This is a genomic window from Hoeflea sp. AS60 (genome assembly GCF_038900115.1).
In the GTDB taxonomy this organism is placed as follows: domain Bacteria; phylum Pseudomonadota; class Alphaproteobacteria; order Rhizobiales; family Rhizobiaceae; genus Hoeflea.
Genome location: NZ_JBBMQP010000001.1, coordinates 2157286 through 2214956 on the forward strand (window position 1 = coordinate 2157286; position 57671 = coordinate 2214956).

Annotated in this window: 46 protein-coding genes (2 of these 46 only partly in view); 29 read left to right on the forward strand and 17 right to left on the reverse strand. The window is 60.6% G+C overall.

All coding sequences use genetic code 11. The features are described 5' to 3' along the window. The 5 genes from WNZ14_RS09930 to WNZ14_RS09950 all read left to right on the forward strand — a co-directional run. Positions 1-630 carry the end of a DEAD/DEAH box helicase gene (locus tag WNZ14_RS09930; RefSeq protein WP_342868401.1) on the forward strand. It extends 1542 nt beyond the left edge of the window, so 630 of the gene's 2172 nt are visible here — the last part of the coding sequence; the start codon falls outside the window, past its left edge; the stop codon is at positions 628-630. A gap of 466 nt (positions 631-1096) precedes the next feature. Then, complete coding sequence (locus tag WNZ14_RS09935; protein WP_152009820.1) at positions 1097-1564, forward strand: chemotaxis protein CheW; 468 nt, start codon at positions 1097-1099, stop codon at positions 1562-1564. A 236-nt stretch (positions 1565-1800) separates the two neighbouring features. Beyond that, positions 1801-5160 carry a transglutaminase family protein gene (locus WNZ14_RS09940; protein ID WP_342868402.1) on the forward strand — a complete coding sequence of 1120 codons (3360 nt, stop codon included), beginning with the start codon at positions 1801-1803 and terminating at the stop codon, positions 5158-5160. Between the two features lie 3 nt (positions 5161-5163). Then, positions 5164-7563 carry a circularly permuted type 2 ATP-grasp protein gene (locus WNZ14_RS09945; protein ID WP_342868403.1) on the forward strand — a complete coding sequence of 800 codons (2400 nt, stop codon included), beginning with the start codon at positions 5164-5166 and terminating at the stop codon, positions 7561-7563. Between the two features lie 5 nt (positions 7564-7568). Continuing rightward, entirely contained in the window at positions 7569-8450 is an 882-nt protein-coding gene (locus WNZ14_RS09950; RefSeq protein WP_342868404.1) for a transglutaminase family protein, read from the forward strand. Positions 8451-8465: 15 nt separating this feature from the next. Here WNZ14_RS09950 and WNZ14_RS09955 read toward each other — a convergent pair whose 3' ends face one another. From WNZ14_RS09955 to WNZ14_RS09975, 5 genes are all read right to left on the reverse strand, one after another. Continuing rightward, positions 8466-9386, reverse strand: a complete 921-nt coding sequence (locus WNZ14_RS09955; protein ID WP_342868405.1) for an ABC transporter permease — start codon at positions 9384-9386, stop codon at positions 8466-8468. Next, on the reverse strand, positions 9379-10386 hold the full coding sequence (locus WNZ14_RS09960; RefSeq protein WP_342868406.1) for an ABC transporter permease: 1008 nt from the start codon (positions 10384-10386) through the stop codon (positions 9379-9381). The genes WNZ14_RS09955 and WNZ14_RS09960 overlap by 8 nt, the downstream gene beginning before the upstream one ends. Positions 10387-10473: 87 nt before the next feature. Continuing rightward, on the reverse strand, positions 10474-12174 hold the full coding sequence (locus WNZ14_RS09965) for a peptide ABC transporter substrate-binding protein (protein ID WP_342868407.1): 1701 nt from the start codon (positions 12172-12174) through the stop codon (positions 10474-10476). A gap of 21 nt (positions 12175-12195) precedes the next feature. Continuing rightward, the gene (locus WNZ14_RS09970; protein ID WP_342868408.1) at positions 12196-13233 is read right to left on the reverse strand and encodes a dipeptide ABC transporter ATP-binding protein; all 1038 of its coding nucleotides are present in this window, start codon (positions 13231-13233) and stop codon (positions 12196-12198) included. Beyond that, the gene (locus WNZ14_RS09975) at positions 13226-14245 is read right to left on the reverse strand and encodes an ABC transporter ATP-binding protein (protein ID WP_342868409.1); all 1020 of its coding nucleotides are present in this window, start codon (positions 14243-14245) and stop codon (positions 13226-13228) included. Before WNZ14_RS09975 ends, WNZ14_RS09970 begins: the two co-directional genes overlap by 8 nt. Positions 14246-14501: 256 nt before the next feature. On the opposite strand from WNZ14_RS09975, the gene argE reads away from it, so the two are divergent. Then, positions 14502-15665, forward strand: a complete 1164-nt coding sequence (gene argE / locus WNZ14_RS09980) for an acetylornithine deacetylase (RefSeq protein ID WP_342868410.1) — start codon at positions 14502-14504, stop codon at positions 15663-15665. Positions 15666-15669: 4 nt separating this feature from the next. On the opposite strand, the gene WNZ14_RS09985 is transcribed toward argE, so the two are convergent. From WNZ14_RS09985 to WNZ14_RS10000, 4 genes are read right to left on the reverse strand one after another with little or no spacing between them, the layout of a single operon-like run. Further along, on the reverse strand, positions 15670-17268 hold the full coding sequence (locus tag WNZ14_RS09985) for a 5-guanidino-2-oxopentanoate decarboxylase (protein WP_342868411.1): 1599 nt from the start codon (positions 17266-17268) through the stop codon (positions 15670-15672). Further along, positions 17268-18431, reverse strand: a complete 1164-nt coding sequence (locus WNZ14_RS09990; RefSeq protein WP_342868412.1) for a pyridoxal phosphate-dependent aminotransferase — start codon at positions 18429-18431, stop codon at positions 17268-17270. Before WNZ14_RS09990 ends, WNZ14_RS09985 begins: the two co-directional genes overlap by 1 nt. 5 nt (positions 18432-18436) lie before the next feature. Then, positions 18437-19066 (reverse strand): TetR family transcriptional regulator C-terminal domain-containing protein, encoded by a 630-nt coding sequence (locus WNZ14_RS09995; RefSeq protein WP_342868413.1) that lies wholly within the window; start codon positions 19064-19066, stop codon positions 18437-18439. Beyond that, positions 19063-19911, reverse strand: a complete 849-nt coding sequence (locus WNZ14_RS10000; RefSeq protein ID WP_342868414.1) for an arginine deiminase family protein — start codon at positions 19909-19911, stop codon at positions 19063-19065. The genes WNZ14_RS09995 and WNZ14_RS10000 overlap by 4 nt, the downstream gene beginning before the upstream one ends. A gap of 165 nt (positions 19912-20076) precedes the next feature. On the opposite strand from WNZ14_RS10000, the gene WNZ14_RS10005 reads away from it, so the two are divergent. The 4 genes from WNZ14_RS10005 (at position 20077) to WNZ14_RS10020 (ending at position 23257) form a co-directional block, all read left to right on the forward strand. Beyond that, on the forward strand, positions 20077-20850 hold the full coding sequence (locus tag WNZ14_RS10005) for an ATP-binding cassette domain-containing protein (RefSeq protein WP_342868558.1): 774 nt from the start codon (positions 20077-20079) through the stop codon (positions 20848-20850). A 48-nt stretch (positions 20851-20898) separates the two neighbouring features. Then, complete coding sequence (locus WNZ14_RS10010; RefSeq protein ID WP_342868415.1) at positions 20899-21669, forward strand: transporter substrate-binding domain-containing protein; 771 nt, start codon at positions 20899-20901, stop codon at positions 21667-21669. A gap of 74 nt (positions 21670-21743) precedes the next feature. Continuing rightward, positions 21744-22475 (forward strand): ABC transporter permease, encoded by a 732-nt coding sequence (locus WNZ14_RS10015; protein ID WP_342868416.1) that lies wholly within the window; start codon positions 21744-21746, stop codon positions 22473-22475. Next, positions 22475-23257 carry an ABC transporter permease subunit gene (locus WNZ14_RS10020; RefSeq protein ID WP_342868417.1) on the forward strand — a complete coding sequence of 261 codons (783 nt, stop codon included), beginning with the start codon at positions 22475-22477 and terminating at the stop codon, positions 23255-23257. The genes WNZ14_RS10015 and WNZ14_RS10020 overlap by 1 nt, the downstream gene beginning before the upstream one ends. A gap of 4 nt (positions 23258-23261) precedes the next feature. Here the strand turns inward: WNZ14_RS10020 and WNZ14_RS10025 are convergent, their stop codons facing one another. Further along, complete coding sequence (locus tag WNZ14_RS10025) at positions 23262-24254, reverse strand: GlxA family transcriptional regulator (protein WP_342868418.1); 993 nt, start codon at positions 24252-24254, stop codon at positions 23262-23264. Between the two features lie 78 nt (positions 24255-24332). Between WNZ14_RS10025 and WNZ14_RS10030 the strand changes: the two genes are divergently transcribed. Genes WNZ14_RS10030 through WNZ14_RS10065 form a run of 8 tightly spaced genes read left to right on the forward strand, consistent with a single transcriptional unit; the run spans position 24333 to position 32430 of the window. Continuing rightward, positions 24333-25250 carry a 3-keto-5-aminohexanoate cleavage protein gene (locus tag WNZ14_RS10030; protein WP_342868419.1) on the forward strand — a complete coding sequence of 306 codons (918 nt, stop codon included), beginning with the start codon at positions 24333-24335 and terminating at the stop codon, positions 25248-25250. 19 nt (positions 25251-25269) lie between these two features. After that, positions 25270-25890, forward strand: a complete 621-nt coding sequence (locus tag WNZ14_RS10035) for an HD domain-containing protein (RefSeq protein ID WP_342868420.1) — start codon at positions 25270-25272, stop codon at positions 25888-25890. Next, positions 25887-27320, forward strand: a complete 1434-nt coding sequence (locus WNZ14_RS10040) for a carnitine 3-dehydrogenase (protein WP_342868421.1) — start codon at positions 25887-25889, stop codon at positions 27318-27320. Before WNZ14_RS10035 ends, WNZ14_RS10040 begins: the two co-directional genes overlap by 4 nt. A 12-nt stretch (positions 27321-27332) precedes the next feature. Further along, positions 27333-28094, forward strand: a complete 762-nt coding sequence (locus tag WNZ14_RS10045; protein ID WP_342868422.1) for an SDR family oxidoreductase — start codon at positions 27333-27335, stop codon at positions 28092-28094. Between the two features lie 4 nt (positions 28095-28098). Then, a complete protein-coding gene (locus WNZ14_RS10050) occupies positions 28099-29262 on the forward strand; it encodes an acyl-CoA dehydrogenase family protein (protein WP_342868559.1) in 1164 nt (387 codons plus the stop codon). 32 nt (positions 29263-29294) lie between these two features. Further along, a complete protein-coding gene (locus WNZ14_RS10055; RefSeq protein ID WP_342868423.1) occupies positions 29295-29582 on the forward strand; it encodes a SelT/SelW/SelH family protein in 288 nt (95 codons plus the stop codon). Beyond that, complete coding sequence (locus tag WNZ14_RS10060; protein WP_342868424.1) at positions 29579-31627, forward strand: acetate--CoA ligase family protein; 2049 nt, start codon at positions 29579-29581, stop codon at positions 31625-31627. Before WNZ14_RS10055 ends, WNZ14_RS10060 begins: the two co-directional genes overlap by 4 nt. Positions 31628-31647: 20 nt before the next feature. Further along, a complete protein-coding gene (locus WNZ14_RS10065; RefSeq protein ID WP_342868425.1) occupies positions 31648-32430 on the forward strand; it encodes a carnitinyl-CoA dehydratase in 783 nt (260 codons plus the stop codon). A gap of 21 nt (positions 32431-32451) precedes the next feature. Here WNZ14_RS10065 and WNZ14_RS10070 read toward each other — a convergent pair whose 3' ends face one another. Together WNZ14_RS10070 and WNZ14_RS10075 are read right to left on the reverse strand one after the other, a co-directional pair. Next, positions 32452-33153 (reverse strand): GntR family transcriptional regulator, encoded by a 702-nt coding sequence (locus WNZ14_RS10070; RefSeq protein WP_342868426.1) that lies wholly within the window; start codon positions 33151-33153, stop codon positions 32452-32454. Beyond that, entirely contained in the window at positions 33150-34514 is a 1365-nt protein-coding gene (locus WNZ14_RS10075) for a formimidoylglutamate deiminase (protein WP_342868427.1), read from the reverse strand. Before WNZ14_RS10075 ends, WNZ14_RS10070 begins: the two co-directional genes overlap by 4 nt. A 74-nt stretch (positions 34515-34588) precedes the next feature. Between WNZ14_RS10075 and hutI the strand changes: the two genes are divergently transcribed. The 5 genes from hutI (at position 34589) to WNZ14_RS10100 (ending at position 42020) form a co-directional block, all read left to right on the forward strand. Beyond that, positions 34589-35782, forward strand: coding sequence for an imidazolonepropionase (gene hutI, locus WNZ14_RS10080; protein WP_342868428.1), 1194 nt, complete (start codon positions 34589-34591; stop codon positions 35780-35782). Next, complete coding sequence (gene hutH, locus WNZ14_RS10085; RefSeq protein WP_342868429.1) at positions 35779-37320, forward strand: histidine ammonia-lyase; 1542 nt, start codon at positions 35779-35781, stop codon at positions 37318-37320. Before hutI ends, hutH begins: the two co-directional genes overlap by 4 nt. Beyond that, a complete protein-coding gene (gene hutG / locus WNZ14_RS10090) occupies positions 37317-38117 on the forward strand; it encodes an N-formylglutamate deformylase (protein WP_342868430.1) in 801 nt (266 codons plus the stop codon). The genes hutH and hutG overlap by 4 nt, the downstream gene beginning before the upstream one ends. Continuing rightward, positions 38114-39796, forward strand: a complete 1683-nt coding sequence (hutU, locus tag WNZ14_RS10095) for a urocanate hydratase (protein ID WP_342868431.1) — start codon at positions 38114-38116, stop codon at positions 39794-39796. Before hutG ends, hutU begins: the two co-directional genes overlap by 4 nt. 1141 nt (positions 39797-40937) lie before the next feature. Beyond that, positions 40938-42020 (forward strand): endonuclease/exonuclease/phosphatase family protein, encoded by a 1083-nt coding sequence (locus WNZ14_RS10100; RefSeq protein ID WP_342868432.1) that lies wholly within the window; start codon positions 40938-40940, stop codon positions 42018-42020. 119 nt (positions 42021-42139) lie between these two features. Here the strand turns inward: WNZ14_RS10100 and WNZ14_RS10105 are convergent, their stop codons facing one another. The 5 genes from WNZ14_RS10105 to WNZ14_RS10125 form a co-directional block, all read right to left on the reverse strand. After that, the gene (locus tag WNZ14_RS10105; RefSeq protein WP_342868433.1) at positions 42140-43618 is read right to left on the reverse strand and encodes an NAD-dependent succinate-semialdehyde dehydrogenase; all 1479 of its coding nucleotides are present in this window, start codon (positions 43616-43618) and stop codon (positions 42140-42142) included. Next, the gene (locus WNZ14_RS10110) at positions 43618-44913 is read right to left on the reverse strand and encodes a 4-aminobutyrate--2-oxoglutarate transaminase (RefSeq protein WP_342868434.1); all 1296 of its coding nucleotides are present in this window, start codon (positions 44911-44913) and stop codon (positions 43618-43620) included. The genes WNZ14_RS10105 and WNZ14_RS10110 overlap by 1 nt, the downstream gene beginning before the upstream one ends. Positions 44914-45117: 204 nt before the next feature. Next, positions 45118-47556 carry a glycoside hydrolase family 2 protein gene (locus WNZ14_RS10115; RefSeq protein WP_342868435.1) on the reverse strand — a complete coding sequence of 813 codons (2439 nt, stop codon included), beginning with the start codon at positions 47554-47556 and terminating at the stop codon, positions 45118-45120. 192 nt (positions 47557-47748) lie between these two features. After that, positions 47749-50871, reverse strand: coding sequence for an efflux RND transporter permease subunit (locus WNZ14_RS10120; RefSeq protein ID WP_342868436.1), 3123 nt, complete (start codon positions 50869-50871; stop codon positions 47749-47751). Between the two features lie 16 nt (positions 50872-50887). Beyond that, positions 50888-52018, reverse strand: coding sequence for an efflux RND transporter periplasmic adaptor subunit (locus WNZ14_RS10125; RefSeq protein ID WP_342868437.1), 1131 nt, complete (start codon positions 52016-52018; stop codon positions 50888-50890). A gap of 137 nt (positions 52019-52155) precedes the next feature. On the opposite strand from WNZ14_RS10125, the gene WNZ14_RS10130 reads away from it, so the two are divergent. The 6 genes from WNZ14_RS10130 to WNZ14_RS10155 all read left to right on the forward strand — a co-directional run. After that, positions 52156-52806: a TetR/AcrR family transcriptional regulator gene (locus WNZ14_RS10130; RefSeq protein WP_342868438.1), complete on the forward strand. Its 651-nt coding sequence runs from the start codon at positions 52156-52158 to the stop codon at positions 52804-52806. A 950-nt stretch (positions 52807-53756) separates the two neighbouring features. Then, the gene (locus WNZ14_RS10135) at positions 53757-54740 is read left to right on the forward strand and encodes a TRAP transporter substrate-binding protein (protein WP_342868439.1); all 984 of its coding nucleotides are present in this window, start codon (positions 53757-53759) and stop codon (positions 54738-54740) included. A gap of 5 nt (positions 54741-54745) precedes the next feature. Further along, positions 54746-55114 (forward strand): cupin domain-containing protein, encoded by a 369-nt coding sequence (locus WNZ14_RS10140; RefSeq protein WP_342868440.1) that lies wholly within the window; start codon positions 54746-54748, stop codon positions 55112-55114. 132 nt (positions 55115-55246) lie between these two features. Then, on the forward strand, positions 55247-55807 hold the full coding sequence (locus WNZ14_RS10145) for a TRAP transporter small permease subunit (RefSeq protein ID WP_342868441.1): 561 nt from the start codon (positions 55247-55249) through the stop codon (positions 55805-55807). Continuing rightward, entirely contained in the window at positions 55804-57081 is a 1278-nt protein-coding gene (locus WNZ14_RS10150) for a TRAP transporter large permease (RefSeq protein ID WP_342868442.1), read from the forward strand. Before WNZ14_RS10145 ends, WNZ14_RS10150 begins: the two co-directional genes overlap by 4 nt. Positions 57082-57085: 4 nt before the next feature. Then, a protein-coding gene (locus WNZ14_RS10155) for an IclR family transcriptional regulator (protein WP_342868443.1) crosses the window boundary here: on the forward strand, positions 57086-57671 show its 5' portion. It continues 194 nt past the right edge of the window; only the first 586 of its 780 coding nucleotides appear in the window; its start codon is at positions 57086-57088; its stop codon lies off the right edge, out of view.

Consider the following 57671-nt stretch of genomic DNA (forward strand, 5'->3'; position numbering starts at 1 on the left):
AACAGGTTCGAGGCAGCCATCGGCCCGACCGGAAAGATCGAGAAGAATGTCACGGTAACCCGTCTTGATGGTGTTCCCGAGATGCCCGCCCGTTCGCCGCGTCCGCCAAGAGCCCGCGATGGCGATTTTGCGCCAGCAGCAGCCCGCGAGCAGAAGACCGAATGGCCGTCTGATGATGCCCGTCCGCGTGAGAAGGCGAAACCCGATTATGCCAAGAAGCGCCCGTTCACAGGCGGCAAGAAGCGCGATGATCGTCCGCCACGCGACAATGCCTATGCTGACCGCAAGCCGGCTCCGCGCGATGACCTGCCGGCAAGCGCAAAACCCGGTGTCTGGCCTTATGATGACGTAGCGCCGGCTCCGAAGGCCGACTTCGACAAGCCGAAACCTGCGGCTGCGAAATATGGCAAGTCGGACAAGGCTGCGGCCAGGTCAGATGCAGGCGACGCCAAGCCGGCATTCTCCAAGGATAAGAAGCCCAAGCGCGACAAGTCGGATTTCAAGCCCGATTTCAAGCCAGCCGCAAAACCCGCCAAGCCTCACCGCAAGGGCGCACCGGCGGATGCTGCCAGATCAGGCCCTGGTCCGGATGGTGGCAAGGGTGGCCTGAAGCGCAAGCCGAAGATCTGAGATCTGCACATATCGACGAATGGGATCGCTTGAGGCCTCATGGCCGCCCGGAACACCAACGCTCCGGTGCAAGCGGTCCCATCTCGGTTAAGACACTTGAAACATCTTCTTGCGCCGCAGGACGGTTCGGGGCTTTTGCTGTTTTATTTGGCAGTTTCAATTGATTGTCACCACAGATCGTGCTGAGCAACGGGCTGACTTTGACAGCATTTTTCTCACGGGATGGCTGAATTCTGCTGCACTTTGTTTTCGCATTCTTAACGAAAGCATGTTTAAGTCGGTTTTAGGGAAGGGGCTTTGCCTCAAGCATGATGCGTTCCCGACCGCGGCTTGGTTCCGCAAACGGCACATGCATTCGCTTCCGAAGGTGCCGCTTTTCAAACTATTTAACCGGTTCGGCCGGGCCCGAAGACTGAAGGCGTTAGTACGTCCGGTCGCGGGTAGGCCAACTTGACGCGAGGACGAGATGAACGAGACGCAAACCGGCAATAAGACTTCAGGTCTTGAAATTATTTCGTTTTTCCTCGGCGAACAGGTGTTCAGCGTGAACATCATGTCGGTCCGGGAAATTCGCGGCTGGGCCCCCGCCACGCCGCTGGCGCACGCACCGAGCCATGTTCTGGGCGTGATCAATCTTCGCGGAACAGTCATTCCGGTGATCGACATGGCGCTGCGGCTTGGCCTTGAAGCCATCGACCCGACAGAACGGTCTGCGATCATCGTCGCCAGCATCCGCGGTCAGCTGGTCGGACTTCTGGTCGACAATGTTTCCGACATGGTCACTGTCACCGAAGACGAGATCCAGTCGGTTCCAGAGGTTGGCGCCACTGAAGTGCAGCGGATGACGACCTCCATCATTGCCAAGGACAAGCAGATGATTTCCCATCTTGATCTTGACTCCTTGCTTGATGAAGAAGGCGAACTTGCCGCCTGACATCTGTCGGCTTAACTGTATCAGGAATTCAAACGGACGCGCCGGTTCAAACCGGTGCGTCCGTTTGTGATGTTTCGCGTGTCATTTTATTTTCAGCGCTGCCCGCCAGATGTAGGCATTCCTGAGCGTTTAATGTCCCGATTGTGTGTGCACCGCATCATGGGCTGTGGACATGGCCGGTCAGGCCATGCATGCTGCCATGTGCCGAAAGGCCGCCCGATCAACGGATACATCACATGTCGATTCTGGCAAGCGTTCACCATCTGACCCACTACAAATACGACCGCCCGGTTACACTTGGCCCCCAGGTCATTCGTCTCCGACCGGCACCGCACAGCCGGACAAGGGTGGTGTCACACTCGCTGAAAGTCAGTCCGAAAGAGCATTTCGTCAATTACCAGCAGGATCCCTACGGCAACTGGCTGGCGCGGTATGTGTTTCCTGATCCGGTGATGGAGTTCAAGATCGAGGTGGATCTGGTCGCCGACATGACCGTCTACAACCCGTTTGATTTTTTCGTTGAGGAATCAGCCGAGAAGTGGCCGTTCAGTTATCCGGAGGAAATCGCCCCCGACCTGGTGATTTATCAGACCCCCGAACCTGCCGGTCCGCGTCTCAAGGCGTTTCTTGAGACGGTGCCGCGCGACGAAACCGGAACTGTGGATTTCGTTGTTGGTCTCAATGCCAGGCTTTCCAACGATATTGGCTATGTCATCCGCATGGAGCCGGGTGTGCAGACTCCGGAAGAAACGTTTCAGACTGGAATGGGCTCGTGCCGTGATACCAGCTGGCTTCTCGTTCAGGCGCTCAGGCATTTGGGTTTTGCGGCACGCTTTGTCTCCGGCTATCTGATCCAGCTCAAGCCTGATCTGGTATCGCTCGATGGTCCTGCAGGCACGGATCACGACTTTACCGATCTGCATGCCTGGGCCGAGGTTTACCTGCCCGGCGCCGGCTGGATCGGTCTCGACCCGACATCCGGGCTGCTGACCGGCGAGAGTCATATCCCGCTGGCCGCGACCCCGCATTACCGCAACGCTGCGCCGATTTCCGGTCTTGCCAGCTATGCAGAGGTCGACTTTGCCTTTGACATGCGGGTTGACCGCATGGCCGAGCATCCGCGCATTACCAAGCCATTCAGCGAGGAATCCTGGGATGCGCTTGATGCGCTCGGTCACGATATCGACGCCAAACTCAAGGCAGGCGATGTCCGGCTGACCATGGGCGGCGAGCCGACTTTCGTGTCGATCGATGATTTCGAGGGCGAGGAATGGAACACAGCTGCTGTAGGGCCGCAAAAACGCGAAGCGGCTGACAAGCTGATCCGCCGTTTGCGCAACCGTTTTGCTCCCGGCGGTTTCCTGCATTATGGCCAGGGCAAATGGTATCCGGGCGAAACCCTGCCGCGCTGGACGTTTTCGCTCTACTGGCGCCGCGACGGAAAGCCGATCTGGAACAATCCGGAACTCATTGCCGATGAAGGCAAGGACACCGGCCAGGCCTCACCCGAGACTGCCAAGGACCTGCTCGCCGCCATCGCCGACAATCTGGGGATCGCCGACGACAATGTCGTCCCGGCCTATGAGGATCCGGCTGAATGGATCGTCAAGGAAGGCAACCTTCCCGACAATGTGACGCCTGAAAACTCGAAGCTTGAAGACCCCGAGGAGCGCCATCGCATTGCCACCGTGTTTTCCCGCGGTCTGGCAACACCGTCAGGCTTCGTGCTGCCGGTTCAGCGCTGGCAGTCCAAGGCTGCAGGCCATGGCTGGCGGTCTGAAAAATGGAAGACACGTCGCGGTCATGTGTTCCTGGTTCCAGGCGATAGTCCGGTCGGCTACCGCTTGCCGCTTGGCTCATTGCCGCATGTCCCGGCCTCATCCTATCCCTTCGTCAATCCTGCCGATCCTACGGAGCCGAAGGGCGATTTGCCTGATCCGGCGGCTGCCAAGGCGCTCGATGATGCGTTGGCTGATTCCCGTGCTGCCGCTGCCGCCTCTCAGCCCGTGGCCCAGTTCACTGCCGCCGAAGCCACCCAGAACCGTGTCGAGCAGAAAATCGGCGATATTGACGGTGCAGTGCGCACGGCAATTTCCGTTGAACCTCGTGATGGCCGTCTGTGCGTGTTCATGCCGCCGGTGGAAAAGGTCGAGGACTATCTCGAACTTGTGTCAGCTGCCGAAGTTGCCGCTGATCGGCTTGGACTGAAAGTTCATATCGAAGGCTACGGGCCGCCACATGATCCGCGGCTCAACGTGATCAGGGTTGCGCCAGATCCAGGCGTGATCGAAGTCAACGTGCACCCCGCCACCGACTGGAACGAGTGCAAGGCAATCACCGAAGGCGTTTATGAAGAGGCGCGCCAGACCCGCCTTGGCGCCGACAAGTTCATGATCGACGGGCGCCACACCGGCACCGGTGGCGGCAACCATGTGGTCGTCGGTGGCGCCACGCCGCTCGACAGTCCGTTCCTGAGGCGTCCGGATGTTCTGGCCAGCCTGATCCTGCACTGGCAGCGTCATCCAAGCCTTTCCTATCTGTTCTCGGGGCTTTTCATCGGCCCGACCAGCCAGGCACCGCGCATTGATGAAGCCCGCCATGACGGACTTTACGAGCTTGAGATGGCGCTTGAGCAGATCCCGGCCCCCGATGCCGGCAATCCGCCCTTGCCCTGGCTGGTTGACCGTCTGCTGCGCAATCTGCTGACCGATGTCACCGGCAACACGCATCGCGCGGAAATCTGCATCGACAAGCTCTATTCGCCAGATGGTACGACGGGCCGCCTCGGCCTGGTCGAGTTCCGCGGTTTTGAAATGCCGCCGGAACCGCGCATGAGCCTGGCTCAGCAGGTTCTGATCCGGGCGCTGATCGCCCGGTTCTGGCAGAGCCCGGCCAAGGGGCGGTTCACCCGCTGGGGTACCACCCTCAATGACCGCTTCATGCTGCCGCATTTCATCTGGCAGGATTTCCTCGATGTGCTGCGTGACCTGCGTGATCATGGCTTCGACCTGCGGTCGGAATGGTACGAGGCACAGGCCGAGTTCCGCTTTCCGTTCTGCGGCGAGGTCACCTATGAAGGGGTCCGTCTCGAGTTGCGTCAGGCGCTTGAGCCATGGCATGTGCTGGGTGAAACCGGCGCCATCGGCGGAACCGTGCGTTACACCGACAGCTCGGTCGAACGTTTGCAGGTGAAGCTCGAAAGCGCCGATCCGTCGCGCTACCTCGTCGCCTGCAACGGACGTCCCGTACCGCTGGCAGATTCAGGCATGGCCGGAACGACCGTTGGCGGTGTGCGTTACAAGGCCTGGCAACCGGCACTGGCGCTGCATCCGGTGCTGCCGGTCGATGCGCCGCTCACCTTCGATATTTTCGATACCTGGTCGGGAAAACCGCTCGGTGGCTGTGTCTACCATGTCGCTCATCCCGGCGGCCGCAGCTACGACACGTTTCCGGTCAATGGCAACGAGGCAGAGGCGCGGCGACTTGCCCGCTTCGAGCATCGAGGCCATACCCCCGGCGCCACCACGCCGGCGCCGGAAACGCCGCATCCGGAATTTCCCTTCACGCTCGATTTGCGCCGCAAACCCGGAATCTGACCTGTGCCAAATTCAGCCATAGTCCGGAATCCGGATTGGCCATCGATACTGAAAGGCTACTCCGCTCTGCCGGGGGTGCCCGATGAGCTGCTGCGCGAGGATGGCAGTGTTAGGCCTGAATGGGTTAGTCTGATTGCGCATCTTGAAGGGCTGAGCCCGGATGAGCGCGAGCGGGCTTTTGCCCGGGGCGCCCAGTATCTGCGCGATGCGGGCGTCTTTGTGCGTCATTACGGAGAAGAGAAAAGCCCGCGCGACTGGCCCATGAGCCCGGTGCCGGTGATCCAGCCAGCCAGCGAATGGAAGGCCCTGGGAGAAGGCCTGGCCGAGCGGGCCGAGCTTCTCGAAGAGGTGGTAGCCGACCTCTATGGCGAAAACCGGCTGGTCGAGCAGGGCCATCTTCCCGCAGGTCTGATCGCGTCCAATCCCGAATGGTTGCGCCCGCTTATCGGTGTGAAGCCGGCGTCCGGGCATTTCCTGCACTTTCTGGCGTTCGAGATCGGTCGCGGATCCGATGGCAGCTGGTGGGTTCTTGGCGACCGGACCCAGGCACCCTCGGGCGCTGGCTATGCGCTGGAAAACCGAGTCGCCTCGGTGCGCGCCTTTCCGGGTTATTACAGCGGTTCGAATGTTGAACGTCTGGCGAGTTTCTTTCGAGGCTTCCGTGACGGGCTCAATGCAATGCGTCGCGAGGAAGGCAGCAGGGCAGGGATCCTGACGCCGGGTCCGATGAACGAGACCTATTTCGAACACGCCTACATCGCCCGTTACCTCGGCATGATGCTGCTTGAGGGTGACGATCTGGTTGTCGATGACGGCAGGCTGATGGTGCGAACTGTATCCGGCCCCAAGCCGATCAGCGTGCTGTGGCGCAGAATGGATGCGGCATGGGCCGACCCGTTGGAACTCGAGGCAAGCTCACGTCTGGGAACGCCGGGCTTGCTGGGCGCCGTCCGGTCCCAGGGCGTCACGATGATCAATGCGCTCGGCGCCGGTGTTCTGGAAAGCCGCGCATTCCTGGCTTTCATGCCGCGTCTGTCGGAAGTGCTGCACGGCAAGCCGCTTGCGGTCCCCAACATCGCAACATGGTGGTGCGGTGGTGAGGCAGAGCGTGACCATGTTCGCGCCAATGCCGCCGATATGCTGATCGGGCCAGCCAATTCGACAAGCCTGCCGCTGGAATTCGAGCCCGGCGCCGTTCTCAGGGGAGACATGAGCGAATTGGGGCTCGATCTCGACACATGGCTCGCAAGCCAGGGACGAAATCTGGTCGGCCAGGAGCTTGTATCGCTTTCGACGACCCCGACCTGGGAAGATGGCGGTTTGAAACCGAGGCCGATGCGCATCCGGGTGTTCATGGCGCGCACCCGCGAGGGGTGGCAGCTGATGCCTGGCGGCTTTGCCCGGCTCGCCGCCACCAGTCGGGATCCATCGGCGGTTTCACTGCGCAGCGGCGGCACGGTTGCAGATGTCTGGGTGGTCTCGGACAAGCCGGTGCCTGAAGATTCCATGCTGACCCACACCGAAGACGTGTTTGTCCGCACCTCGCCGGGGCTGCTGCCAAGCCGTGCTGCTGACAATCTGTTCTGGCTTGGTCGTTATGTCGAGCGGGCTGAAGGACAGATGCGCCTGACCAGGGCATATATGAGCCGGCTGCCGGAGACGCCCGCCGGAGGCACCCCGCTGATGAGCAGGGTGGAGGCCTATCTTGATGATCATGGCCTCGACAAGGACGAAGGTGTTCCCGACGCCATCGAGCGAACCATTGCAGCTGCCGTCAACGCCGCCAATCAGGTCCGGGACCGCTTTTCGGTCGATGCCTGGGCATCGCTTGCTGACCTGGAGCGAACGGTTGGCAATATGCGCAAGACAGTTCTGACGGGGGATGATGCCGCCTCGGCCATGGGCGTGTTGTTGCGCAAGATCACCGGATTCTCCGGTCTGGTGCACGAAAACATGTACCGCTTCAGCGGTTGGCGGTTCCTGACCATCGGCCGGTCGCTTGAACGCGCAATCGGGATGGCCGACTTGCTCTCATCTTTCGCAGAGTGGTCGGGCCCGCATGGCGGTTTCGAGCTGTGTGTGGAAGTTGGCGACAGCGTCATGACCCATCGCAGGCGCTATCCGGTCGCCGCCAGCCGGGACACGGTCGTCGACCTGTTGGCCCTCGACCCGCTCAACCCCCGCTCAATCGCTTTTCAAATCGACGAAATCCGCGATCAGGTCAGTCTGTTGCCCGGGGCTGATGTGAATGGTCAATTGTCGGTTTTGTCCAGGGCGGTGCTGAGGGTGCAGGCCGAACTTTCGGTCAACACGCCACAGAGCCTCGATCAGACCAAACTGGTGGATTTGCGGCAGGCGATCGGGCTGTTGACCAACGATCTGCACAGCCAGTTTCTCGATTGATGGCAATGCTTTACGATATCAAACTGACCATCGATTATTCGTTTCAAACCCCGGCTGCCGGTGCCCGTCAGATCCTTCACGCCATGCCCTTGACCCTTGCCGGTCGTCAGCGCCTGATTGCCGGCAGCGTGGATATCGACCCGGAACCGGCAGTGCGTCGCGACCGTGATGATTTCTTCGGCAACCGCTTGACCGAAATGGCCTTTGCGGAACCGCACAACAACATTGTCATAACCTTGAAGGCGAGAGTGGAGGTGACCGGCGGGGCTGAACCGGGATCAGCCTCCGTTGATCTGCCGACGCTCGTCAAAGCACTTGAGGTTGAGACGGATCTGGCATCCCGCTCGCCGCTGCATTTCCTGGCCTCTTCACCCTATGCGAGGCCTGTCGAGGCGATTGCAGATTGGGCTCGAAGCTTTGCGAGACCGGGCAGGCAATGCGGCGATATCGTCGCTGATCTTGGTCTGGCGCTGAACCGGGAGATGCGTTTTGATGCCGAAGCCACCACGGTCAGCACACCCGCGGCAGAGGCTTTCGCCAATCGGCACGGCGTCTGTCAGGATTTCACCCATATCATGATCATCGCGCTCAGGAGCCTGGGTGTTCCTTCAGGCTACGTGAGTGGATATTTGCGGACCTTGCCGCCACCCGGAAAGGAACGCCTCGAAGGCGCGGATGCCATGCATGCCTGGGTATCGGCATGGTGCGGTCCGGGCGTCGGCTGGGTCGAATATGATCCGACCAACGCGGTGTTTGCCGGCACTGATCATATCGTGGTTGCCTATGGCCGCGACTACGCCGATGTCGCACCGGTCCGGGGCGCCATGCGCACGGCTGGCGGCCAGACCAGCAATCAATCGGTAGATGTCATCCCGGTCGGTGAATAGGTCCGCCGACCCACTTCAACGTCCGCGGATGCGTGGGTCCAGCGCGTCACGAAGGCCATCGCCGATATAGTTGACGCTCAGCACGGTCAATGAAATTGCCAGGCCAGGCCAGAACACCCGCTCGGGGTATTGCTGCAGATAATCGATCGCATCAAACAGCAAACGACCCCAGGTCGGGAAGTCCGGCGGAAAACCGAGACCCAGAAACGACAGCGCCGATTCGGTGATGATCGCCGTGGCAATACCAAGCGTTGCCGACACCATGATCGGAGACAGAACGTTGGGCAGGACATGACGCATGATCATGCGTCGCGACGGGGTCCCGATCGACCGGGCCGCCAGCACGAATTCACGTTCCTTGAGCGCCAGAACCTCGCCGCGCACAATGCGCGCAGTCTGCATCCAGCTTGTCACGCCAATAGCCGACACGATCAGGATGAAGGTCCCCATTTCCGGTCCGAAGCTGCGCGCCAGCGTTTCCCGGAACAGCATCACCATGACCAGAAGCAGCGGCAGAAGCGGCAGCGCTAGGAAAAGGTCCGTCAGCCCCATCAGGACTCCGTCAAGCTTGCGGAAGAACCCGGCCACCACGCCGATCAGGGTGCCGAGCAGAACGCTGATCAGCATCGCCGTCAGACCCACGGCGATCGACACCTGTCCACCGGCCATCATTCGCGCCAGGATATCCCGGCCGAGTTGATCGGTTCCGAACGGATGCGCCAGCCCCGGCCCGGAGTTGCGCGCGCGGATGTCGATGAAGGTCGGTTCCAGTGTCCACAGGAACGGCCCGATAGTCACGGCCAGAACGATGAACAGGAACACCGCTGCGCCAAACAGCGCGCCCTTGTGTGTCTTGAACTGATCCCAGACATCCCACCATTGCGAGCGTCCGGATGTGTCGGTCTTTACCGGTTCCAGCATGGGTGCATCAGTCATAACGGATCCTCGGATCAAGCAGGCCGTACAGAACGTCCGCGATAAGGTTGCACAGCACGATCAGCACCGCGAAGATGAAGGCCAGTGTCTGCACCATCGGCAAATCATTGGCGTAGATGGCGGTGATCAGCAGTTGGCCCAGGCCATTCACCTTGAAAATCTGCTCTGTGATGATGGCGCCGCCGAAGATAGAGGGGATGCCGAGCGCAATCACGGTCACAACCGGGATCATCGAATTGCGCAACACATGCACCAGCAGCACCACCTTCTCGGTCATGCCCTTGGCCCGGGCTGTCCGGACGTAGTCGTGGTTGAGGTTGTCGAGCATCGAGGCGCGCATGAAGCGTGACAGTTGCGCGGTCGTCTGCAGCGCCAGAACCATCACAGGCAGTGTCATTTGCCGCACCTGCTGTCCGAAGCTCTCGAAATCGTTGACCACCAGCGTGGTGTCATAGATCGACGGAAACCAGGGCAGCATGATCGCGAAGAACACGATCATCAGCACGCCGGAAAAGAACGGTGGCACTGAAAAGCCGACCATCGAAACGAAGGTGCCGATCTGATCGAACCAGGAGTATTGTTTGTAAGCCGAGATGATGCCAATCGGCAGCGCGATCATCACGCCGACCAGGTAGGCAAGCCCGACAACCCAGAGCGTTTGCGGGATGCGCTGGATGATGATGTCGAACACCGGTGCGCGGAACTGCCAGGAGACGATGCGCTGTAGTCCTTCAGAGAAGTTGGTTCCGATCGCCCAGTCGACAAAGTTGAGCGGCTCGACCCAGAAGAACTGCTTGGCCCAAAGCAGATAGCGCACATAGGCGGGGGCATCGAGTCCCAGCGCGTCACGCATTTTCTGGCGCACTTCGGGCGGTATGCTGAGCGGCTGATCGGCAAGCGGATCACCTGGAGCCAGATCCAGCAAAAGGAAAATGATCAGACTGATGAGCACAAGCGTCGGTATCGCCAACAACAATCGTCGGAATGTAAAGGTCAGCATGGGCGACGCCTCGGTTCAGCAGTATGGCGCAGGAAAACGGCAGAGAGAGTGAATGGCCCCGCCGGAGCGGGACCATTCCTGTCTGCATTACTTGATGCGGAACCAGTCCGCAGCATTCCAGATTTCGGAATCCCAGGTGTTGAGCACAACACCGCCGAGGCTGTTGGAATGAGCCGAAACGCGGCCACGATCAACAAGCGGCACAATGGTCATGGTGTCCTTGGTGATCATTTCGTTGAGCTTCTTGGCAATTTCGGCGCGCTTGGAGATTTCGCCGGTCTTGCCGAGTTCGGCCACCAGTTCGTCATAGGCCGGATCGCAGAAACGGTTGATGTTCTCGCCCTGCCACTGCGTTTCAGGCCGTGGAGCCTTCTCGCAGGTGTACTGGCCAAGATACTGTTCCGGATCGGTTCCGTCGAAGTTGTTGGCGTACATTTCCACGTCCGCATAAAACTTCTGGAATGTGTCCGGGGACGCCGGGTCACCGCCAAAGAACACCGAACCGTCAATGTTCTTGAGTTCCGTCTCGACGCCGACATCAGCCCACCACTGCTTGATCAGGGCCTGGAAGTCCTGGCGCACGGCGTTGGTTGAAGTCTGGAACAGAAGCTTGAGCTTCTTGCCGTCCTTCTCGCGAACGCCATCTGCGCCAACTGTCCAGCCAGCTTCTTCGAGAAGCGCCTTGGCGCCTTCGACGTCCTGCGTATGACATTCGGTGTTTGGCGATGCAAAAAGCTCCGGTGCCGGGACCAGGTTGCAGGTCGGGCGACCGGCCTGGCCGTATCCGATTTCAACCAGAAGCGGGCGGTCGATGGCCATTGAAAGGGCCTTGCGCACCTTGAAATCGGACAGGATCGGGTGCGGTTGCTTGGCGGTTGCTCGCTCGCCTTCCGGCAGATCCGGCGACGGATCGGTCATGTTCATCTCGATACGCTCGACCAGCGTACCAAAGCCCGAAACCGGCGTTCCCTTGCCGCCTTCGGCCATCTTGGCGATGACTTCAGGAGCCAGCTGAAGGTTCCATGCGTAGTCATACTCGCCGGTTTCCAGAACCGCGCGACCAGCCGAAGCTGCATCGCCGCCGCCCTTGAAGGTCAGGGTCGCAAATGCCGGCTTGGCCGGGTCGCGATAATTGTCATTGGCCTTCATGGTGATGACGTCATTCGGCTTGAAGTCGGTGACGACGAAAGGTCCGGTGCCGATCGGGCCGAAGTTGGCCGAGGTGCATTCCTGAGCCTTTGCGCCAACGCAGTCTTTGAACTGGGCAGCCTGCAGCAGCGGCGACTGTGCGCCGACAAATGCAGCATAAGGCACAGGCTTCGGTCCGGTGAAGGTCACCACGATCGTGCGCTCATCCGGGGTGTCGACGCTCTTCACGCCGTCGAACTTTGCGCTCTGGGCGCAGCCGCCGTCCGGAGCCATGCAATATTCAGCTGTGAATTTCGCGTCAGCCGAAGTCACCGGAGTGCCATCAGACCACTTGAGGCCTTCCTTCAGCTTCCAGGTGATCGATGTGAGGTCAGCTGCAACGCCGCCGTTCTCGACTGTCGGGATTTCGTCGACCAGATACGGAACCAGCGCGCCGGTCTCGTCGAAACGGGCGAGCGGTTCGACGATCAGCGACGAAGCCTCGATATCCTTGGTGCCGCCTGAAAGGTACGGGTTAAGGATCGAGGGCGCCTGCCAGTAGATGATCTTGACTTCGCCGTCCGAGCCTCGCTCGGCGTGCGCGACGGGTGCGATCGCCATAGCGGCGACGGCGCCCATCAGAATAGTTCTCAGTTTCATGGCTGTCTCCTTGTTGATTTTTCAGTTTTTTATTGTGCCAGCGGTTGGTTCCGCGGTCGTTTTCATGCTCTCCGAATACAGATGGCAGGCCACCTGTCTTCCTTCTCCGAAATCGTAGACCGCGGGCTCTGTCTGCCGGCAGATGTCCATGACCTTGGGGCATCGGGTTGAAAAGTTGCAGCCCTTGGGAGGATTGGCGGGTGAGGGCACATCGCCCTGCAGCACGATAGGCTTGCGATGCCGCTCGGATTCCGGATCGGGTTCCGGCACAGCCGACAACAGGGCCTGCGTGTAGGGATGCAGCGGCTCGGCAAACAGCAGTTCCCTGGAAGCCACTTCGACAATCCGGCCCAGATACATCACCGCCACACGATCGGCGATATGGCGCACCATCGACAGGTCGTGGCTGATGAACAGATAGGTCAGGTTGAGCCGTTCCTGCAATTCTTCAAGCAGGTTCACCACTTGCGCCTGGATCGATACATCAAGCGCTGCAATGGGCTCGTCACAGACGATGAATTTCGGATTGAGCGCCAAGGCCCGGGCAATGCCGATGCGCTGGCGCTGGCCGCCGGAAAACTCATGCGGATAGCGTTTGGCGAAGGCCCGGTTGAGACCAACCCAGTCCATCAGCTCATAGATCCGGGCAAGCCTCTCATCCGCCGAGAGCTTCATGTGCTCGTCCAGCGGCTCGCCTATGATGCTGGCGACTGTCATCCGCGGGTTGAGACTTGCCTGGGGATCCTGAAAGATCATCTGCATCATCGGCCGCTTCGAGCGCAGGCTGTCGCGATCCACATGGGCGATCTCAAAGCCATTGATTTCAACGGTGCCGCCGGTCACGTCATAGAGCCGCAGGATCGACCGCCCGACCGTGGATTTGCCGCAGCCCGATTCTCCAACCAGTCCGAGCGTTTCGCCCGGAAGGATGTCGAAGCTGATGCCGTCCACCGCCTTGATGTCTCCGACATGTGTCCGAAACAGCCCCGAATGAATCGGGAAATACATCTTCAGGTCCCGCACCTTGACGAGCGGCTTGACGGCTTCGTTTTCAGCCATTCACGGCCTCCGGCTCTTGCGTTGAGGCCTTGTCCACCAGGAAACAGGCAGCCCGGTGACCTGGCGCAGAAACATCTGCGAGCGCCGGGTTTTCCTCAGAGCACCGGTCGAAGGCATACTGGCACCGGTTGCGGAATGAGCAGGCGACAGGCGTTTCATACATGATCGGCGGCTGGCCTTCGATCACCTGAAGCCTGTCCGCACGAGGACCGCGAACAGCGGGTACTGTCTTCAGCAGAGCCTGTGTATAGGGATGCTGCGGATCGCGGAAAATCTCCTTGACCGGACCTTCCTCCACCACCTGGCCTGCATACATGACCATCACCCGGTCAGCGATCCCGGCGATGACGCCGAGGTCATGCGTGATCCAGATGATTGCCATGCCAAGCTTCTGGCGCAGTTCCTTCACCAGTTCGATGATCTGTGCCTGAATGGTAACGTCCAGCGCCGTTGTCGGCTCATCCGCGATCAGGACTTTGGGATCGCAGGCGAGCGCGATGGCAATCATCACGCGCTGCCGCATGCCGCCTGAGAACTGGTGTGGATAATCCTTGAGCCGCCGTTCCGGATCCGGAATGCCGACGAGCTGCAGAAGTTCGATCGACCGAGCCCGGGCCTTGGCTTTGGACATGCCAAGGTGCGCGCGCAAAGGTTCCGCAAGCTGGAAACCGATCGTATAGACCGGATTGAGCGATGTCATAGGGTCCTGGAAGATAAAGCCGATCTTGGAGCCGCGTACCTGACGCAGCTCCTCGGAGCTTATCTTGAGCAGGTCCTGACCATCGAACATCACCGTCCCGTTGCGCATCTCCGCAGGGGGAGATGGAAGCAGTCGAAGCAGTGACATCATGGTCACGGATTTTCCGGATCCGCTTTCTCCGACCACGCCGAGCAATTCGCCCGGGCGCAGATGGAAATCGACGGAGTTGACCGCGTGTACTTCACCGCCGCGGGTGCGGAAAACCGTTTTAAGCCCTTTGACATCCAGAATTGGCAAGGCCGTGTCTGGCATACTGTACCCCTCGGGAGATGTTTTCCCGTTATTTTTGTTGCCGGCCCGATTGCTCGAAGCCGGTGGTGCATACTATTGACCAATTTCTCTCTGGTTGACCAGTGGGGTTTTTGAAATTGAGCGATAAGTGCCCAAACGTGCTACGGCTCGACATTAAATTTCCCGCAAACCCGCCACTGGACAAAGGCGACCGGTGTAAACAAAAGTGTGGAAATCCGCGTGATATTGAAGATTCGAACTCATTCGAGGCCTGTTCATGGAAGATAATTCTAGCGTTCGCGAAATTTTGGCAAAACTGGTTTCGTTCCCGACGGTCAGTCGCGACACCAATTTGCCGCTTGTCGAGTGGGTCGAGGCCTATCTGTCGAGCCATGGGATCACATCCGAACGTGTCATGGGCCCCTGCGGCACGAAGGCGCATCTTTACGCCCAGGTCGGCCCCGAAATCGATGGCGGGGTCATCCTGTCCGGCCACACGGATGTGGTGCCGGTCGATGGTCAGGCCTGGACCACCGATCCCTGGACACTGACCGAGCGGGACGGGAAACTCTATGGTCGCGGCGCCTGCGACATGAAGGGATTTGACGCGCTTGCGCTGATGGCAATGGCGCGTGCCACCAAGCGCCCGCTTAAACGCCCGTTGCAACTGGCGCTGTCGTTCGATGAAGAGGTCGGCTGCGTTGCCGTGGTCGATCTGGTCGAGGCGATGATGGGCGCCTTGCCGCGTGCCCGCGAGGTGCTTGTCGGCGAGCCGACCATGATGCGCGTGGTGACAGGCCACAAGGGCGGTCTGGCCTATCACGTTCATGTTCGCGGCTTCGAGATCCATTCCTCGCTGCTGCCTTACGGCGTCAGTGCCATCATGCAGGCGGCGAAGCTGATCGACTGGGCCAACCAGCGCAATGCGGAAAATGCCGAGAAGACACCGTCTGAACTTGCTGCTCCCTTCGACCCGCCTTTCACCACACTCCATGTCGGCAAGATTGAAGGCGGCACCGCGCACAACATCACCGCGAAGGATTGTCACTACTTCATGGAATTCCGGTTTGTGCCCGGTGAGAGCCCTGAAGACTGGGCGAGGGCATTTGAGGCAAAGGCCGCCGAACTTTCAGCCGAGATGCAGAAAATCCATCCCGACACCGGGATCGATCTCAAGCCCGGGTTCGCTCTGCCGGCATTGGCGCCTGAGACAGATGGGTTTGCCGAAACACTCGCGCGCCGTCTCACCGGAGACAATGGCCAGCATGTCGTCAGCTATGGCACTGAAGGCAGCCAGTTCCAGGTTCGCGGATACTCGACAATCATCTGCGGCCCAGGCGATATCGCCCAGGCGCATCAGCCCGACGAGTTTCTCGCGCTCGAACAATTAGCGGCCGGCGAAGCCTTCATCGACAGGTTGCTCGATTCGCTCTGCGCTTAAACGCTCAGGCCGAACCTGTGTCGAGATACTCGATCAGGCAGGGCCGCGGCAGTTCCTTCAGCGCCGAGATGATCTCGGCGCTGCTTGTCACCCGGCGCGAGGCAAGACCGTAGGCGGAAGCGATCATGGAAAAATCGGGTGCCGAAGGGGTGACACCTATAGGGGTGATGTCCGAAGCCGTCATGGAGGTTTCGATTTCCCTGTAGCCTTCATTGTTCCAGACCAGGAAGGCCACGTCGGCTCCACAGTCGCGCGCGCTGCCAAGTTCCGCCAGGGTGAACTGGAAGCCGCCGTCACCAAGCAGCGCTATCGCAGGTCGTCCGGGATGCCCGAGCGCCGCACCGATTGCAGCGGGCGCCGCATAGCCAAGCGTGCCGAAGCCGGTTGCTGAATTGAACCAAGCCGCTTGCCGCGGCGCTTCGACATACATGTTGCCGGCATAGACCAGCTGCGTCGAATCCCCGACAAGCGTGGCCTCCGGCAAGGCCTGCCATATGTCCTGAAGCAAGTCGACATGGCCGCGATAGGCCTCGCCGATTTCGGCTTTTGCAAGTTCGCGTACAGACTGCGCGCGATCAGCGCCATTTTCCGCCGGGAGATGCTTCGAGATGTCTCCATTGGCGAGCATGTCGTCGATAAAGGCACCAAGCCCGGCCTTTATCGCCAGCGCCGGCTGAGGGCCGCGCGACAGCTGGTCCGGGGCAATATCGACCCGGATAAGGTTTGCCGGAAGCGTAAATCCACCATCTTCGTACATGTCGTAATCGGTCGGGCCGAATTCCGTTCCGAGCGCCAGCACCAGGTCGGACGCTGCAAGCAGTTTTCGCACGCAATCGAGGCTCGGGCTGGCTGGTACATCAAGCGGATGACCGGACATGATCCCACGGGCATTGGTGGTGCTGATCACCGGCGCGCCGAGCGCTTCGGCAAATCTTGAAATCCCGTCTCCGAGGTGATTTGCGCCGCCGCCGATGAGAATTGCCGGGCGTTTGGCCTCCGTGCACATCCGCGCAGCAGTGGCGAGATCTGCTGGCGAAGGCCGCGGTTGTGCGGTCTCGGGCATCTTGAAGGTCATGTCTGCCGCTGGCAGCTTCATCACGTCTGTCGGGATCTCGATGTGAACCGGTCCCGGGCGTCCGCCGGTCATGATGGCAAATGCCTTTTGCAACACCTCGCCGAGCTGCGCAGGGTCGGTGAGAGTGTGCGACCACAGCGCCACAGTGCGCGCGAGTGCTGCCTGATCTGGCAGTTCATGCAGATGACCGCGCCCCTTGCCCAATGTCGTGGTGGCGTTCACGCCCGAGAGCACCAACATCGGAATGCTGTCGGCGCGCGCCTGCGCCATCGCCGTCAGCGTGTTGGTCAGCCCCGGCCCGGTGATGACGAAACATACGCCCGGACGCCCGGTAACACGCGCATAGCCGTCGGCCATGAAACCCGCACCTTGCTCATGGCGGGGCGTGATGTGGCGGATCGAGCTTGCGGCAAGACCACGATAAAGTTCGATTGTGTGGACGCCTGGTATTCCAAAGACTGTGTCCACGCCGGCCTGTTCCAGCATGGTGACCAGCGCTTCGCCGACTGTGGGAGTTGGTGCCGCCATCATATGCTCTCCACAAAACGCGTGATGCGGCTGCAGGCTTCCACCACGGATTCATCCGGCACAGTCAGGCTGAGCCGGACGAGATTGCCCGCGTTGTCGCCGAATGACGAGCCGGGCATCACGGCGACACCGGCTTCGAGCAGACGCCAGGCGAAATCCTCTCCGTCAAGGCCTGTGCCCGAGACATCAAGCACGATGAACATCCCCGCTTGTGGCCGGAACGGGGTGATGCCGTCGAGCTTTTCGAGCGTATCGGCGAACAGCGCGGCGCGGCGCTTGTAGGACTCCCGCATCCGTGCGGAAGTCGGCAGATCCGAATTTAGGGCATAAGCTGTCATGTCGGCGATGAAGGGCTGGTTGCCAAACAGCATCGCTTCGGAAAACGGCAACAGTTTCTCGCAGAACTCGTGCGGGCCGACAGCCCATCCGCTGCGGAACCCGGGCGCCGCATGCGATTTCGAGATCGACGACAATGCAATAACACGGTCGGCAAGGTCCGGGTTATCGAAGGGCGAGGCAAACTCGCCGTCAAACACCAGCTCTTCATAAACCTCGTCGGCAACGATCCAGAGATCATGCTTTTTGCAGACAGCGCCGATTTTTGCGATGTCCTCCGCAGCAAGCACGGCGCCCGTCGGATTGTGCGGCGAGTTGAGCAGCAGCACCCGGGAACTGGGTGTGATCGACGCTTCGAGATCTTCCGCAGTAAGTCGGAACCCGTTCTCCGCTCTGAGCGGTACCGATTGCCGGTGCGCGCCGCTGGCGACAATGATGCCTTCATAGGTCGCGTAGAACGGATCGCCGACCAGCACGCCGTCGCCGGGACCGGTCAGTCCCATCATGGTTGCGAAAAGCGCTGTCTGGGTGCCGGGAAAGCAAAGCACATTGTCAGTGTCGACGCCGTCGCGCCGCTTGGCATACCGCGCAGCAATAGCCTCAAGCAATTCCGCCTCGCCCCGTCCCGAGGAATAGCCCGTGCGACCAGAGAGCATGGATTGATGGCAGACCTCGAACAGTTCCGGCGCCGGCGGCTGATCCGGCTCCCCGATCGTCAGTTCGATGATGTCTGCACCCGCAGCCTTCATCTTCCGGCAGCGCAGATGAATGGCCCATTTGGCCCCGCCGGTGTGAGCCAGGCGCTCGGTGATTGCCGCATAATGCATATTGGTTATTCCCTGAATTCCGCCGGGTCTATGCCCAGCAATGTCGCCACCGAATCGAGTGCGATCCGGACCACGTCGACGCGCGAGAAATCGTCGCCACCCATGGAGATTTCGATCCACAGCCCGTCCAGAAGTGCGTTGAGCACGATCGCCTTGCTGCGTATTTCCTGTTGTGAGGCAGTCACCCCACGCTCGGCCATGACTTCACCGGCCAGCCGTTCAATCAGATCGCGAAATGCCTGATAGCCCTCGCGATGCGCTTCGGCCATCACCGGGTCCGAGTTCACCGTGCCGATAAAGGCGGCCCAGATCGACAGTGCCCTTCCGTCGGCCACCGGAGCGGTGACGCTGGCGCGAATGAGGCCGGCAAGTTTCGAGTTCGCGGACCCTTCCCCGCAACCGGCTTCTGCCGCAGCAGTCAGATCCGAAATGAAGGTTCGGTAGGCGGCTGCAACCAGCCGCTCCTTGTTGTCGAAATACCGCCGGATCAGACCGGGAGTGACGCCGGCGCGATTAGCCACCTCGCGCACGGTTGCCCCGGCCAGACCAAGTTCGGCAATGCTGTCGAGCGTTGCGGCAATCAGATCGTTTTGCCGCACCGCTTCAGGCTCATGATGAAACGCGCGCCGCGTCATTCACGCCACACGGGACGTGTCAGGCAGGTCGGGCCGCCCTCGCAGGGAATGCACAACGCATCCGCGTCAAACACCCGGACTCGGCACTTGGCGTTTTCCATCAACGCCCGGGTCTTGGGAAAGCCGTCGACCATCAGCACATCGCCCGGAACCAATGGCAGGACATTGAGATTGAGGCCGTTCGACGCAGCGAATTCGTCCGCCGGGGCTTCCAGAAGCGTGTAGCCGCGGTCCTTGAGCAATTGCCAGAAAGCGACGGGCAGCATCGGCGCGTAGACAAGCGCCAGTTTTTCAGCAAGCGGGGATACCACCGACATCAGATGCAGGCAGGCGTCTGCGCCATTGCCGAGCGGAAGATCAAAACCCAGCACGGTGACGCCATGCGGCGCAAGCATGGCCGCGAGCTGCTCAATGCCGGACTGGTTGGTGCGGACGCCGCGGCCGACGGCAAGCGTCTCGTGATCGACCCAGACGCAATCGCCGCCCTCGACCGAGCCCGGAGCCACAATCTCGCCCAGGATGGGAATACCGGCGGCCTCATAGGCAGCCTTGTGAAGCGCAGGTTCCGCCATGCGGCCCGGCTTGCCCATGCGCAGGATGATCGCGCCATGGTCGCTCATCAGCGAGGGGTCATGGGTAAACATCGCATCCGCCAGGCCGTCGCCCGAATCTGCGATCCAGAGGATCTCGGTGCCGCAGGAGGCAACCAGATCGGCGAACGCGCCGAACTGTTCGATGGCGCGCGCCCCGTCAAACCCCGGACCATAGTGCCAGTCTGCGGCTTTGGCTGAAAGAAGGCTCGCGCCGGGCTTGCGCATGGCGACCCGCTTGAGGTGCGCGGTCATGGATTGGCATCCGTATGTCATGAAGGGTCCGTTCGGGTGGTTTGAATTTTCTGAAATTATACACTTGATTAATTAGTGCGCAAGGGTCACGATTGCTCAACTTCGCGACAGACGAGGTAGCAAAGGGAACGTATGAGCAGTCCAGAATTGGGCGCCATGACCGGCGTGACACAATCCGAGCCAGCGGTTCAGGTCGCTGACCTGCACAAGACATTTGGCGATCTTGACGTTCTCAAGGGCATTTCGCTGACGGCGAAAACCGGTGATGTGGTCGCTATTATCGGCGGCTCGGGCTCGGGCAAATCCACCATGCTTCGCTGCATCAACATGCTGGAGCTTCCAACCCGGGGCTCAATCAGCATCAAGGGCGAAGCCATCGAGATGAAGCCAGATGGTCGCGGCGGACTGCAGCCAGCCAATTCAGCCCAGCTTCGCCGTATTCGCACCCGGCTTGCCATGGTGTTTCAGAGCTTCAATCTCTGGCAGCACATGACGGTTCTCGGCAATGTCATCGAGGCCCCGGTGCATGTCATGGGCGTGCCGCGTGACGAGGCCATCGCCCGCGCCGAAAAACTTCTCGACCGCGTCGGTCTGTCCGACAAGCGCGATGTCTATCCGGCGTTTCTGTCTGGTGGCCAGCAACAACGCGCGGCGATTGCCCGCGCTCTTGCTGTCGAGCCCGAAGTCATGTTGTTTGACGAACCGACCTCGGCGCTTGATCCGGAACTGGTTGGCGAAGTTCTGGCCGTGATCGCCGACCTGGCACGCGAAGGCCGCACCATGCTGCTCGTCACCCACGAGATGAAATTCGCTCGCGAGGTCGCCAACCATGTGGTGTTTCTCGCAGACGGCGTGATCGAGGAAGAAGGTCCGCCAGACATCATCTACAGCGCTCCGAAGTCGGAGCGGCTGCAAAAATTCCTTGCGACTGTTCAATAGTCCAAGGTTCAATGGGCAAAGCCCGAACTCTCTCAACAGGGGAAAAACATGAAAAACAAAATACTCACCACAATCGCAGCCTTCGGCATGACGCTTGCTGCGCACGCGGCATCCGCCGAAACAGTGCGCGTAGGCGTTGCCGCTGAACCCTATCCGCCCTTCACCGAACCCGATGCTGCCGGCAACTGGACCGGTTGGGAAATCGATTTCATGAAGGCGGTCTGCGCGGAAGCCAAGCTTGATTGCGTGGTCACTCCGGTTGCCTGGGACGGCATCATTCCGGCGCTGACGTCCAGCAAGATCGACGCCATCGTCGGCTCGATGTCGATCACCGAAGAGCGGATGAAGACGATCGACTTCTCCGACAAATACTACAACACACCGTCAGTGATCGCGACCGCCAAGGGCTCCGGCATCACGCCTGATGCCGCTGGCCTCAAGGACAAGATCATCGGTGTTCAGGTGTCCACGATCCATCAGGATTACGTCCGGACGCATTTCGGCGACGTCGCGGCCGAGATCAAGGAATACCAGACCCAGGACGAAGCCAACCAGGATCTGGCGGCCGGTCGTGTTGACGCCGTCATGGCGGATTCGCTGGCGCTCGATGCCTTCGTCAAGGCTGACGCCTGCTGCGAGATCGTCGGCGCTGTCGAAGATGATCCCGCCATTCTCGGCGCTGGCGTCGGCGTTGGCCTGCGCAAGGGTGATGATGCATTGCGTGAAAAGTTCAACACGGCGATTGCAGCCATCCGTGAAAACGGCACCTATGCCGAGTTCTCGAAGGCCTATTTCGACTTCGACATCTACGGCAAGTAACGTGCCTGAACGGGCGCATTGCGCTTTGACCGGTCCGGTGGGGAAATCCCGCCGGGCCGGTGAGGCCGTTCCTCATGCTTGACTGGATTGCAGGCCTTGCCTCCTGGGAGCTTCTGGCGCTTGAACCGCCGGGCTGGGGTGGCGTGCTGCTTGGCGGCCTTGCCATCTCGCTTCAGGTCGCGGTCGGCGGCTATATTCTGGGCTTCCTGATCGGGGTTGGCGGCGCCACTGGCAAGCTCTATGGCGGCCCGATCCTTCGTGATCTTCTGGATATTTACACCACGCTGGTGCGCGCCGTGCCGGAGCTGGTGCTTATTCTGCTGCTTTATTACGCAGGAACCGATGCTCTCAACCAGTTCATGCTGCTGATCGGTGCCGAACGAGTGGATATCAGCGGTCTGGCTGCCGGTATCTTCGTCATCGGTGTGGTGCAGGGCGCCTACCAGACCGAAGTTCTGCGTGGCGCCTTCAAGGCTGTGCCGCATGGGCAGATCGAGGCCGGACGCGCCTATGGCATGTCGTCGTTTCAGGTCCTGAGGCGCATCACCCTGCCGGGCATGCTGCCCCATGCCGTACCCGGCCTCTCCAATCTCTGGCTGATCGCCACCAAGGATACGGCACTTCTGGCCGTCGTCGGGGTTGCTGAACTCACGCTGGTGACCCGCCAGGCCGGCGGCACCACCAAATCCTATTTCCTGTTTTTCTGTGCAGCTGGGCTGCTCTACCTGATGGTCACGCTCATCTCCAATGTCGGCATCCGCCGGATTGAACGCTATGCCCGCCGCGGCATGCCGGATGTGCGCTGATGGGCCCCGAACTCAGAAGTTGGAAGGAACCGCACCGTCTGGTGCTGCTGGCCATCGGCATCGGCATCATCGTCTTCGCTGCGGTGAACATGCGCTGGGACTGGCTGCCGCGTTACGCGGACAAGCTGGTTTACGGCGTCGGCACCACCTTGTGGCTGCTGTTCCTCACCAGTATTCTCGGTTTCCTGATAGCGGTGCCGCTCGGCCTTGCCCAGGCCGCCGGGCCTTTCTGGTTATCAGGGCCCGCTCGCGCATTCTGCACCGTGATCCGCGGCACGCCGCTGCTCCTGCAATTGTGGCTGCTCTATTACGGTCTCGGCTCGCTGTTTGCTTACTGGCCGGAGATCCGCCAGTCCTGGGCCTGGCCCTATCTGCGCTCGGCTTGGCCCTATGGTGTTCTGGCGCTGACGATGTCCTTTGCCGGATACGAGGGCGAGGTGATGCGCGGCGCGTTCGCCGGGGTGCCCAAGGGTGAACTCGAAGCGGCGCGCGCCTACGGCATGTCGCCATGGACGTCGTTCCTTCGGATCTGGTTGCCCCGAGCCATCCACCGCGCGCTGCCAACGCTGGCTGGTGAAACCGTGCTGCAGCTCAAAGCCACACCGCTGGTCGCCACCATCACGGTAGTCGATGTCTACGCCATCATATCGCGGGTCAGGCAGGACACCTACCTGACCTACGAGCCGCTGCTGCTTCTGGCGTTGATCTACATGATCTTGACCGGCGTGCTGGTGCTTGCATTCCGCTGGCTTGAAGCCAAGGTCCCGGTCAAGGGCGGCTGATCAGTCATGCCACGCTGGAACGGCTCTTGCGGCTGAGCGTGGGCGATATGCCGAACTGCCGGCTGAACGCGCGCGACAAGGCCGATTGCGAAGAAAATCCGGTTCTTGACGCAATATCGGTCATCGTCAGCCGCGTGTTGTCGACAAAGCGGCGCGCGGCAGCCAACCTGAGCGACAGAAAATAGGTGCCCGGCGTCTCGCCCAACTGGCGCGCGAACAACTGTTCCAGACCGCGAGCCGACATCGAGACACGTTTGGCGATGGCCGCAATGCTCACCGGCGCGTCGATATGGGTTTCCATGATCCGGATCGCCCGCACCAGGCGTGGATCATGGTTGGCATCGCCCAGGGTGACATTGACCTGCGCATCGCCTGCCGCGCGCAAATCGTCATGCACAAAGCTGCTGGCAACATCCAGCGCCGCCGGATGACCCAGCACCTGCCGCACCAGATCCACCATCAGGTCAAAGGTTGGCGATGCGCCCGAGGTAGTTATGAAACGGCCGTCGACGACATACCGGTCAGGCCGGAGGTCGACATTCGGAAACGCGGCGGCGAATTCTTCGAAATCTTCCCAATGGGTTGCTGCCCGGTGATCATCAAGCAGACCGGTGCGCGCCAGCAGCCAGGCACCCGATTCAATGCCAATGACAAGTGTCGCCTGACGCGCCGTTCTGTAAATATGGGCAATTAGCTTGCGATCCGTCATTTCGGCCGCGCCGTATCCGGCAACAATAACCAGAATGTCGCATCGGGAGGAGGGGACGTGCTGTCCGGAGACCGGCCATTGTACGCCAGCGGACGTCACCGTTGCCTCCCCGTCAAACGAAACAAAACGCCAGTCAAAAACCTGTCTGCCCGCTTGACGATTTGCCGATCTGAGCGGTTCCATCGAGCTGGCGACGGTCATCAGGGAGCATCCCGGAACAATCAGCAAATCCACCGTGATCGGTCGGTTCAGCTTGGAAATCGCCGCGAGGGCTTTGTTTTGTGTCATGTTTTCTTCGTAAATTGAAATACATGTGGCTGCAAGCCAGTCATCATTGCGCCAATTCAAATATGGAGGTTTTGCTGCATGCCCTTGACCATGAACCGCGAGGTTTTCATCACCTGCGCCGTCACCGGATCCGGCGCCACCCAGGATCGCAGCCCGCATGTGCCGCGTTCGCCAGAGCAGATTGCCAATTCGGCGATCGATGCCGCCAGGGCCGGTGCTGCCATTGTTCATTGCCATGTCCGCGATCCCGAGACCGGCGCGCCGCGCCGTGATGTCGCGCTCTACCGCGAAGTCACCGAGCGCATCCGCGAGGCCGAAGTCGATGTCGTCCTGAACCTGACCGCAGGAATGGGCGGTGACATTACGTTCGGACCGACCGAAAGGCCGTTGCCGCTCAATCCGGTCGGAACGGACATGGTCGGCGCATCCGAACGCATGAAGCACATTCTCGAATGCCTGCCCGAAATGTGCACGCTTGATTGCGGCACGATGAATTTTGCCGAGGCTGACTACGTCATGACCAACACGCCGGGCATGTTGCGGGCGATGGGCGGCATGATGACCCAGCTTGGCGTGAAGCCGGAAATCGAGGCCTTTGACACCGGCCATCTCTGGTTTGCCAAGGAACTGGTCAAGGAAGGCGTGCTGGCGCCTGACGCGCTGGTGCAGCTCTGCATGGGCGTTCCCTGGGGCGCGCCCGACGATCTCAATACCTTCATGGCGATGGTCAACAATGTGCCCGCCGAGTGGAACTGGTCAGCCTTCGCGCTTGGCCGCAACCAGATGGCCTATGTCGCAGCCTCCGTGCTGGCCGGCGGCAATGTCCGCGTTGGCCTTGAGGATAATCTCTGGCTCGGCAAGGGCGAACTCGCCACCAACGCGCAACTGGTCGAGCGCGCGGTGACGATCGTCGAAAACATGGGCGCTCGAGTCATCGGTCCGCAGGAAGTCCGCGAACGGCTCAAGCTGACCAAGCGGGCACCTGCAGCATCATAGACCCCACGGGGAGGATGACATGGAGACGGTCAAGTTTACCGCGATGAAGGATGGCGACCGGGAGGACTATGAGTTCCTCACCCGCCACGAGATCGACTATGCCTCAAAAACCGCGGAGCGACTTCTCGGGGCCATGGTGGAGCTCGACGAGAGCCTGTCCGGGTATCAGGTCACGCGCCTTGGCCATTCGCTTCAATGTGCCACCCGTGCCTGGCGCGATGGCGCCGATGTCGACTGGGTGGTTTCGGCTTTGCTGCATGACATCGGCGATATCTACGCGCCCTACAATCACGATGAATATGCCGCAGCCATCCTGAGACCCTTCGTGCGCGAGCAGTGCGCCTGGGTGGTGGAAAAACATGGGGACTTCCAGAAACTCTATTACGCCCACCATGTTGGCGGCAATCCAAATTCCCGCGACGCCTACAAGGATCACCCTTGTTACGATGACTGCGCCACATTCTGCGAGCGTTGGGACCAGAACAGTTTTGACCCCGACTATCCGCATGAAGGCATCGAATTCTTCCGCGACATGGTCGAGCAGGTCTTTGCCCGCACAGCCTACGATCCGGCTGTGATCCGCGCAGGCGAGCGGGTTCCCCTGACAGATTCCACTATTGCTAGAGAGCGAAACGCATGAGCAAGATTATGAAAGCCGCCATCATCGGCGGCGGTGTTATCGGTGGCGGATGGGCTGCGCGCTTCCTTCTCAACGGCTGGGATGTGGTCGTCTCCGATCCTGATCCGGAAGTTGAACGCAAGGTTGGTGAGGTGCTTGCCAACGCAAGAAGATCCTTGCCTGCACTCTCGGATGTGACCGTGCCGAAGGAGGGCAAGCTCAGCTATGCCGCTTCGATTGCCGACGCTGTTGCCGGTGCCGACTGGATCCAGGAAAGCGCGCCAGAGCGCCTTGACATCAAGCACATCATCTTTGCCGAAATCCAGAAGCACTGCAGTGACCAAGCGCTGATCGGCTCGTCCACCTCGGGCTTCAAGCCGTCTGAGCTGCAGCAGGGTGCTGCACGCCCCGAACAGATCTTTGTCGCCCACCCGTTCAACCCGGTCTATCTGCTGCCGGTGATCGAGCTTGTCGGTGTCCAGGAAACGGCCGAACGCGCCAAACAAGTGCTTGAAGACATCGGCATGAAACCGCTGATCGTGCGCAAGGAGATCGACGCGCATATCGCCGACCGGTTCCTCGAAGCCGTCTGGCGCGAGGCGCTGTGGCTGATCAAGGACGGTATCGCCACCACCCAGGAAATCGACGACGTGATCCGTTACGGCTTCGGCATGCGCTGGGCGCAGATGGGTCTGTTCGAGACCTACCGCATAGCCGGCGGTGAAGCGGGCATGCGCCATTTCATCGCCCAGTTCGGCCCATGTCTCAGCTGGCCCTGGACCAAGCTGATGGACGTGCCGGAACTCACCGAAGAACTGACCAACATGATTGCCGATCAGTCGGACGCGCAGTCAGGCATGCATTCGATCCGTGAACTTGAGCGCATCCGCGACGACAATCTGGTTGCGATGATGCGGGCCTTGAAGGGAAGAAACTGGGGTGCTGGCGAACTGCTCAACGCCCAGGACGCGCGTATCAAGCCACCGCTGCCAGAGGACACTGATCAGCCGTTCATGACACTTGAGCGCGTTATCCCGGTCGACTGGATGGACTACAACGGCCACATGAATGAGAGCCGTTACGGCCAGGTCTTTTCCGACGCGGGCGACGTGGTCATGCAGATGGTTGGCGCCGACGAAGGCTACATTGCCGGCGGCCTGTCCTATTTCACGGTCTCCAATGAAATTGGCTATCTCAACGAGACCCATCTCGGCGACGTCATCCACGTCCGCACCCAGGTTCTCGAAGCCCGTGGCAAGAAGCTGCGCATGTATCACGAGATGATCCGGACGTCTGACGGAGATCTGCTTGCCACATGCAACCAGCTTCTCATCCATGTCTCGCTTGAGACCCGCCGCGCTTGCGAGCCCGAAGGCGAGGTTCTGGCAAAGATCACTGCGCTTGGCGAAGCCCAGTCGAAGCTGGCCAAGCCCGCCAGCATGCGCGACTGAGTGGAACACGATATGAGCAAGCGCGTTCTCATCACTGGCGGCGGGTCCGGCATCGGCAAGGCAATGGCTGAAACCTTTGCGGCTGAAGGCGCACGGGTCTTTATCACTGACATGAACGAGCAGGTGCTGGCCGAGTGCCCGGACAGCTGGCTGAAAATGGCAGGCGACGCCAGCGATCCCGAGCATATGCGCACCGTGTTCGAGTGCATCGCAAGCGAATGGGGCAGTATTGACGTGGTTTGCGCCAATGCAGGCATTGCCGGCCCCACCGCGCTGGTCGAGGACGTCGAGCCCGAGGATTTCCGCCGCTGCATCGCCGTCAATCTTGAAGGCGCGTTTCTGGCCGCGAAATATGCTGCACCGATGATGAAGGCGCAGAAATCAGGCGTGATTATCATCACCTCGTCCAATGCCGGCATCAACGGCTTCCCCAACCGCGCGCCCTATGCTGCGGCGAAATGGGCGGAGATCGGCCTGATGAAGACGCTCGCCATGGAGCTTGGCCCCTTCGGCATCCGCGCCAACGCGATTGCGCCCGGCTGCGTCGAGGGACCGCGGATTGATGGCGTCATCGCACGCGAAGCGAAAGCCAAGGGCACAACGCCCGAGATCATCAGGGCAGGCTACGAGGCCGGCGTGTCGATGCGCTCCTTCGTCACCGCCCAGGACGTGGCCAACATGGCCGTGTTCCTTGCGTCCGAGGGCGCACGGCTGGTTTCGGGCCAGGTGATACCCGTTGATGGCCACACTGAAAACCCAGACCCAAAGGTTTAAGACTATGGATTTCGGACTGACCCAGGAACAGGACATGATCGTTGAGACCACAAGGTCTTTCGTCGAGAATGAACTCTATCCGCATGAAGCTCAGGTTGAACGCACCGGCCATCTTGATTTGGATCTGGTGCGCGAGATCCAGCAGAAGGCGATTGCCGCGGGCCTTTACGCTGCCAACATCCCGGAAGAATTCGGCGGCGCCGGCCTCGATACGCCAACATGGCTGCTCTATGAAAAGGAACTCGGCCGCGCCAATTACGCGCTGCACTGGACCTGCGTCGCGCGCCCCTCAAATATCCTCTGCGCCGGGACGCCAGACCAGCGCGCCCGATATCTCGATCCCTGCGTGGCTGGCGAGAAATGGGATTGCCTGGCGATGACCGAACCCGGCGCCGGCTCTGATCTGCGCGGCATGAAGGCCAGCGCGAAACAGGACGGAACCGATTGGGTTTTGAACGGCACCAAGCATTTCATCTCCCACGCTGATATCGCCGATTTCACCATCGCCTTCATGGCGACCGGCGAGGAAGATACCCCGCGCGGGCGCAAGAAGCTGATCACAGCCTTCTTTGTCGACAAGGGCACGCCCGGCTATGCGGTTCGCGACGGCTACCGAAATGTCTCCCATCGCGGCTACACCAATGCCATTCTCGAATTCGACAATTGCCGCGTGCCCGCAGAGAACGTGCTCGGCGAAGTCCACAAGGGTTTTGAGGTCGCCAACACCTGGCTCGGCGCTACGCGTCTGCAGGTCGGGGCCACCTGTCTCGGCCGCGCCGACCGCGCGTTCAAGCACTCGGTCGAATGGGCGGCAACGCGCGAACAGTTCGGCCAGCCGATCGGCAAGTTCCAGGGCGTCTCCTTCAAGCTGGCCGATATGGCGATGGAGATGAAAGCCGCCGAGCTGATGATCCTCGAAGCCGGCTGGAAATTCGACCAGGGCACAGCGACAGATGCCGACATGGCGATGGCCAAGCTCAAGGCCACGGAAATGCTCGCCATGGTCGCCGACGAGGCCATCCAGATCCATGGCGGCATGGGCCTGATGGACGAGTTGCCGCTCGAACGCATCTGGCGCGACGCCCGCATCGAACGCATATGGGAAGGCACATCCGAGATCCAGCGCCACATCATCTCGCGCGCGCTGCTGCGGCCGTTCGGGGCATAAGACATCACCATGCAACAATCGGGCATCACATCATGAAACCGGCCATCACCATCACCTATTGCCGCCAGTGCAACTGGATGCTCCGCGCCGGCTGGATGGCGCAGGAGCTGCTTTCGACCTTTTCGGAGGAACTCGGCTCGGTCACGCTGGTGCCGGGCACCGGCGGTATCTTCACCATCGAGGTCGATGGCGAGTTGATCTGGGAACGCAAGCGCGACGGCGGCTTTCCTGACGTGAAGACATTGAAGGGCAGGGTGCGCGACCGCGTCGATCCGGATCGCGATCTCGGCCATGTCGAGCACGCGAACACCGACGAATGACCCGCGATCTCTCACGCCTCCTGAGGCCCCGATCCATCGTCCTGTTCGGCGGCGGCTGGGCCGTCAATGTCGTGGCGCAGCTGAAGAAATCCGGCTTTGACGGGGACATCTGGCCGGTCAATCCGAAGCGCGCCGATGTGCTTGGCGTGCCTTGTTTGGCCTCTATTGATGACCTGCCGGGCGTACCCGATGCGAGCTTCATCGGCGTCAACCGTGATGCGACGATCGAGGTCGTCGAACGGCTGAGCGCCATGGGCGCGGGCGGGGCAACCTGCTTTGCTTCGGGCTTTCTCGAGAGCGAAGCCGAAACAGCCGGTGGCGCTGATTTGCAAGAGCGGCTGATCAAGGCTGCAGGCAACATGCCGATCCTTGGGCCCAATTGCTACGGTCTGCTCAACTATCTCGACAACGTGACGCTGTGGCCGGATCAGCACGGTGGAACGGCGCAAGAGAGTGGCGTGGCGATTGTCGCACAATCCTCCAACATCGCCATCAACATGACCATGCAGGCCCGTGGCCTGCCGATTGCCTACGTGGTTGCAGCCGGCAATCAGGCGCAGGTTGGCGCCAGCGCCATCGCCGAGGCGTTGCTCGAGGATGATCGGGTCACGGCAATCGGGCTCTATCTCGAAGGCTTTGGCGACATCCGGGCGCTCGAATCCTTCGCCGCCAAGGCGCGCGCCAAAGGCAAGCCGGTGGTCGCCATCAAGATCGGCCGCTCCGACAAGGCCCGCGCCGCCACCATGACCCACACCGCCTCGCTCGCTGGCAGTGCCGCAGCCGGATCGGCGCTGCTCAAGCGATTGGGCATCATCGAGGTTGAAACCATCGCGGTGTTCCTGGAAACGCTCAAGCTCCTGCATGCCATCGGCCCGTTGCCGGGCGCATCGGTCTGCTCGGTCAGTTGTTCGGGCGGCGAAGCAAGCCTGATGGCCGATCTGAGCAACGGCACCGGTCTGGATTTCACTGAATTCGCAGTTAGCCAGCGCGCAGCCTTGAAAGCCGAACTCGGGCCCATCGTCACCATCGCCAATCCGCTCGATTATCACACCTTCATCTGGGGCGACACGCCGCGCATGAGCCGGGTGTTCTCGACCGTGATGGCCGAGAGTTTCGATCTCACGGTTTTCATACTCGATATGCCCCGCGCCGACCGCTGCGATCCGTCGGGCTATCAATGCGCAGTGGACGCAATTATCGCCGCCAAGGCGCAGACGGACGCGCGCGTGGCCGTGCTTGCGAGCCTGCCTGAAAACATGTCAGATCATTTCACTGGGCAGTTCATGGCAGGGGGCGTTGCCGTTCTTCACGGCATGAGCGAGGGCATCTCCGCCATCGAAGCAGCCATCACGGCTGGTCGAATGGAGACGGCTGCTCCGGAGCCTCTGGTGCTTGCGGCTGAAACAACAGGCTCGTCATCCATACTGAGCGAGGCCGCGTCGAAAGAGGCCCTGTCTGGCTTCGGGCTGAAGAGCCCGCGGTCGATGCAGGCGATGTCAGTTGACGAGTTGATTGAGAAATCCTCCACGCTTACTTTCCCTGTTGTCCTCAAGGGTGTTGGCCTGGCGCACAAGAGTGAAGCCGGTCTGGTTGCGCTCAATATTCCTGATACTTCAAGCCTGAGTGCTGCCGCGCGCCAGATGCAGTCTGCCACCTCAGAGTTTCTGGTTGAGGAAATGGCGGTCGGTGGGATCGCAGAAGTTCTCGTGGGCATCACCCGGGACCCTACCGGCACGTTCCTTCTGACACTCGGTGCGGGTGGCGTGCTGACGGAACTGCTGGCCGATACCGTCAGCCTCTTGTTGCCTGCCAGCCGAACCGAAATCGAGGCCGAGCTGAAAGGCCTGCGGATTGGCAAGCTGCTTGAAGGCTATCGCGGCAAACCTGCCGCCGACATGCAAGCCCTGGTTGATGCGGTGCTGGCGATTTGCCGCTATGCAACGGCGCACAGCGACCGCCTGGTCGAACTCGAAGTCAATCCGCTGATCACCCGCGTGAGCGACGCCATCGCCGTCGATGCGCTGATCCGCCTCACTGACGCCTGAATGAGAAAAGGAAACCACCCATGACCGGACCTGTGAGAACCCGCATTGTTGGACATGTGCTCGAAGTCACGCTCGACCGGCCAAAGGCCAACGCAGTCGATCTGGTTACCAGCCGGATCCTGGGCGATGTGTTTCGCGATTTCCGCGATAACCCGGATCTGCGCGTGGCTATCCTGACCGCTGCCGGCGAAAAGTTCTTCTGCCCCGGATGGGATCTGAAGGCCGCAAATGATGGCGATGCGGTCGATGGGGACTATGGTGTTGGCGGCTTTGGCGGGCTGCAGGAACTGCCGCATCTCAACAAGCCGGTGATCTGCGCCGTCAACGGTATCTGCTGCGGCGGCGGGCTCGAGATCGCGCTCTCCTGCGACATCATCCTGGCTGCCGAACACGCGTCATTCGCTCTGCCCGAAATCCGCTCCGGCACGGTGGCCGACGCCGCCTCGATCAAGCTGCCCAAGCGCATTCCCTATCATGTCGCCATGGAAATGCTGTTCACTGGCCGCTGGCTGGATGCTCAGGAAGCCCACCGCTGGGGTTTCGTCAACCACATCCACAAGGCTGATGAGCTGATGGACAAGGCCTGGGACATGGCCAATCTGTTGGCCGGTGGTCCGCCGCTGGTCTTTGCCGCGATCAAGGAAGTGGTGCGCGAAGCCGAGGGCGAGAAATTCCAGGACACCATGAACAAGGTGACCAGACGCCAACTCAGAACCGTCGACACGCTCTATGGGTCTGAAGACAATCTTGAAGGCTTCAAGGCGTTTTCGGAAAAGCGCGATCCGGTCTGGAAGGGCAAATAGCCCGTTCTCGGGGCACAGTTTTCAGATTTCCGTATGCATCCTGTAGCCGGGCGCAAACGTCAGCCGCACCGATGTGATGACGTGGGTCTTGTTCCAGGTGCTGCGGTCGATGACGAACAGTCCTTCGCCTTCCTTGCATGCCAGGATTTCGGCTTCTCTCTGTCCTGCAGTCATGGCTGAAAACGAGAAGTCACCGCCCTCGAACGGGATATTCAACACCAGCCATTCATTGGCGCTCTTGGCCGTCAGATCAGCAGTTTCAATGCCGGGCACCGCTTCCGGATTGATCCAGCGGTCACCGAAAACGTAAGGCTTGCCATCTGCCAGGTGAAGCGTGACGAGGTGTAGCAGTTTCACGCCGGGCTCTGTTTGCAATCGGGCCCGGATACCTGATGGTGGTATCCCCATCTGTCGCGACAGAACGATGTGGCGGTAGGTCTGGCCCTTGCCTTCTATCTCGTAGCGGATCACCGGAATATCGAGTGTGGCCTTGCGGACCGGATGCAGCGCCACGCGGGTGCCCGCCTTGCGGCGCCGGTCGAGCAGGCCGGAGTCGGCGAGATTTCGCAGCGCCCGGTTGACCGTCGCTCTGGCGCAACCGAACTCGATCGACAATTCGGCTTCATTGGGGATGAAGTCGCCCGGCTTCCATTCGCGGGCATTGATCCGGCGCAGAACTTCCGCCTGCACCGTTTGCCAACTGTTGAATTCCCCGCCGCTCAAATGGCTTCTCCAAGCTCCTTCATCGTCCGGGCATAGGCCGAGACAATGGCCTCTCGTTTGATATGCTGACCATGTGTTACCATGTGCCGACCCGCCGACCAGACATCCTTTACCATCCGGTCTTCACCGGCAAACATATAGCAATCGAGAATGGTGTCGCCGGTCCTGCCGATCAGATCCACAGCCTCGCTGTCGAGCGCCATCATGTCGGCGAGTTTACCGACCGCCAGCACGCCATTGTTTCGTGCCGAAGCAGTCGCGCCGCCCGCGTTGATCGCGTCGAGCAGGCGACGCCCGGTGGATTTGTCCGGCGTGGCCAGCGCCGCACGGGAATGATCGCGCAGCCGCTGTGAGTAATCGAGCGTGCGGAGTTCTTCCGACAGCGAGATCCGGATATTGGAATCCGAGCCGACAGCTATGGCGCCGCCGTTTTCAAACCAGCGCACTCCATCGAAAATGCCATCGCCAAGACTTGATTCAGTGATCGGGCAAAGTCCGGCCACCGCACCGCTTTTGGCGAGACCTTCGGTTTCATGCGGCAGCATCTGGGTACAGTGAATGAAGCAGCGCCGGTCATTGAGTTCCATCGTGTCGAGCACAAACTCCACCGGGCGCTTGCCATGGGCGGCTTCAATCTCTTCGACTTCCGCGATCTGTTCCGCCAGATGCATGTGCAGCGGATTGGCTCCCGCAATGTCTGCATGATGGGCGAGGTCCTCGGCAGCGATGGCACGCAGGCTGTGTGGCGCCACGCCGATCCGGCTGTCCGTGGGGAGGTGGGCAATCGCTTCAGTCGATCTGGCATGTAGCTCGGTATAGGCATCGAGCGTGTTGCCGAAGCGGACCTGTCCCGGGCCCAGCGGACGTTTGTCGCAGCCGCCATATTGGTAATGCACCGGCAAGAGCGTCAGTCCCATGCCGGTGGTGGCGCTGGCGGCGGCGATCCGCTCCGCCATTTCAGCGACATTGGCATAGGGCACGCCGCCGGGCTGGTGATGCAGATAGTGAAACTCGACATTGGCGGAATAACCGGCTTCCAGCATTTCCATCTGCACGAAGGCGGCAATCGCCTCGACATGCTCCGGCGTCAGACGATCGAGAAACCGGAACATCAGCTGTCGCCAGGTCCAGAAAGAGTCGGAGGGATTCGGTCCGCGCTTTTCAGTGAGACCGGCCATGGCGCGCTGAAACGCGTGACTGTGGCAATTGGCAGGGGCCGGCAGCAGGATGCCGGTAGTCTGGCCAGTCGCCGCCCGACCGGGTACAATGCTTTCGATCAGACCCTCTGGACTGATCCCGATGAGCACGTTTTCCGCCCATCCATTCTCCAGCAACGCTTTCTCAGCCCAGACAGACACCATCGTTCCACGCCTCTTGACAGGTTTTTATGTATATACTTATAATCCAATAACACGGACATAACAACGGCGAAATCATGCTTCTTCTCAACGCGACAGTGGCGACCATGGACGGTACGCCAGCTTACGGGCTGGTGGAGCAGGGGGCTATAGCGACCCGGGCCGATCGCATCGTATGGGCAGGCCCGGCGCGAGATTTACCTGCCGAATTCACCGATCAGGAAACGATCGATCTCGGCGGCAGGCTGGTCACGCCCGGGCTGATCGATTGCCACACCCATGTGGTTCATGGCGGCAACCGTGCCCGGGAATTCGAGATGCGTCTCGAAGGTGCAACCTATGAGGAAGTCGCCCGCGCAGGTGGCGGCATTGTTTCGACTGTGGCTGCAACGCGTTCCGCCACTCAAGACGACCTGGTCGCAGGAGCGTTGACCCGCGTCGACGCAATGATCGCTGAAGGTGTTTCCACCATCGAAATGAAGTCCGGCTACGGTCTGAATGTCGAGAACGAACTGAAGATGCTGCGCGCCGCGAAAGCTGTCGCCGCGCAGCGCCCGGTTCGCGTCAGGACCAGCTATCTCGGCGCCCATGCGGTACCGCCCGAATACAGGGATCGCGCCGACGCCTATATCGATGAGGTCTGCGTGCCCGGACTTGAAGCCGCGCATGCCGAAGGTCTCGTCGACGCGGTCGACGGCTTCTGTGAGGGCATCGCCTTCTCGCCGGCCCAGATTGCCCGCGTGTTCGACAAGGCCGGATCGCTTGGCATTCCGGTCAAGCTGCACGCCGAACAGCTCTCCAATCTCGGCGGCGCCAGGCTCGCGGCCGACTATGGCGCGCTGTCCGCCGATCATCTTGAATACGCCAATGCAGCCGATGCGCAGGCGATGGCAAAGGCGGGCACCGTGGCGGTCATCCTGCCGGGCGCTTTCTACACCTTGCGCGAAACAGCCGCGCCGCCAATTGATGCGTTTCGTGAAAATGGCGTGCCGATGGCCGTGGCGACAGATTGCAATCCGGGCTCGTCGCCGATGTCGTCGCTGCTGCTCAGCATGAACATGGCCTGCACGCTGTTCCGGATGACGCCGGAAGAAGCGCTGACCGGTGTTACCAGGAACGCAGCCCGCGCACTCGGTCTCGATGATGCCGGTCAGATCAGGCCAGGCCTGCGCGCCGATCTCGCCATCTGGGATGTCGAACACCCGGCTGAACTGGCTTACCGTATTGGATTCAACCCGCTCTGGAAGCGGATTTATGGAGGCGAACTGTGACGCTGACACTATTGCCCGGCCAGGCGACACTTGGCCAACTCGAGCAGATCTGGCGCGACCAGGTGGCGGTGGTTCTCGATGACAGCGCGCTTCCCGGCATCGAGGCCGCAGCCGAGCTTGTCCGCCAGGCGGCTGCCGGCGATGAGGCGGTCTATGGCGTCAACACCGGCTTCGGCAAACTGGCGAGCGTCCGCATCAAGCCCGGCGATACCGCACAGCTTCAGCGAAACCTGATCCTGTCCCATTGCTGCGGCGTCGGCGAACCGCTCGATGTGGCGACCACAAGGCTGATGATGGCGCTCAAGCTGCTCTCGGCCGGACGTGGGGCTTCCGGCATTACCTGGAAAACCCTGTCGGTGATCCAGGACATGCTTGCCAAGGGCGTTGCCCCGGTGATCCCGAGCCAGGGCTCTGTCGGCGCCTCGGGCGATCTCGCGCCACTCGCGCATATGGCGGCGGCGATGATCGGCGAAGGCGAGGCAATCCTGAACGGCGAGCGCATGCCTGCATCCCAGGCGCTGAAGAAGGCCGGTGTTGAACCTGCAGTGCTCGCGCCGAAGGAGGGTCTTGGCCTGATCAACGGCACGCAATTCTCCACCGCCTGCGCGCTCACCGGCTTTTTCTCTGCCATCCGCAATCTTGAGGCCAGTGTCGTCTCGTCTTGTCTTTCGACCGACGCCATCATGGGATCGACTGCGCCGTTGGAAGCGGGCATTCATGCCTTCCGCGGTCATCGCGGCCAGATCGATGTTGCCCGCGCCATGCGCGCGGTGATGGACGGGTCCGAAATCCGCGAAAGCCACCGCGACGGCGATACCCGCGTTCAGGATCCCTACTGCATCCGCTGCCAGCCGCAGGTGGCTGGCGCGGCGCTGGATCTGTTGCGGTTCGCGGGCCAGACGCTGGAAATAGAAGCCAACGCCGTTTCCGACAATCCATTAGTGCTGGTCGCTGAAGGCAAGATCGTCTCGGGTGGCAACTTCCACGCCGAACCGGTGGCCTTCGCCGCCGACCAGATCGCGCTTGCGATTGCCGAAATCGGCGCCATTTCCCAGCGCCGCGTGGCGCTGATGGTCGACCCGACGCTCTCGTTCGACCTGCCGCCCTTCCTCACACCTGCGCCGGGTCTCAATTCCGGTCTGATGATCGCCGAGGTCACCACAGCCGCGCTGATGAGCGAGAACAAGCATCTCGCCAATCCCTGCTCGACCGACTCCACCCCGACGTCGGCCAATCAGGAAGACCATGTTTCCATGGCCGCCCACGGTGCGCGCAGGCTGTTGCGTATGAACGACAATCTCAACGTCATCATCGGCGTCGAGCTGATGTGCGCGGCGCAGGGCGTCGAGTTCCGCGCGCCGCTGACCACAAGCCCGGTTCTGCTGTCGGCGCTCAAGCTCATCCGTTCCGAGTTCGCCACACTCACCGATGACCGCTTCATGGCGGGCGACATCGCACAGGCCGCGGCACTTGTGGCTGAGGGCAGGGTGCAGAGCGAATGTGATGTGGCCAGATTGCTTGCTGGAGACGCAGCATGACCCCCGTCGAGGTCAAGCGCGGCGACGGGCCGATTGTTCTGGGGCTGCCGCACACTGGCACCTATGTGCCTGATGATATCTTCGCCCGACTGACGCCGCTCGGCCAGACATTGTCCGACACCGACTGGCACATCGACCGGCTTTACGATGGCCTGCTTGATGGTGTCACCACCGTGCGCGCCAATTTCCATCGCTATGTCATCGACGCCAACCGCGACCCATCGGGCGCAAGCCTTTATCCGGGGCAAAACACCACCGGCCTGGTGCCGATGACCGATTTCGATGGCGAACCGCTCTGGCTCGACGAGCCGGATGAGGCCGAAATCGAAGCCCGTCGGCTCGCCTGGCACGCGCCCTATCACGCAGCACTTGAGGCCGAACTGATGCGCGTCCGCGAGATCCACGGCGTGGCGATCCTTTATGATTGCCACTCGATCCGTTCGAAGATTCCGTTCCTGTTCGAAGGCCGGCTTCCCGATTTCAACATCGGCACCAATATGGCCACGACCTGCGCCCCTGTGTTGGAAGCAATTGTGTCCGGCATCTGCGCTGGCGCCGAAGATTATTCGAGCATCGTCAATGGACGCTTCAAGGGCGGCTGGACCACCCGCCATTACGGCCGGCCTGCCGGCAACCTCCACGCCATCCAGATGGAACTGGCGCAAAGCACGCATCTCGCATCCGAAACTTTGCCGTTCGACTACGATCCGGCCAAAGCCGACCGGCTGCGCGTCCACCTCAAGTCCATTCTCACCTCACTTGCAGACATCGCACCTTCACTGGGAGCCCGATCATGACCAATCCGAGACACAATCAGCGCGACGTCTATCCACCGACCGGCACCGAGATCACCGCCAAGAGCTGGCTGACCGAAGCGCCGATGCGGATGCTGATGAACAATCTGCACCCCGATGTAGCCGAAAACCCGCATGAGCTGGTGGTCTATGGTGGCATTGGCCGGGCGGCGCGGACCTGGAAGGATTTCGACCAGATCGTGGCATCGCTGAAAGAGCTCAATGACGACGAAACGCTTGTTGTGCAATCGGGTAAGCCGGTCGCTGTTGTCCGCACCCATGTCGATGCGCCCCGCGTGCTGATTGCCAACTCAAACCTGGTGCCGCACTGGGCCAACTGGGACCATTTCAACGAGTTGGACAAGCGCGGCCTTGCCATGTACGGCCAGATGACCGCCGGCTCCTGGATTTATATCGGCACCCAAGGCATCGTGCAGGGCACCTTCGAGACTTTCGCCGAGGCCGGGCGTCAGCACTATGGCGGCGATCTAAAAGGTAAGTGGATACTTACCGGAGGTCTTGGCGGCATGGGCGGCGCCCAGCCGCTGGCAGCCGTGATGGCCGGTGCCTGCTGCCTGGCCGTCGAGTGCGACGAGACCCGCATCGATTTCCGCCTGCGCACCCGCTATGTCGACGCCAAGGCCCATACGCTCGATGAGGCGCTCGCCATGATCGATGAGTGGGCCAAGGCGGGCGAGGCAAAGTCTGTCGGCCTTCTTGGCAACGCGGCGGATGTCTTCATCGAGCTTGCAGCGCGCATGAAGGCAGGTGGCCCGCGCCCCGACATTGTCACTGACCAGACTTCTGCGCATGATCCGCTGCACGGTTACCTGCCGCAGGGCTGGAACGTGGCCGAATGGCGCGCCAAGCAGGAGAGCGATCCCAAGGCTGTCGAAACAGCTGCCCGCGCTTCCATGAAGGCTCATGTCAGCGCCATGGTCGATTTCTGGAACGCCGGTGTGCCGACACTCGATTACGGCAACAACATCCGCCAGGTGGCGCAGGACGAGGGCCTTGAAAATGCCTTCGCTTTCCCCGGCTTCGTGCCTGCCTATATCCGCCCGCTGTTTTGCCGCGGCATCGGCCCGTTCCGCTGGGTGGCGCTGTCGGGCGATCCCGAGGACATCTACAAGACCGACGCCAAGATGAAGGAATTGTTCCCGGAGAATACCCATCTTCACGCCTGGCTCGACATGGCCCGCGAGCGCATCGCTTTCCAGGGCCTGCCCGCGCGCATTTGCTGGATCGGTCTCGGCGACCGCCACCGCGCCGGCCTCGCCTTCAACGAGATGGTGGCGTCCGGCGAACTCAAGGCCCCCATCGTCATTGGCCGCGACCACCTTGATTCGGGCTCGGTGGCCTCGCCCAACCGCGAGACCGAATCCATGAAGGACGGTTCGGATGCTGTCAGCGACTGGCCGCTCCTGAATGCGCTCGTCAACACCGCTTCCGGCGCCACATGGGTGTCGATCCATCACGGCGGCGGCGTCGGCATGGGCTTTTCCCAGCATTCCGGCATGGTCGTCGTCGCTGACGGTACCGGGTCGGCAGCCAAACGCCTCGAACGCGTTCTCTGGAACGACCCGGCGTCTGGCGTTTGGCGTCACGCCGATGCGGGCTACGAGATCGCCATTGATTGCGCGCGCGAACATGGGCTTAATCTGCCGGGGATCCTGGGGTAGGGGGCTTCGCTTTCCGCTAATGGGCTGGCAAATTCCGTAAATCATAGCTTACAAAAAGACAGCCATCCGCAATGCCGCGCGGGAAAACCGCCGGGGTGTGAGATGACATCTGGTTCGGAGGGTCGCGCGCGGGCGTCGCCTCTGAAGTGGTGGTAGTAGGGTTGCTGGCGCACCCGCGCGCGGACCCGAAACTCGCCGGATGATGTCCGCATCCGACAGGCAGTCACCGCTTCGAGGCGCTCACCCTGGACAGGGGCCGCGTCCGAAGCATGTCTTGGTGGTTTCCGGCACGAAGCATCTGACTTGAAAGCCATGCAGGCCCGTTTTCGTCCAAGTGAGACCACTTGAGCGCAGGCAAGCACGGTAAGACAAACCTCCGCCACAGGCCCGTTTCAGCGCGGTCTGCCCGGGTCGCCCAAAGGCAAGGGGCAGGGCGCTTCACCGGTGGCCGACTGAACCCGCTTTTCATTCGCGAAGAGCAGGAACGCCGACGGAGCCACACTGGTCACCGCCTCCCTCCGCGTCTTGCCGCACGTTACGGCAAGGTCTGAAGGGCGCTTCCTCCCACCTGAACCGAAGCGTTCGCGATCCATCCGGCAGCGGGAGTGAGAGGAGTATGACATCCGGCGCAATTTTGCGGAAAAAGTCGGGGGATTTTCAAGCTAAGCAGTTGGAAGGTTTGGGATGGCGGCAGTGATTTGTGCACAGTTATGGCGGTGCGCGCGACCGGCAACCCACCCGGTTGTTCGTCGCGCGCCCAACCACGAGATCGAGGCGTTGAAAGAAGGATGCGGCATGGTCAGCGACTGGACGCTACGGCCTGGCTTAGTTGACACCGCATCTGGACCTGCAGGAGGGTTTTCACCGAAGATCGGGAACCGACAGGCAAGTGCTGCGTTGATCAGCAATTGCAGACGCTCGCGATTACATGACCAGCCTGCGCTTGTTCGACATCAAGAGCCAGAGAGATTGCTGATACTCTCGGTTCTGGCGCCACCAAACGGGACTTTCCAATACCGCGATGATGCCATCGATTTGGCGCCGGCGAATTGGTGCGACCCAAGCAGAGCCATCTTGCTTTGGAGCTCAACGCTTTGGTTCCAACCGCGACAAGTTCCCAGCCACCCGATGGAGTAACCACATGTTTCCGGCCATTCTCGTTCTACTGGCGTCGATCTGTCTGATTGCCAGTGTTGTGCCGCTTTTTCCCATCGCGCACGGCAGCGTGCGGTCGTTCGATTTTGGCCGGTTGCAGGCGATCGCTGTTTCAGCCATTGTCATTCTGCTGGCACTGATCGTTGGGGCGCAGTCATGGGTCGTCCTCGCAGCCATCGTCATGGCTTGCACCGCTATTGCCATCCAGCTTCCCTATGTGCTGCGCTTTACGCCGATCTGGCAGAAGCAGACCGCTCGATTTGAAGGCGACATTGGCGCCGCGTCGACGATCTCGGTCCTTTCATGCAATGTCAAGCAGGGCAACAGGGACTATCAGCGTGTTGTCGATCTGGTCCGCGAAAGGCAACCCGACATAGCGGTCTTCATGGAAACCGACAGCGCATGGGCAGAGGCACTCAAACCCTGTCTTGCCGAGTTTCGCGAGACTGTCGAGCAACCGCAGGAAGACAGCTACGGCATGATGCTTGCCAGCCGCTACCCGTTGCGTGAAAGCACCGTGCGGTTCTTGCTAAACGATGAAGTGCCAAGCATTTCGTGTGTCGTAGAGCTGCCGGGCGGCAAGGACATGCGGATCATCGTGCTTCATCCGGAGCCGCCATTACCGCTTCGCGACACGCTCGGTCGTGACGCCGAAATCCTGCTTGTGGCCGAAGAGGCGCAAGATGAGAAGCTGCCATTGATCGTTGCCGGCGATCTCAACGATGTCGCCTGGTCGCGAACAACGCGGCGGTTTCTGAGGATTTCCGGACTGTTCGATCCGCGTCAGGGCCGCGGTCTGTTCAATTCGTTTGACGCGCGATACTGGTTCATCCGCTGGCCACTGGATCACATTTTCCACTCGCACCAGTTCGAGCTTGTGAAGATCGAACGGTTACCGTTTGTGGGGTCTGACCACTTTCCTATGTATTACCGCCTTGCCCTGACCGATCAGGATCACAACGATGCGCCGGCAGACGAGACTGCCGACGATAATGAGGAAGCGGAAGAGGCGATCAAAACCGAGAAGAGCCGCGACCGTCCCCCGGCCGGCACTGATTGGGAAGAGTGAATTGTCGCGAGACGCCCCGGAGCAAGCGGGGAGCGGGCAGGGCTGGGAAAGCCGAACTCGCTATCTGGGTTGACCGGGGCGGGATAATGGTCCGCGCCCCGGTCGTTGATCGCTGAAACTCAGATCCCGCCGAGGCAGATGTACTTGATTTCCAGGTAATCATCGCAGCCGTATTTCGAGCCTTCGCGACCCTGGCCGGATTGCTTGATGCCGCCGAAAGGCGCTACCTCGGTCGAGATCAGGCCGGTGTTGACGCCGACCATGCCGTATTCCAGCGCTTCGGCCACGCGCCAGACCTTGGTAAGATCCTTGGCATAGAAATACGACGCCAGTCCGAAAATCGTGTCATTGGCCTGCTCGATCACGTCCTCGACAGTATCGAACTTGAACAGCGGCGCCACTGGTCCGAAGGTCTCCTCGCCGGCCACCTTCATCTCGCGGGTCACGCCGGTCAGGATCGTCGGCTGGAAGAAGGTGCCGCCGAGATTGTGGCGGGTACCGCCAGTCACCACCTTGGCGCCCCTGCTCTTGGCGTCCTCGATATGCTCGATGACCTTGGTGACCGCGTCTTCGCTGATCAGCGGCCCGGTGGTGACACCGTCGCCGAACCCGTCGCCGACCTTCATCTTGCCAACGGCAACGGCGAGCTTTTCCGCGAATGCATCATAGACGCCGGACTGAACATAGATGCGGTTGGCGCAGACGCAGGTCTGGCCGTTGTTACGGTACTTCGAGATCATCGCGCCTTCGACCGCGGCGTCGAGATCGGCATCGTCAAAGACGATGAACGGCGCGTTGCCGCCCAGTTCCATCGAGGTCTTCTTGATCTGGTCAGCCGACTGGCGCATCAGGATGCGGCCGACTTCGGTCGAGCCGGTGAAGGTGATCTTGCGCACCTTGTCGTTGGAGCAGAATTCCTGGCCGATGGCTGAACTTGATCTGGACGTGATCACGCTGAGAAGACCCTTGGGCAGGCCTGCATCTTCCGCGAGCTTGGCCATCGCCAGGGCAGAAAGCGGCGTCTCGCCGGCAGGCTTGGCGACAAAGGCGCAGCCGACCGCGAGCGCCGGTCCGAGCTTGCGCGCGATCATGGCGTTGGGGAAGTTCCACGGTGTGATCGAGGCAACGACGCCGACCGGCTGCTTGATCACGACAATGCGCTTGTCGGGCTGATGGCCCGGAATGACGTCGCCATAGACCCGCTTGGCTTCTTCTGCGAACCACTCGATGAAGCTCGCGCCATAAAGGATCTCGCCCTTGGCTTCCGCCAGCGGCTTGCCCATTTCGGCCGTCAGGATTGCGCCCAGATCGTCGGCATTGGCGACCATCAGGTCATAGAGCTTGCGCAGCACGGTGCTGCGTTCCTTGCCGGTTTTGGCTGCCCAGTCCTTCTGCGCCACATAGGCTGCATCGATGGCTGCCTTTGTTTCGTCCACACCCAGATCCGGCAGCGCGGTGATCACTTCACCGGTTGAAGGGTTGAGGACATTGAAGGTCTTGCCGCTTGGTGCGGCTTTCACCCAGGAGCCGCCAACATATGCTGAACTGACAAGTAGGCTAGGATCTTTCAGCATGTCTGCGAGGGGTTTGCTGGTCATTATGCAGTGGCTCCAATTTCTGAATGAACTTCACGGATGGACGCTTCAAGAAGGTCCAGTGCTTCCTGGAAAACCGCATCCTGAATGGTGATCGGTGACAGGAAACGGATGACATTGGCGTAGACGCCACATGTGAGGAGGATGAGCCCCTTTTCAAGGGCACGGTTCTTGACCGCGTTGGTAAAGTCGGGGCTCGGCTTGCCGGTTTTGATATCGTTGAATTCGATGGCGTTCATGAAGCCGGGGCCGCGGATATCAACGATCTCGGGGACATCCTCGCGGATCGACTGCAGGCGCTGCTTGAGACGGTTGCCAAGCTGCATGGCGCGCTCGCAAAGCTCTTCTTCTTCGATCACATCGAGCACGGCATGGGCCGCGGCGATGCCGATCGGATTGCCGCCATAGGTGCCGCCCAGTCCGCCCGGGTTGGCGGCATCCATCACGCTGGCGCGTCCGGTGACGGCTGCGAGCGGAAAGCCGCCGGCAAGGCCCTTGGCCATCGTCATCAGGTCGGGTGCGACGCCATGGTGCTCCATCGCAAACATCTTGCCGGTGCGGGCAAAGCCGGTCTGGATCTCGTCGGCAATCAGCAGGATGCCATGCTTGTCGCAGATCTCGCGCAGCAGCTTGAAGAAGCCTGCCGGCACCTCGTAAAACCCGCCTTCGCCCTGCACGGGTTCCAAAATAATGGCCGCAACCCGCGCCGGATCGACATCGGCCTTGAACAGGGTTTCGAGCGCCATCATCGACTGCTCGACCGAAACGCCATGCAATTCGGCCGGGAAGGGGACATGGTAGACGTCGCCTGGCATCGCGCCAAAGCCCGCCTTGTAGGGAAACACCTTGCCAGTGAGCGCCATGCCCATGAAGGTGCGGCCGTGAAAGGCGCCGGAAAACGACACAACCGCGGTGCGGCCGGTCGCGGCGCGGGCGATCTTGATGGCGTTCTCGACGGCTTCGGCGCCGGTGGTGACGAAGACGGTCTTCTTCTCGAAGTCGCCGGGCACCAGCGTGTTCAGCCGTTCGGCCAGATGAACGTAGTTCTCGTAAGGCACTACCTGGTGGCAGGTGTGGGTGAAACGGTCGAGTTGGGCCTTGACCGCTGCAATCACCTTGGGGTGGCGGTGGCCTGTGTTGACGACGGCGATACCGGCGGCGAAATCGATGTATCGGTTTCCTTCAACGTCCCAGATCTCGGCATTTTCGGCGCGATCCGCGTAGATCTGCGTCATCATGCCGACGCCCCGTGCGATGGCGTCCGTCTTGCGGTCCTGAATGGCAGCGTTCTTGCCCATTTTTCGCAACTTTCTTCGTGTTTTTGCTGCGCTGTTTGCGAATGACGCTCGCAGACGCACTCAAATCGGCCGGATTGGGCTTATTGTCCGTTTCCGGGGAAGGGGATTCCGCTTTCGGTATATCGTTTTACCTGCGTCTCGCAAAGCCGTTGCGTTGAGTCAAACCCCAGCATTTTTGGGTTCGGCCAAACAGTCAGGGTTTTCTTACCCGCGGGCCTGTCTGCCCAGATGCCGGATCTCGCGATCACCATGAATCCCGCCGCGCGCCCGGGCGCGATGCACCACTTTCGGGATGCCGGGCAGAAGCGTGAAGCCGTTGTCCGACCAGATGTCCGACCCGCCATGATCGAGTGTGACAAAAAGCGCAGGCAGATCGCTGGTCAACGAGATACTGTCGCCGTCATCCTCCATGTGGATATCCGGGCTCGCGAAACGATAGTCCTTCGGCCGGCGCGGCAGATAATCGTTCTCTCCGACATGGATGCCATCGGGGTCCTGCCAGCTCAAGTTCAGGAATTCGTCATCGGCGAGAACTCCGAGTGGAATCCGTGCAACCTCGACGGCGCGGTCGGTGGGACAATGCAGCGCCCAGTGTCCCGCTTCGCTCACCGGGCCTGACGTCGAGACCCGGCAGGCGGTGACGTGCAGGTGGACAGTTTCCGCTGTATCATTGATCGCCCAGAGCAAGATGTCGCCGGTCTTTGCGTCTGGTTGTGCTGTCACCAGCACCGGGGCGTTGAATTTTCTCGCCAGGTAATGGGTCAGCTTCCAGCCACCGCCATATTCCAGCGATGCCCAGCTCGCCACCGGCCAGGTGTCGTTGAGCTGCCAGTAGAGCGTGCCCATGCAGCGCGGCTTGGACGATCGCCAGAACTCGATTGCGGTTTTCATCGCCAGAGCCTGGCTCACCTGGCTGAGCCAGGTCATGTCCTCGAACTTCTCGGGAAAGCGGAAATAGCGCGCCAGCGTTTCTACGATGCGGCTGTTGCCGCCATGATTGCGCTGGTGAACATCCATCACCCGCGAGGAGACATTGCGGTCGTCTTCCTCGGTGAAACTCGCAATCACCCGGTTGGATGGAAACGACTGGAAGCCGAATTCCGAGCAGAAGCGTGGGCGGACGGTGCGGTAATGCTCAAAGTCCTTCGACGAGTGCCAGACATCCCAGAAATGCATGTCGCCCGAGGTGTCATCATGCCAGCCATCGCCGAAATCAAGCCGCCCGACCGAGGGGGAGGACGGCCAGAAGGCGATGTCGGGCTTTTCCTCCGCGACCGCTTCTTCGAGGCTCGCGTTGAGCCGCGCGTAGACGGCGAGATAGCGGTCACGGTTGGCACGGCTTTCGGGATACCAGGTCAGCGCCCCGATCACCTCGTTGTCGCCGCACCACAGCGCCATGCAGGGATGTGCTGACAAGCGCCGGATCTGCTGGCGGACTTCGCGCCGGACGCTTGTGAGCCAGTCATGATCATGAGCGGGGTAAAGGCTGCAGGAAAACATGAAGTCCTGCCAGACCATCAGGCCGAGCTCCGAGCAGAGCTCATAGAACCAGTCCGGCTCATACTGCCCGCCGCCCCAGATCCGGATCATGTTCATGTTGGCTTCGACCGCTGAAGTCAGGCGGTCGCGAACAGTGGCTTGCGTGGCGCGGGCGGGAAGCGCGTCGGCGGGTATCCAGTTGGCGCCGCGCATGAAGATCTCACGCCCGTTGACCTTGAAGGCAAACCGGCTGCCAACCTCATCCGCATCGGTGACAAGCTCAACGGTGCGCAGGCCGATGCGGCGTGTGACTGCGTGTTCTCCGAGCCGCAAACTCAGGTCGTAAATCGTTTGCGACCCATGGCCCGCCGGCCACCACAGGTGCGGCGTATCGATCGTAAGCGACAGCCGGGTTTTCCCCGCGCCGGGCCAGACCTGAATGGTCTGTTCGTCCGATTGCCCGTCGCACAGCGCCGAAGTCTGGATCTGGCCGGCGGCGAAAGCTGTGTAATGCAGATCGATTTCAAGCGTGACCTTGCCGTCATGATGAACCTGCCGCACCATCACGTCATCAATCCGCGCCAGCTCGCAGCGCTTGAGTGTCACCGGCCCGCACAATCCGAGCGGCGACAGCGCGATGTTCCAGTCCCAGCCGGCATCGCAATGCGTCTTGCGCAGGAAATTGTAGTGCGGAATGCGATTGTTGTCTTTTGTGTAGGGCACCGGATAGGCCGATGCGGCAGCCCTGGCGGCAGCCTCAGTGGAATTCGACAGGAAACGCACTTCGAGGCAATTCTCACCCTCGAGAAGTTCTGCGTTCACTTCAAAATCCTGGCGCAGAAACCGGTTGTCCACGCGTCCCAGCAGATTCCCGTTCAAGCGGATATCGGCGACGCAATCGATGCCGTCAAAGCTGAGCGTCCAGTATCCGCCGTCGGTGTCGGCAAGATCGAACCGTTTGGTCGCCGTCCACTCGCTCTCATGGATCCAGTCAAGCGACACTTCGGTGTCCCGCCAATAGGGATCGGAAATGATGCCTGCATCAAGAAGCGCAGAATGCACATCTCCCGGAACCGGCAAGGGCACGCTGTGTTTGCCATCGGTGACGGTCCATCCGCCCGAAAGGTCACGGATATCTCTGTTTGCTTCCGGTGTGTGTGGCATGGCGCCGACCTCCCTGATCGTCAATGCTGCTGAGCGTCGATGTCATGTCAGAGCCTTGTCGGCAAGCCCGGGGCAAACAATGGAGGTGGCAGGCCCAAGCACCGACCACTGACTGGCTTCACCCGTCAGTGGTCGGTAATCCGGACGACAGGATGCTCTGCCATCGCCAAGCCAAACCGTACCAGTGTCCCGTCAGGTTTCAGCCGGCGTCTGGGCGGGTTCTTCCTTCTTCTTGCGCCGGCGGGTGACCAGCACGAAGAACAGAGGCACGAAGAGGATGCCAAGCAGGGTGCCCGAGATCGTGCCGCCAAGCACGCTGGTGCCGATGGCGTTGCGACCGCCCGAGCCTGCGCCGGTGCTCAGAACCAGCGGCAGCACGCCGAGCGAGAAGGCCATCGAGGTCATGATGATCGGACGGAAACGCTGGCGTGCCGCCTCCTTGACCGCGTCGAACAACGGTTCTCCAGCCTCGTAACGTTCGCGTGCGAATTCTACGATCAGGATGGCGTTCTTGCCGGTCAGGCCGACCACCGCCAGCAGGCCAACCTGGAAGAACACGCCGTTCTGGTAGCCGCCGAACAGCGTCCACAGCAGCGCGCCGAGAATACCGACCGGCATGGCGAGCATGACGGCAAACGGGATCGACCAGCTTTCGTAGAGCGCTGCGAGGCAGAGGAACACGGCCGCCAGAGACAAGGCATAGAGCAGCGGTGCCTGGTTGCCCGACTGGCGTTCCTCCAATGACAGACCTGTCCAGGACACGCCGAAACCCGGCAACTGTTCGGCCAGCCGCTCGACTTCGTTCATGGCTTCGCCAGTAGTCACGCCAGCGGCGGGAGATCCCTGGATCTGCATGGCGCTGACAGCGTTGTAGCGGTTGAGGCCCTGCGGACCATAGGTCCAGCTGCCGTCAGCGAAGTTGGAAAACGGCACCAGTCCACCGTTTGGATTGCGCACCTTCCATTTGGAAATGTCGGATGGAAGCGCACGGGCGTCCGCTTCGCCCTGGATGTAGACGCGCTTGATGCGATCGCGATCAATAAAGTCGTTCACGTAGCTGCCGGCCCAGGCGACCTGCAGCAGTTGCGCCACGTCTGAGGCCGTAATTCCCATCGCGCCTGCAGCACGCCAGTCGATATCAAGGTGATACTGCGCGGCATCCTCGAGACCCGAAGGACGGGCCGAACCAATGAGCGGGCTTTGGGCAGCCATGCCGAGCAATTGGTTGCGGGCAGCGAGCAGCTGGTCATGGGTCTGGCCATCCCGGGCTTCCAGATAGAAGTCGAAGCCGCTCATGATCCCGAGTTCGGGCACCGAAGGCGGAACGATCGGGAACACCATGGCGTCCTGAATGCCCGAGAGCGCCGGGTAGGCACGACCGGCGATCGCCTGGGCACTCTGTCCCGGACCTGTTCGTTCCGACCAATCCTTCAGGCGGATGAAGGCGAGCCCCATGTTCTGGCCCTGACCGGAGAAGGAGAACCCGACGACGCCGAACATGCTGTCGACATTGTCCTTCTCGTTTTCGAGGAAGTGGTTCTCGACCTGTTTCAGAACCTTCTGGGTCCGTTCAGCCGTTGCACCGGTCGGACCCTGGATCAGGGCCAGAAGAATACCCTGGTCCTCATCGGGCAGAAAGGCGGTAGGCGTCTGCACGAAACTCCATGCCATCAGTCCGACAAGCGCAAGATAGATGATGCCGATGCGGAAGGGACGGCGGATGATCCAGCCGACGGTACTGCCATACCCCCCGGTGATGCGTTCGAAGACCCGGTTGAACCAGCCTGCAGGACCACGCTTGGAATGGTGCGCCGATTTGGCGTTGAGCAGCGTGGCGCAGAGGGCAGGGGTGAGCGTCAGCGCCACCAGCACGGACAGGCCCATGGCCGAGACGATGGTGATGGAGAACTGCTGGTAGATAACGCCGGTCGACCCGCCAAAGAAGGCCATCGGTACGAACACTGCCGACAGCACCAGGGCGATACCGATCAGGGCACCCGTGATCTGGCCCATCGATTTGCGTGTGGCCTCAAGCGGACTGAGCCCTTCCTCCTCCATGATGCGTTCGACGTTTTCGACCACGACGATCGCATCATCGACCAGAAGGCCGATGGCAAGCACCATGGCTAGCATGGTCAGCGTGTTGATGGAGAAGCCTGCTGCGGCAAGGATGCCGAAGGTGCCAAGCAGAACGACGGGCACGGCGAGCGTCGGGATGAGCGTGGCGCGGAAGTTCTGCAAAAACACCAGCATGACGACGAAGACGAGCACGATGGCTTCTGCCAGCGTCTTGACCACTTCCCCGATCGAGATTTCGATGAAGGGCGTGGTGTCATAGGGAACAACGTAGCTGACGCCTTCGGGGAAGAAGGCAGAGGCCTCGGCGATCTTTGCCTTTACCAGTTCCGCGGTGTTGAGAGCATTTGCACCAGCTGCCAGACGGATTGCCATGCCGGTTGACGGCTTGCCGTTGAACCGGGCGATGGTCGCATAGTTCTCCGCACCGATTTCGACCCGGGCCACGTCCTTGAGCAGCACAAGACCGCCATCAGTTGCTGCGCGAATGACGATACCCTCGAAATCCTCGGGCGTCCTCAACAGCGATTGCGCGGTGATCGTGGCGTTCAGCTGCTGGCCTTCGACCGTTGGCAGAGTGCCGAAAGCGCCAGCCGAGATCTGCGCATTCTGTGCCGAGACCGCGCCGACGATATCATTTGGCGCAAGCCCGTAGGCGGCAAGCTTGATCGGATCGAGCCAGATCCGCATGGCGTATTTGGCGCCGAACACCTGCACTTCACCAACGCCCTCGATACGACTGAATTCGTCGACGAGGTTGGTGTTGAGATAGTCGGAAAGGTCGGTCTGGTCGAGCGCGCCATCATCGGAGATAAGCGCGATAACCATGAGGAAGCTGGCGGACGATTTCTGCACCGTCACGCCCAGGCGCTGCACCGTTTCGGGCAGCAGCGAGGTTGCCTGTGCAAGCTTGTTCTGCACCTGGACCTGGGCGATATCCGGATCGATGCCGGTCTCGAAGGTCAAGGTGATTGACGCTGTGCCGGCAGACGTGGAACTCGACGAGAAGTAACGCAGGCCATCAAGACCGGTCAGCCGTTGCTCGATGACCTGGGTCACCGTGTTGGCAATGGTCTGGGCTGATGCACCGGGATAGTTGGCCGAGATCGATACGGTCGGTGGTGCGATTTGCGGATACTGCGAGATCGGCAGCGTCAGGATGGATAGAACGCCGGCGCCCATGATGATGATCGAGATCACCCATGCAAAGATCGGCCGGTCGATAAAGAAACGTGCCATTTAGGTCTCCGCGGGATCAGTTCTGGGCCGGTTGTTCGGCGCGTTCTTCAGGGGCGACTGTGGCTCCGGCCGCGATCTTCTGCAGGCCCTCGACGATCACCTTGTCGCCAGCCTTGACGCCGTCCGTGACAATCCAGTCTGAACCGCGATCGCTGACGACCGTCAATATGCGTTCCTCGACGACATTGTCGGGGCCGACAACCATGGCCGTCGGATTGCCGCGGCGGTCGCGCGACACACCTTCCTGGGGAACCAGAATGGCGTCTTCGATGACGCCCTGGGGCATCTCGACCTGGACATACATGCCCGGCAGCAGCATTTCATCGGGGTTGGGGAATTTCAGCCGCAGGGTGACAACGCCGGTCTGTTCGTCAACATTCGGTTCTGCAGCCGTCAGTTCTCCGGTCTGCTCGTATGTCGTGCGATCAGCAAGCATCAGCTCGACCTTGGTATCGACCTTCGAACCTGCGGCAAGCGGGCCATTGCGCTTCCAGCGCACCAGGTCGGCGGCAGATTGCGCGACGTCGACATAGACCGGGTCCAGCTTGCGGATCACCGCAAGCGGGGCAGCCTGGCCCGAGATAATCAAGGCGCCCTGTGTGGTGAGCGAAAGCCCGATAACGCCTGAGAGCTGGGCGCGGATCGTGGTGCGTTCCAGATCGATATTGGCGGCAAGCATTTGCGCCTTGGCAACCTGCAGGCCGGCATTGGCGGTGTCGCGCGTGGTGATGGCGGCTTCAAGGGCTTGCTCGCTCGTGACATTGCTCTTGCGCAGCGTTTCCATGCGTTTGAGGTCGCGGTTGGCCGCATCCAGGCTTACCTGCGCCTGATTGACGGCGGCCTGCGCGGCAACGACCTGTGCCTTGTAGGTTGCCGGATCGATGCGATAGAGAATATCGCCTTCCTTCACCGGCGAGCCTTCTTCGAAGAGCCGGTCGACGATGATGCCGTTGACCTGGGGCCGCACTTCAGCGACGCCGGAAGCGACGACGCGTCCCGGCAGTGTTGAGGTTACCGTGACGGTCTTCGCCTCCAGCGTGACCACTGTCACAGGTGTGGGCGGGCGTTCCTGCTGCTGCGCCGAGGCGGCAGACGCCATCATGGCGACGGACAGGGAAGAAAAGAGGGCGTAAGCCGCTAACCTCATCGAGTATCTCCGCTTTATTTGGACGAGCCGCTTGGCGAACGCGCGCATTGCTTCTAATATGGAAACCGAATGGTTTTATAATTGCTTTTTTGAATTGCGCAAGTGAAATGCTGCACCTGCGAAACCGGAGCACTGACTTGTACCCCAAAAACCTGAGCGCGTGTCGTGGGCCGGGGAGGCCGCGACAACTCGATACCACTGAACGTCAGGCGATCATCATTGACGCTGCGCAAAAGGTGATCCTGTCGCAAGGTCTTGGTGGCACGTCGATGGCGGCGATCGCGCAGGAGGCAGGCATGTCCAAGCGCACGCTTTACGGGATCTTCGAATCCCGCGCGGTACTCTTCGCGGCCATTGTCAGACGTATCCGCAATACGGTGACGCGGCCTCTGGCAGAGAGTGAGCTGGAATTGCCACTTGCCGAACGCCTCCGTCTGCTGTTGACGCCAACAGACGAAAAATTCTCAGATCTGCTGCCCCTGGCGATCCTGCGTGCTGTTATTGCCGAGGCTGACAGGCAGCCGGACCTCGCACGTGAATTCTTGCAGGAAGGGCCATACGCACTCTACGGCATGGTCCGTCTGGAGCTAGACCGCTCGGTTGCCAGCGGCGAGATCCGCATAAGTGACACGGGGGAGGCGGCACGTCTGATGACCGACATGGCGCATGAAAGCGTGCTCGAACATCTCCTTCGTCCGCAGCCGGCTCTTGGACGTCAGGAGGCGTATAGCCGCCGGCTTGAACTCGCAATTCGCGTGTTTATCGGAGGCATAGGCGACAGCGAATAGACCCAACCCAGATCCACAACATCGCTGATCGTGAAAAGCCTCACAGACCATCGAGCGACTGCCTTGCAATCATAACAATAACGGCCAGTGGCTTGAGTTTGATCCGGCACACCAAAGATCGCGCCAGACACGAGGGCGCCTGTCCTGTTGGAAACCTAGACTTCCACTATCTTCTCCAGTGGCACCTGGTTGTGTAAATCTTGCCTCTGGAATTGCGGTACTGGCATCGGCCATCGGCCGTTTCGAACAGATATGTTCCAAAGCCACCGATGAGAGCACCTGCCACGACGCCACCGACACTGTTTGAAGCAATCGCGCCGACTGCCGCGCCGATCCCCGCTCCACTGGCAGTTTTCTCAGTTGTCGTGCAGGCAGCCAGTGTGCCAGTCGCAACTATGACGATTGCCAATTTCAGAACTTTCATCAGCAAGCCCTCTCCGGTTGATTTTTGGGATCAAACATATCAAATCCCTTAAATAACTCTGCTCCTGATAAGAACTCCGGTCAAGCACAAGCGAGCCCGCGCATGGGATCCGCCGGCCGCATTCCTTCATGTTGGGGATTCTGGTCATCTCGACCCCTTGCTGGTTGGGTGAAGCGGAAGTGCTCTTTTTTCACTCAGCCAGTCCCTGATGAAGTCCCTGTAGCGACCGCACCGGAATTTTGCAGTGCGGTCGCTACAGGGTACGGCCGGATTTCAGATGGGGTCTGCCCGCTTCGACGAATTCGATTTGGCTTCTTATCAGCCGCAGACACCCAGCGCCGATTGCGTCGCTATCCAGCATGTTTCTCGCCCCGTGCCTTCCGATTTTGCAGCCCAATTTGCTCTTGCCGCTGCTCGAACGGTCATCGGCCCTTGACGTGAATGCGACTCTGTTTCAATCTGCATCATCTTGTTTTGCAGAGTGAAACACTTTGGTGAGCCAAGAGAAACCAACTGGGAGGATGGAATGAACAGGTTTTCAATTTTTGCGGGGGTTGCCTTGATGGTGCTTCCGTCGCTTGCAGGCGCGCAGGAGGTGACCCTGAAAATGGGTCACGCCGCAGCATCAACGCATATTTTCCACACAGGCCTCGAAATCTTCGCAAAGAAGGTCGACGAGAAAACCAACGGAAACGTCAAGATCGAGGTCTATGGCGACCGTCAGCTCGGCGATGACAAGCAATTGCTCGAAGGCATCCAGATCGGCCTGATCGATGGTGCTCTGGTTTCCTCGGCGACATTGCCGCTGGTTCTGGGAGCAGCATCCTTTGACGCCCTGCAGCAGCCTTTCACGGTGTCGAGCTACGAGCAGCTGTCTGCGGTTCTGACCTCCGATCTTGGCGACGAATTGCTGGCCACGCTGGATGCAAAAAAGATCAAGGGTGTCGGTTTTGTCGATGCCGGCCTTCGCCACTTCCTCTCCAAGGACAAGCCGGTGACGAGCCTGGCTGACTTCAAGGGGCTGAAGACCCGCATCGTGCCGATCCCGCTGCACAAGGCGATCTGGGAATCCATCGGCGTCAACCCGATCGGCATGGCTTACGGCGAGGTCTACTCGGCGCTTGAAACCGGCACCATCGACGCCGTTGAAATCAACGTCTCCTCGATCAAGTCCGAAAGCCTCTACAATGCGGCCAAGCAGGTGACGCTCACCGGCCACTATTTCTGGCCCGGCGTCATCATGCTCTCAGGTGCAGCCTGGGATAAGCTCAGCGACGCGGACAAGGCTGCAGTGGAAGCTGCCGGCAAGGAAGCCACCACCGAGGCTTACGCTTTGGCAGCATCCCAGGATGCCGAGACCGTCACGTTCCTTGAAGCCAATGGCGTGACTATCAACAAGCTTTCCGATCTTGATGATCTCAAGGCCCTGACTGCCCCGGTGGTTGCCACCTGGAAGGAAAAGGACCCGCTGATCGTCAAGTTCGACGAAGCCTTTTCCAAGGGCCAGTAACCGAAATGGCGTCAACCAAGGTTTATGGCTGGGACAGGCTTCCCCGGGAACAGGTTCGCGACGGAGTGTCGCGAACCGCCTTCCGCGGCGACAATGCCCTGATGGTGATGAACTGGCTGGAGCCGGGAATGGAGAAGAAGCCCCATTCCCACCCCTTCGAGCAACTCGCCTATGTGGTCTCGGGACGCATCCGCTTCGAGATCGGCGATGACGTTGTCGAGGTCGGTGCTGGCGAGGTCGTCCGCATTCCCCCCGATGTGGTGCATTGCGGAGAAGCGATCGGCGGCGAGGTTGCTCTCAACCTTGATGTCTTTGCTCCGGCCCGCGAGGACTATCTGCACCTGACGGAATATCAGGAACCCGATTTCGGTTGAGCTTTTGAAGTCAACCCCTGTGCCCAAGCAGGAACAGCCCGGCGCCAGAGCGCCGGGCCCCGGAAAAACTGTGCCTAGATCGCGCGCAAGCGCCAAAACAGCAACGAGCGAACCGGAGGAGGTGTCGTGTCCATGACTGCATTTCATCATGCCTTTCGTACCGGCCTGAAAAGCCTTTTGGTCCTGCTGATGGCTACCTTGCTGACGGTCATGACCGCGCAGGTGATCATGCGCTACGGCCTCAACTCCTCATTGCTCTGGTCAGAGGAGCTGTGCCGTTACCTGCTCATCTGGGCATCGTTCCTGGCAATGATCTTTGCTTATGAGCGCGGTGAAATTGCCGCCCTTTCAATTCTTGCCAATGCGCTGCCCCGTGTACCGGCGCTTCTGCTCGCGATCCTTGGCGGCCTGCTGTCGGTGGCGATGTGCGCAGCCCTTGCCTACTACGGTTACATCTATGCCGATCTCGCCGGTTCGCAGCCGATCCCGGCGCTGAGTTTCATTCTCGAGGACCTGTTCGGAGCGGGCGCACCGGAAGCGCCGCACGTGTTCTGGGTCTATTTCGCCTTGCCGCTGGGCATGAGCCTTCTTGGTTTGCGCATCTGTGTCGATATCGTCTTGTACGCCGGCGCTTTGGCAGCTGGGAGAACATTGCAGGATCTGACCGAAATCGAGGGAGGACCCAGCCAGTGACCCTTTATCTGCTCACATTTCTCGGATTCATGGTCATCGGCATTCCGGTGGCCTTCAGCCTTGGCCTGTCCTCGATCACCTATCTGATCGTCAATGATCAGATGCATCTGATGATCGGCTTCCCGCAGAAGATGATTGCCGGCATCGACAATTTCGTGCTGCTGACCATTCCGTTCTTCATCCTTGCCGGCAACCTGATGAACTCGGCCGATCTGACCCGCCAGATCGTTCGCTTTGCCCAGATGCTGGTCGGCCGGGTTCGCGGCGGGCTGGCCGCCGTCAACGTGATCGCCAGCATGATGTTCTCCGGTGTCAGTGGCGCTGCAACCGCCGAAGCCTCAGCCATCGGCAGCGTCATGATCCCCGCCATGCGTCGTGACGGCTACAAGCCCGAATATGCCGCAGCCGTCACCGCCGCCGGTTCGATCCTCGGACCGCTGGTGCCACCGTCGCTGGCGCTTATTCTCTATGGCGTGCTCACCGGCACCTCGATTGCCGACCTGTTCCTCGCCGGCATCATCCCGGCCTTCGCACTTTGCGCCGGCCTGCTGGTCTATGTTCTGATCAAGGCCCGCCGCGAGGATCATCCGCTGCCGGCCGCTGTCGCGAAAGAGGAGCGCGGCGCGCTGGCGCTCAAGGCTCTGCCTGCGCTGCTGCTGCCGGTTATCATTGTCGGTGGCATACGCAGTGGCGTCTTCACCCCCACCGAAGCGGCGGCCGTTGCGGTGGTCTATGCATTGGCGGTCGGGCTTCTGCTTTACCGCACACTCAACGCGGGCAAGATCGTTGCTTCGTTCTACGAGGCGGCAACGATGACCGCAGGCGTGATGCTGATCGTGGCCATGGCCAGCATGACCTCGTTCATTCTGGGGATCGAGAACATACCCCGCGAAATCGCGGCCCAGATGCTCGACATCAGCTCCACGCCATGGGTGTTGATCCTTCTGCTCAATCTGGTTCTCCTGCTTCTGGGCCTGTTTCTCGAGCCGCTGGCTGCCCTGGTCCTGGTCATGCCGATCCTCAACGAGCTGTTTCCACTGCTCGGTATCGACCGCGTCCAGTTCGGCGTCATGGTGGTGCTCAACCTGATGATCGGGATGATCACACCGCCCGTTGGCCTCTGCCTGTTCATCGTTTCGGCCATCGGCAAGACACCGCTCGAAAAGGTCGCCGTCGCCATTCTGCCCATGATCGGCATCGCCCTTGTCATCCTCGCTCTGGTCGCCTTCGTGCCGTTCTTGACACTGACGCTGCCAGGCCTCTTCCCGGGATAATGAGATGAAAGACACCAGCAAGATCAACAACCATTCGGCAATCGCCGCCTTTCAGATCATCGAGGAAATGGCGCCGATGAATGAAGACGTGCGGGTCACCGATCTCGCCAAACGCCTGGGCATGCCGAGGGCGAAAGTCTACCGCTACCTGCAGACCCTGAGCAACATCGGCTATGTCCGTCAGGACCCGGTGACCGAGCGCTACCGGCTGACGCTGAAACTGTTTCATGTCGGCCAGGCCATTGCGGACGGCACGCAACTGACCAGCACCGCGCGGCCTGTGATGGTGCAACTGCGCGACAAGGCAGCTCTCACCTGTACGCTCTCGATTCCCGAAGACAGCGGCATGCGCGTGGTCGACATCGTCCGCGTCGATTCTCCGGTGCAGATCATCACCAAACCGGGTGCGCTTCTGTCCTTCCATGCTTCTGCCCAGGGAAAGATCGCACTGGCTTTTGGCGATCCGGATCTGCTGCCTGCAGTGCTTGGCGCCGATCATGCTGCCCTGCCCAATGGCAAGGTTTTCAGCCCGGCCCGGCTGGAGGCCGAAATTGCCCGCGCCCGTCAAACCGGTTGGGCGGTTGCTCCCG

Coding starts and splice junctions, on each gene's coding strand:
- WNZ14_RS09935 (WP_152009820.1), top strand. CDS start 1,097: ATGAACGAGACGCAAACCGGCAATAAGACTTCAGGTCTTGAAATTATT.
- WNZ14_RS09940 (WP_342868402.1), top strand. CDS start 1,801: ATGTCGATTCTGGCAAGCGTTCACCATCTGACCCACTACAAATACGAC.
- WNZ14_RS09950 (WP_342868404.1), top strand. CDS start 7,569: ATGCTTTACGATATCAAACTGACCATCGATTATTCGTTTCAAACCCCG.
- WNZ14_RS09955 (WP_342868405.1), bottom strand. CDS start 9,386: ATGACTGATGCACCCATGCTGGAACCGGTAAAGACCGACACATCCGGA.
- WNZ14_RS09960 (WP_342868406.1), bottom strand. CDS start 10,386: ATGCTGACCTTTACATTCCGACGATTGTTGTTGGCGATACCGACGCTT.
- WNZ14_RS09965 (WP_342868407.1), bottom strand. CDS start 12,174: ATGAAACTGAGAACTATTCTGATGGGCGCCGTCGCCGCTATGGCGATC.
- WNZ14_RS09970 (WP_342868408.1), bottom strand. CDS start 13,233: ATGGCTGAAAACGAAGCCGTCAAGCCGCTCGTCAAGGTGCGGGACCTG.
- WNZ14_RS09975 (WP_342868409.1), bottom strand. CDS start 14,245: ATGCCAGACACGGCCTTGCCAATTCTGGATGTCAAAGGGCTTAAAACG.
- argE (WP_342868410.1), top strand. CDS start 14,502: ATGGAAGATAATTCTAGCGTTCGCGAAATTTTGGCAAAACTGGTTTCG.
- WNZ14_RS09985 (WP_342868411.1), bottom strand. CDS start 17,268: ATGGCGGCACCAACTCCCACAGTCGGCGAAGCGCTGGTCACCATGCTG.
- WNZ14_RS09990 (WP_342868412.1), bottom strand. CDS start 18,431: ATGCATTATGCGGCAATCACCGAGCGCCTGGCTCACACCGGCGGGGCC.
- WNZ14_RS09995 (WP_342868413.1), bottom strand. CDS start 19,066: ATGACGCGGCGCGCGTTTCATCATGAGCCTGAAGCGGTGCGGCAAAAC.
- WNZ14_RS10000 (WP_342868414.1), bottom strand. CDS start 19,911: ATGACCGCGCACCTCAAGCGGGTCGCCATGCGCAAGCCCGGCGCGAGC.
- WNZ14_RS10010 (WP_342868415.1), top strand. CDS start 20,899: ATGAAAAACAAAATACTCACCACAATCGCAGCCTTCGGCATGACGCTT.
- WNZ14_RS10015 (WP_342868416.1), top strand. CDS start 21,744: ATGCTTGACTGGATTGCAGGCCTTGCCTCCTGGGAGCTTCTGGCGCTT.
- WNZ14_RS10020 (WP_342868417.1), top strand. CDS start 22,475: ATGGGCCCCGAACTCAGAAGTTGGAAGGAACCGCACCGTCTGGTGCTG.
- WNZ14_RS10025 (WP_342868418.1), bottom strand. CDS start 24,254: ATGACACAAAACAAAGCCCTCGCGGCGATTTCCAAGCTGAACCGACCG.
- WNZ14_RS10030 (WP_342868419.1), top strand. CDS start 24,333: ATGCCCTTGACCATGAACCGCGAGGTTTTCATCACCTGCGCCGTCACC.
- WNZ14_RS10035 (WP_342868420.1), top strand. CDS start 25,270: ATGGAGACGGTCAAGTTTACCGCGATGAAGGATGGCGACCGGGAGGAC.
- WNZ14_RS10040 (WP_342868421.1), top strand. CDS start 25,887: ATGAGCAAGATTATGAAAGCCGCCATCATCGGCGGCGGTGTTATCGGT.
- WNZ14_RS10045 (WP_342868422.1), top strand. CDS start 27,333: ATGAGCAAGCGCGTTCTCATCACTGGCGGCGGGTCCGGCATCGGCAAG.
- WNZ14_RS10050 (WP_342868559.1), top strand. CDS start 28,099: ATGGATTTCGGACTGACCCAGGAACAGGACATGATCGTTGAGACCACA.
- WNZ14_RS10055 (WP_342868423.1), top strand. CDS start 29,295: ATGAAACCGGCCATCACCATCACCTATTGCCGCCAGTGCAACTGGATG.
- WNZ14_RS10060 (WP_342868424.1), top strand. CDS start 29,579: ATGACCCGCGATCTCTCACGCCTCCTGAGGCCCCGATCCATCGTCCTG.
- WNZ14_RS10065 (WP_342868425.1), top strand. CDS start 31,648: ATGACCGGACCTGTGAGAACCCGCATTGTTGGACATGTGCTCGAAGTC.
- WNZ14_RS10075 (WP_342868427.1), bottom strand. CDS start 34,514: ATGGTGTCTGTCTGGGCTGAGAAAGCGTTGCTGGAGAATGGATGGGCG.
- hutI (WP_342868428.1), top strand. CDS start 34,589: ATGCTTCTTCTCAACGCGACAGTGGCGACCATGGACGGTACGCCAGCT.
- hutG (WP_342868430.1), top strand. CDS start 37,317: ATGACCCCCGTCGAGGTCAAGCGCGGCGACGGGCCGATTGTTCTGGGG.
- hutU (WP_342868431.1), top strand. CDS start 38,114: ATGACCAATCCGAGACACAATCAGCGCGACGTCTATCCACCGACCGGC.
- WNZ14_RS10100 (WP_342868432.1), top strand. CDS start 40,938: ATGTTTCCGGCCATTCTCGTTCTACTGGCGTCGATCTGTCTGATTGCC.
- WNZ14_RS10105 (WP_342868433.1), bottom strand. CDS start 43,618: ATGACCAGCAAACCCCTCGCAGACATGCTGAAAGATCCTAGCCTACTT.
- WNZ14_RS10110 (WP_342868434.1), bottom strand. CDS start 44,913: ATGGGCAAGAACGCTGCCATTCAGGACCGCAAGACGGACGCCATCGCA.
- WNZ14_RS10115 (WP_342868435.1), bottom strand. CDS start 47,556: ATGCCACACACACCGGAAGCAAACAGAGATATCCGTGACCTTTCGGGC.
- WNZ14_RS10120 (WP_342868436.1), bottom strand. CDS start 50,871: ATGGCACGTTTCTTTATCGACCGGCCGATCTTTGCATGGGTGATCTCG.
- WNZ14_RS10125 (WP_342868437.1), bottom strand. CDS start 52,018: ATGAGGTTAGCGGCTTACGCCCTCTTTTCTTCCCTGTCCGTCGCCATG.
- WNZ14_RS10135 (WP_342868439.1), top strand. CDS start 53,757: ATGAACAGGTTTTCAATTTTTGCGGGGGTTGCCTTGATGGTGCTTCCG.
- WNZ14_RS10140 (WP_342868440.1), top strand. CDS start 54,746: ATGGCGTCAACCAAGGTTTATGGCTGGGACAGGCTTCCCCGGGAACAG.
- WNZ14_RS10145 (WP_342868441.1), top strand. CDS start 55,247: ATGACTGCATTTCATCATGCCTTTCGTACCGGCCTGAAAAGCCTTTTG.